The following is a 53,666-nucleotide window of genomic DNA, read 5'->3' as shown; positions in this document are numbered from 1 at the left end:
TGGTCGTCGACTTGCCTGCCCCGTTCGCGCCGATGTACCCGACGGCTGCGCCCTCGGGGACGGAGAACGTGAGATCGCGCACGGCACGGACCGTGCGGGACGTCCGGCGCAGCCGACCGGCCGGGGCGCGCACCGTGAAGTCTCTCGAGAGTCCGACGACGTCGATGATCGGCTCGGTCATGATCCTGTCCCTGTGTAGTGGCGGAGCCCGGCCTTCCAGCCGGTGAGGGCGACGACCCAGGCGACGACAGCGGCGACCGGCGCGAACCACCCGAGCCAGGCGGGGGTCCACGCAGGTCCTGGCTCGCCGAGCAGCAGCAGGGTCGGCAGGTATGCGGTGAAGGCGGCCGGCAGCACGAAGGTCACGGCAGCGCGCAACGGCGTGGTGAACACCGATGTGGGGTACGAGGCAGCGTTCGACCCGCCGTAGACGAAGGCGTTGGTGAACTCGGCGCCGTCGACGAGCCAGAACTGGGCCGCCGCGGCCGCGACGAAGACCGCCGCGAAGATCACCGCCCCGACCAGCGGGATCGCGACCACGAGCAGGGCAGCGCCCCACCCCCAGTCGATGCCTGCCTGCGGCAGCGCGACCGCGAGGATCGCGACACCCACGGCGCAGCGTCCGAGCCTGCGCAGCTGCACGTCGCTCGTGACGAGCTGCCCGAGGACCGACAACGGTCTGAGCAAGAAGGCGTCGAGCGTCCCCGACCGCAGGTACGTGGGCAGGGCGTCGACGTGCCCGACCACGATGTCGGCGAGCGAGAAGCCGAGGTTGGCGAAGGCGAAGACGAGCGCGACACCGGCGAAGTCGAGGCCGCCGAGCTCCGTGACGTTCGTGAAGATCACGTACACCGAGAGGAACTCGAGGAGACCGACCCCCGCAGAGCCGGCGACGTCGAGCGCGAAGGACCGCCTGTAGGCGAGCTGGGACCGGATGCGCAAGGACAGGACCGCGCGGTACGGAGCGAGGTCAGCCACCCTGGACCACCAGCCTGCGGACGCCGCGGGCGAGCACGACGCGGCCGAGCAGCAGGACCCCGAGGAACCACGCGACCTGCACACCGATGACACCAAGCGCCTCGATGCCCTGCACCCGTCCGGCGAGCAGGTCGACAGGCGCCTGGACCATCGAGGGGAAGGGCGAGGCCGCGGCGATCCGCGCGAGCCAGTCGGGGAACCAGTGCACGGGCACCGTGAGCCCGCTGAGCGCACCGACGGCGACCATGTGCAGCGTGAGCACCCCGCGCAGCTCGACCAGCCAGAAGGCCGCGAGGTTCACGAGCCAGCGGCAGGCGAAGGACACGCAGACCCCGAGCGCCAGGGCGATCAGGCCCAGGACGTAGGGCAGGACTGTCGTGGGCAGAGCCAGCCCCGTCACCAGCGCCCCGACGAGCAGCGGCGGGAGCCCGCGCGGGAGCACCTGGAAGGCAGCGCGCCCGAGGTCACCCGCGAGGTAGGTCATCTGCAGGTCGACAGGCCGCGCGAGGTCGACGGCGATGTCCCCGCTGCGGATGCGCAGCGCCAGCTCGTTCCAGGTCCACACGTTGACGGGCGTGAGGACCGCCTGGGTCAGCCAGGCGTACGTGGCCCCCTCGAGAGCCCCGTACCCTGCGAGCTCACCACCCGCGGCTCCGATGACCGCCATGGTGATCGGCGCCCGCAGCAGCCCGAAGACCGAGTTGGTGAAGGCCCCGGCCGCGGTCGCCAGACGGTACGCCGAATAGCGCCGGAAACCGAGCGCGGCGAAGACGACGTACGTGCGGAGTTGGTTCATGAGGACCGGTCACGCTACCAGGACCAGGAACCTGACCGCCACGCTCGTGCAGCCGGTACCTGCCGTCTCTCACCATCGTCTGTACGCCTCCGCCCGAGACTCGAGCGGCGGTCCCGGCGGGCTCGTCACCCACCCTTCTTCCGCGAGCACCTCGGCAGCCTCGCCCTGGAGGTCGCGGACGACCGACCGGAGCTGGCGTAGTCGCCACCGCTCGCGCCCGGACGCGAGGACGGCTTCCCAGCCAGCCATCGCATCGACTCCGCAGTCGCGGACGAGCATCTCGAGGACGTCTTCGAGACACGGTCGGAATCGCTCCCCTCCGACGGGGAGGTGGACCATCGAGAGGTCGTGCGGGCTCGGCACCCGTCGCGGACGGACCGCCCCAGCGATCGACAGCAGCTTGGTGAAAGCTCCACGCTCCGCGTGGAACTGCCAGTGACAGACTGGGTCTGACGTCATGTCGCTGCGGTAGTCCAGCCTGAGGAGCGGCGTCCGGTCGCGCGTCGAGTAGACCTTGAACTCGGTCCTGGTCGTCACCAGGCGCCGGCCAGACTGATCGACATCCTGTAAGAGGGCGACCGAGAGGTCTGCCAGGTGCTCACCACGCACGCGAAGAGGAATGTGCTCGGGGGCGTTCCCCTCCCCTCCGGGCCGGATGGCGAATCTCCCGTCCCGGTCTACAGAGGTCATCGACGCCTCGTGCCCCAGGACCGCACGGATCAGGTCGTTGACCTCCGTCGCGAGCTGAGCCGAGTCGGCCTTGAGGTCAGATGTCATCGACTGCGTCGTCGAGCAGGAAGGCGATCTCTGTGAGCGACTCCAAGGCTGCCCACTCGGCACCAGACAGGCTGCCGACACGGACCCTCGCCCGTAGCTCCTCGCGCGACATGCCGAGCGAAGCGAGGACCTTGGCCCTCCTTTCCTGCAGGCTGTCCCACGTCTCGGTGATCCTCTGCACTGCCATCTCATGCCTCCGAAAGTGTCGTCATGCCCAGATCCTGCCCCATGGGGCTTTTGTCGTCTAGACGACTAGGTGGGCTGGGGACAACTACGGTGGCGGTGATGGGTGTGGACAACCCGCAGGCGTCAGTCGCGGCTCTTCATGTCCCGGGGGCGGGGGGCGTGGAGGTCGTACCGGACCCCGAGAAGGCGGACCGCGAAGCAGACGGCGGCGGCCACGACGGTCCACGGCAGCAACGGCAGACCGCCTGCGTCGAAGGCGGCGGTCAGCCCCGCGGCGATCAGCGCGGGCACGGCATAGAGGCCCGAGTGCAGGACCGCAGGCACCTGACGCACCATGACGTCGCGCAGCGTCCCGCCGCCCACGGCGGTCACACCGCCGAGGATGATCGCCTGCGTCGCGCCGAGCCCCCACTCGAGCCCCTTGAGGGTGCCCGTCACGGCGAAGAGGCTGAGGCCTGCGGCGTCGAGCACGTTGATGGGTGTCGCGAGCTTCTCGAGCCGCTGCCCGAGCACGAAGGCGATGAGCCCACCGAGCGCGGCGACCGCGAGATACCGGCCGTCGAGGAAGGTGGTGGGCGGCAGGTCGTCGAGCAAGATGTCACGGATGAACCCGCCACCCAGGGCGGTCATCATGCCCAGGGTCACGATGCCGACGATGTCGAGCCGCGCCGTGCGGACCGCGGTCATCGCCCCGTTGATCGCGAAGGCCAGGGTCCCCAGGAGGTCGAGGGAGACCAGGGCGGTCGAGGCTGAAGGCATGGGGGCAGGTCTACCGGAGCGCGATCCAGATGAGCAACTGCGTGACGAGGAAGCCCGAGACCATGTTGAGCCAGAGGAACCTGCGCCAGCCGGCGTTCGCCCGCTCGCAGTCTGCGTCGGCCAGACGCCGAAACGGGGCGATGTTCACGAGGTAGATCACCGGCACGACGGCCGCGAGGACACCGGGCCACCCGGCGCCGATCATCAGCAGCGCCGACGCCGCGTACGCGGCCATCGCGAAGAGCACCGTGCGCGAGGCACCGAAGACTGTCCCGATCGACGCGATGTCGGCCTCGCGGTCTGCCTCGATGTCCTGCACGGCGCCGAAGGCCTGCGAGGCGACGCCCCACAGGAAGAAGGCCGCGAGGGTGAAGACCACAGGCGCCGAGAAGGACGAGCCTGCGTACACGAGCCCCACGACGGCAGGGCTGACGAAGTGGGTGCTCGACGTGAGCGAGTCGAGGACCGGCCGCTCCTTGAACCGCAGACCCGGGGCCGAGTACGCGACGACGGCGAAGACGCTCACCGCGAGAGTCACCAGGCATGCGGCCGGACTGATCCCCTCAGGCCCGCCGAAGGTCGGCCAGGCGAAGGCCGCGGCGACGAAGAACACGAGGAAGGGCAGGTTGCTCAGCACCGCGGACCACAGCGTCACCCTGTGCATGCGGCGGTCGAGCACGATGCCCTCGACACCGCCCTTGCGGGGGTTGCGCAGGTCCGACTCGTAGTCGAACACGTCGTTGATCCCGTACATCAGCAGGTTGTACGGGATGAGGAAGTACAGCGTCCCCACGACGAAGGTCGCCGAGATGCCGCCGCCGCTCATGAGGTACGCAGCCGCGAAGGGGTAGGCCGTGTTGACCCAGCTGATAGGGCGCGAGGACCCGATCACCGAGGCGACGACAGGACCGCCCGAGCTCTGCGGGGTGTGTGCGGTGCTGCTCGTGGGGGTGCTCACCGTTCGTCCTTCCGTCCCAGCCAGGTCCACAGTGCCGGCAGCAGGAGCCCTGCGGCGATCGGCCACGCGAGATCTTCGACAGGTGTCAGCCACAGGTCGAGGCCGATCATGAGGTCCTCGTCGTAGCGGAACAGGTCCGCCATGATCATGAGCGAGTCGAAGACGACCGTCAGCACGGCGAGGACGACGACCACGAGGGCGACCGCCTGCCACCACCGGGGTCCGGCCCCGGCGCGGCGCGCGAGCACCACGGCGACGACACCGGCCACCGCGAGGAACACGAGGTTCAGCTGTGCGTAGCTCATCCGCGCACCTCCGCCCGCGGCCGGACGACGAAGCGCCGCACGATGCCGAACAGCACCATCGTGCAGTAGCAGAGGAAGGTGATGAAGACGAGCTCTTCGGGCGGGAAGTCCGGCGCGATCTCGAGGCCTGTCATCCCCGGGCTGTCACCCCTGTAGAACACGCCCGACAGGATGCCCGACACGTCCCACAGCAGGAACATGACGATGCCCGCGCCGAGCACGATCGAGGCGCGCCGCGCGTCTGCCCAGAAGAACAGCTTCCAGCGGTAGTCCATGAGCACCATCGCACCGAGCGACAGGAGCAGCGCGCCGAGATACTCCCAGCCCGTCACAGAGGTTCCGCCAGCGGTCCTGTCGACGTGTCCCCGCGCAGGCGCTTGAGCGCGATCTCCGCGGAGATGAGGCACATCGGCAGCCCGATGCCGGGGATGGTCGTCCCGCCGGCGTAGAGCAGCCCGTCGACGAGGGCTGAGGCGTTGCTCCCGCGCAGGAAGGCGCTCTGCTTCCAGGTGTGCGCGGGGCCGAGGGCGCCGCCGGACCAGGAGTTGTAGTCCGCCACGAAGTCGGCCGGCCCGACGGTGCGCCGGACGGTCACCCGCGAGGCGAGATCGGGGATGCCCGCCCACTCGGCGAGCTGGGCGATCGCCGCGTCTGCGGCCTTCTCGACGAGCGGGTCACCCGAGCCGTCGTCGCCGCCCCGGCCGATCGTGGGGTCCGGCGGGACGGGCACGAGGAAGAAGAGGTTCTCGGAGCCTGCGGGCGCGACGGTCGTGTCGGTCGCCGACGGGCGGCACACGTAGATCGACGCAGGGTCGGGGACGGCTGTGTGCTCGCCGAAGATGTCGTCGAAGTTCTTCTGCCAGTCGGCCGTGAAGAACAGCGAGTGGTGCGCGAGCTGAGGCAGCTCGCCCTCGACGCCGAGGTAGACCAGCACGGCGCCCGGGCCGGACTCGCGCGAGTCCCACCACCGCTGCGGGTAGGTCTGCAGCTCGGGCGGAAGGAGCGTGGTCTCGGTGTGGTGCACGTCGGCTCCGCTCACCACGACGTCGGCGTCGATCGTCTCGACCGAGCCGTCGGCGAGGGTGTACCGGACCCCGGTCACGGCAGCACGCCGACGCCACCCAGCCGTGCGGCGGCGGCCCGAGACCGCGGTCCCGAGCGGCCCCGTGACGATCTCGGTGACCCGTGCACCGGTCCGCACCTCGACACCCTCGGCCCGGGCGAGGCGCTCGATCGCCGTGATGATCGTGGTGAAGCCGCCCTGCGGGTACTGCACGCCGTCGGCGAGGTCCAGGTGGCTCATCAGGTGGTACATGCTCGGTGCGCGGTCGGGCGAGGACCCGAGGAACACTGCCGGGTAGCCGAGGATCTGGCGGAGCGTGCGGTGCCTGAACGACTTGGCGACGAAGCCCTCGAGCGGGCGCAGCAGCAACGAGACGAGCTGTCCGGCTCGCGCGACGACGTCACGCCGGGCGAGCACGAGCTTCGACTGGAAGGACGTGTAGAGGAAGGTCTCGACGGCGATGTCGTAGGTCCGGCGCGCCGACGCGAGGTACCGGCGCAGCTGTTCCCCGGCCCCGGGCTCGATCGACTCGAAGGTCGCGACGTTCGTCTCTAGGTCAGGGCTGACGTCGACAGGCGCGTCGGCACCCTCGGCGAACACCCTGTACCCGGGGTCGAGCACCGTGAGGTCGAGCTGCTCCGCGGCGCTCGTCCCGAGCAGCCTGAAGTAGTGGTCGAAGACCTCGGGCATGAGGTACCAGGACGGTCCGGTGTCGAACCTGAAGCCGTCTTTCTCCCACGACCCTGTCCGGCCGCCGACGACGTCGTTCTTCTCGAGGACCGTCACCTCGTGCCCGTCCCGCGCGAAGAGACCGGCGGTCGCCAGCCCTGCGATCCCAGCGCCGATGACGACGACCTTGCTCATGCGATCGATCCTCTTCTCAGTGCGGCCGCGAGGATGCGGGCCTTGGTCGGCGCCGGGACGCGGACGCGTGTGCGCAGCAGCTCCGCGGCAGGGACTGCCGCGACGCGACGGTTGAGCTCGGAGAACAGGCCGTGGGCCGCGGAGACCGCGGTCCGGCTGTTCGACGGGAGCCGTGGGATCACCGTAGCGGCTCGGTCGAGGTCGGCCTGCACGTCGGCGACGAGCAGGTCACGGTCCGCGTCCGAGAAGGCCGTGAGGTCGAGCCCGGGGAAGTACGTACGACCGAGGTCGTCGTGGTCGGCCGCGAGGTCCCGCAAGAAGTTGATCTTCTGGAAGGCCGCGCCGAGGCTCCGGGCACCCGGGGTGAGATCGGCGACGTCGGTCCGCCCCTCGGCCCCGAGGAACACGTCGAGGCACATGAGGCCGACCACCTCGGCCGAGCCGTAGATGTACTCGTCGAGAGACTCCGGCGTGTGGACCGAGCGGGTCAGGTCTGTGCGCATCGAGGCGAAGAAGGCCCGCACGTGGTCGCGGTCCAGACCGAAGCGCCGCGCGGTGATCGCGAAGGCGTGCACGACGAGGTTGGTGCTGTACCCCGTCTCCATCGCCTCGTAGGTCTCGCGCTCGAGGTCGTCGAGCTGCCGGGTGCTGCGGGCAGGGTCGAGCGCCGCGAGCGGACCGTCGACGATCTCGTCGGCGAGGCGCACGAGCGCGTAGATGTTGCGGACGTGACCGCGCACCGGGCGGTGCAGGAGGCGGCTCGCCCACCCGAAGGAGGTCGAGTAGCCCTCGATGACCACCGCAGCGCTCGCCTGCGCGACGGCGTCGTAGCGCGGGTCGCGGAGCTCCTGCGGCTCCTCGCCGCGGCGACCTGCGGGCTGGTTCTCCCGTGTCACGGGCCGGTCCCCCGTCACGCTGCTCGGCGCGCGAGGTCGCGCGTGACGGACTCGAACCAGCCCGTGAAACCGTCGGGCAGGGAGATCTCGTCGGCGAGCCGGCGCGCCGAGGCGAGGTGCTCGGCGGCGAAGTCTTCGATGAAGGTCTTCGAGCCGGCTGCCTCGAGGGCCTCACGGACGGCGTCGACCCCGTCGTGGGTGAGGTCGGCGTCGCCGACAAAACGGCTGATGGTCGGCCACGCGTCGGTCTGGCGGGCGTGGGCCATGAGCGGCGTGAGCTTGCCCTCGCGCAGGTCGGTCAGCGCGCTCTTGCCCGTTGTCTGCTCGTCGCCGAACACGCCGTCGAGGTCGTCGAGCAGCTGGAAGGCCGTGCCGAGCAGCCGCCCGACGTGGCTGAGCCAGTCGATCGTGCGTAGGTCGGCACCCGCGAGGACAGCGCCGGCCTGGAGCGGCAGCTCGAAGGAGTACACGGCGGTCTTGTGGGCAGCCATCGCGACGATGTCGGCGAGCCCGACAGGTGCCAGGTCGAGGCTGTAGCGGACGTCCGAGAGCTCTCCGGCGGCCGTCACGTACACGGCGTGGTCGAAGAGCCTGACGAGGTCGCGGCGGGTGCCCGACGGCGCCGCGCTGAAGGCGACGAGCCTGTGCGCGCCGGTGAGCGCGAGGTCTCCGGCGAGGATGCCTGCGGCGGCGCCGAGGTTCTCGGCGCGCGCCTCGTCGGCGCCCTCGGTGCGGGCACGCTGGGCGAAGGTCCCTGACACGTTGAGCCGCCCGCGACGGACCACGTCATGGTCGATCACGTCGTCGTGCACGACGAAGGCGGTGTGCAGCAGCTCGACCGCGGCACCGATGGTCGCAGCCAGAGCCGGGTCAGATCCTCCGAGCTGGTCGTACACGCCGGTGAGCAGCAGCGGGCGCAGGCGCTTGCCGCCCTCGGAGGCGGAGCGCAGGCTGTGCCACAGCGCCGTGTAGTCCGGGCCGTAGGCGTCGGCGTGGCTGATCGCGTCGTCGAAGAACTCGTCGAGCACGCTGTCGACGGTGACGCTCTGGGGCGCAGCACCCTGCCCGTCCTGCGCCGTCGCGGCGTCAGGCCGCGAGGTCGGGGCAGGTCCGGCCGCCAGGGTGTCCCCCGCCGGGTGCGGACCACCCGGGTGCGGGTGGTCCGTCGTGCTGGTCATCGACGCTCCGCCCCGAGGTCGATCTCGCCGAGCTGGTTGAGCTGGCTGACCATCCACGGGCTGAAGGCCCACGGGGTCGCGGTGATGGCCGTCCCGAGGTCCTGCATGCTCGTCCACGCGAGGTCCATGACCTCGTCGGGGTTCGGCTCGCAGTCCTGGGTGGTCGTGGCGAAGAAGACCGGGCAGATCTCGTTCTCGACGACGCCCGACGCGTCGACCGCGCGGTAGCGGAAGTCGGGGAGCACCATCTCGATGCCGGACACCTCGAGGCCGAGCTCGTGCGCGGCGTGACGGCGGATCGCGTCGGTCATCTCCTCGCCGAACCGCGGGTGCCCGCAGAAGGAGTTGGTCCACACCCCTGGCCACGTGCGCTTGGCGAGCGCGCGGCGGGTGAGCAGGACCTGACCGTCCTCACGGAGCAGGTAGCACGAGAAGGCGAGGTGCAAGGGGGTGTCGAGACCGTGGACCGTGGCGCGGGGCGTGTGCCCGATGCGGCTGCCGTCCTCGGCGAGGAGGATCACGTGGTCGTCGGCGGGGGCGGCGTCGGTGGCCTGGGCTGGGGCTGAACCCTGGTCGGACGTGGCTGTCGTCACGGGTGACCTCCTGGTGTCTGCGAGGACCTGTTCGGTCGGTCGGTCAAGCGTTCGCTAGCCAAACTACTTACTTCTCAAGGTAACATAATGGTGTGACCCCATCGGAGCAAACCGACGACGGCCCCGGGTACTGGTACGACAACAGTGACTCTGTGGTCGAGATCCTGCACGCGCTGAGGCGTTTCCGCCAGAGCGACCAGGGGATGCGTCGTCGCATGAGCGCCGACATGGGCATGAACGAGACCGACATGCAGGCCCTCCAGTACGTGGTCATCTCGACGAGCAACGGAGAGCACGCGACCCCGCGCGCGCTGTCCAAGTTCCTCGGTATCTCGAGCGCGTCGACCACCAAGCTGCTCGACAGGCTGTCCGCCTCGGACTTCCTCGAGCGCCACCCCCACCCGACAGACCGCCGCGGGCTGGTGATCACCGCGACCCAGCACGCGCACGACGAGCTGCACGCCCGCATGACAGGCATGCACCGAGCGCTGCGCGAGCTCGCCGAGAAGGTACCCCCGGCCTCGCGCCGAGCCGTGGTCGACTTCCTCCTCTCGGTCTCCAGCCACCTCGAGACCGAGGGCGGGGTCAAGGCCGAACCTGGAACGGCAGGTCCGACGAGCGTCGAGGCCGTCGCGGCCCTCGGCTCGGTCGACTGACGTCGGGGCCGCTGGGGTTCTCCTCCACAGCGCCCGGACGGCTCGCGAGAGCCACCGAGACCGCAGATAGGGTGGCGGGATGACACTGAGCCTCAAGGCGTCCGCCGCCGTCTGGTCACCGTCCGCGCCTGCCCGGGACGACGCTCCCCTGCTGGTCCTGCTGCACGGCTACGGCTCGCACGAGCACGATCTCGTCGGCCTCGTGCCGCACCTGCCGCGGTCTCTGCGGTCGGTCGCGGTCCGGGCGCCGCTGACCGCCGGACCTGGGTACGCCTGGGTGCCGATCGTCGACCCCGGCCGTCCCGACCCTGCTGCCACGCAGGACGCGGCCGAGGCTGTGCTGACCTGGCTCGACGAGCACGTCCCGGCCAGCACGCCAGTCGCGCTGCTCGGGTTCTCCCAGGGTGGGCTCATGGTGACGCACCTGCTGCGGAACCGTCCGGAGAGGTTCTTCGCCGGTGTCGTGCTGTCAGGGTTCACCGCTGACGTCAAGCTGCCGGGCGACGCTGCCCTCGCCGAGACCGCTCCCCCGGTGTTCTTCGGCCGCGGGGATGTCGACCCCGTCATCACGCCCGAGGCCTTCGCCCGGACGAGCGCGTGGCTGCCCGAGCACACGACGCTCACCGAGGTCGTCTACCCGGGGCTCGCGCACGGGATCTCCCAGCAGGAGCTCGCCGACGTCGCCAGGTTCCTCACCGGGGTCCTGCCAGGCTGAGCCTCTTGCCTGCGTCAGGCCTCGCAGGTCCGATCGACGTCAGGACTCGCTGGTCTGGTCGACGTCAGGCCTTGCAGGACTGGTCGACGTCAGGCCTCGCAGGTCTGGTCGACGTAGTCGTAGACGGCGGTGCGAGCGGCCATGAACTCGTCAGCGAGCAGCGCCTCGGTCGCGTCGCTGACCTGCTGCTCGTGAGTCCCGCTGGTGAAGTACTCGCCGACCTGGACGACCGTCGCCGTCATCGTGTCCCACGCGTCGGCGATCTCCTCGGGGGCGTCGACAGACTCCATCTGCTCGCCCGCCTCGGTCCAGGCTGTCGCAGCCTCTTCCATCGTCTGGTCGCCGGTCTTGGAGATGGCGGTCCGGGCGTCGGTCGCGACGGTGCAGAAGTCGTCACCGCTCGAGCAAGCGGCGGGGACGAGGAGGACTGCGCACCCGAGGAGGGCCGCTGCGGTGCGCTGCGGGAGGTTCATGGGCTCATCGTCGCCCGACCCGCAGCGATCGCGCCACGGGGAGAGGTCTCCATGCGACCCGTGAAGCGCCCTACTCCAGCGTGTTGTGCCCGAAGCCCTGCAAGAACTTCGGTCCGCCGGTCGCGAGCTCGTGCGCGAAGGCGTCGGACCACCCGCCGAAGGGCGTGTGCGACAGGGACTCGTTCGAGAACCGGCGGTCGTCGGTGACCTCCGTGACGCAGAACGACGGGATGCTGAGGTCCGTCACGGGACCTCCTCGCTCGCACTCTGCGACGATCAGCGGCCGGTTCGCGCCGCCGAACACGTCGACCACCCACCCGTCACCGCCGAGCCACAGGGCGTAGCGGTTCTTGATGATGCGCTTGCCACCCAGCCGGATCATGTCGAGGCCGACGTTGACGTCGATCTCACGCTCGGCCTCGTAACGGGTGCCGCCGTTCATCGGTCCTTTGACGGTGATGGCGCAGAACTCGAACTCGCTCGCGAAGTCGCCGAGCACCTGGAGCTCGTCCTCGGTGCCGTCGAGCGGCAGCAGGACCGTGCTCGACTGCACGCGCATCCGCATCGCGTAGCCCTCGGCCGCGAGGTAGTAGCTCTGCACGATGAGCTCTGGGTCGGGCTCGGTGAGCACAGCCGGTGGGAGCTCGTCGACGAAGAACCGCCGCTCGAACTCGAAGTCACCAAATCCGCAGTCGCTCATCGTCTCCCTCCCTCTCCGTCGTCTGTCTCTGTCATCAGTCTCGTGCGTGCAGACCGGCAGTGCGTGCAGACCCGCCGCCGGGGCTGAAGGGCGCCCGACCGGCCCGGACACGCCGGAAGTACCAGTCTGCCCCTCCCCGCCTCAGGGCACCAGGGGCTGTGGACGGCGCTCCGGGGTACGTGGCGCCCCGGGGTGCGCCCGGGGGCAAGACGCACGAGACTGGGCCGATGATCTCCACCGACCTCGCCCGCGACCTCGCACTGGCCGGTCTGCGCTGGCACCCCGCCCCCGGCGACAGGTTCACCCTCGAGGCCGAAGACCTCGACGAGGTGGTCTACACGGTCAGCGAGCTGACCATCGAGGTGCACGAGTACCCGACCGGCACCATCCTCGGCTTCAACGGCACGACCGAGTGGGCCCTCGACTCCGTCGACATGGACCAGACGCTCTGGCTGCCCTCCGAGGAACAGCTCCGGGCGCTGCTCGGCGCGACCTTCAGGTCGCTCGCCCGGACCGATTCCGACGACTACGTCGTCACGATCACCCTGCACGGCGAGCCCGCCGAGTTCCGCGCCGACGCGGCACCCGACGCCTACGGGCAGGCCCTGCACTCGCTCATCTCGGCCGCCTCAGCCGTCGACGCCTGACCGACCCGTCAGACTGCGGCGAGCGGGGGCAGCGCGACGAGCACAGGCGCGAACCACTCTGGCGCGACGTCGACGGAGACGTCGCGGACGAGCGACACGGGGCGCTCGGGCACGAGCACGGGCCTCGACGCAGCCCCGACCACCTGGGTCACGGGGACCAGCTGCCCGGGCGCGTCGGCCCTGGAGGCGAGCACCGACACCAGCAGCCAGAAGGCTCCCGGTGGGACGTCCATGAGGATGAAATAGCCCTCGGGCCCCATGAGCGTCCCCGCCACGGGCACACCGTGCGCCGCACGCCGCCGGAACAGACCGACGTACACCGCAGGGCTGGGTCCCACGCTGGTGCGTGCGGCCGGGCTCAGGTGGACCGCTCCTGTGATCACCGTGCCGTCGGTCTGAGGGCCGCGGACGCTCACCGGGCGCGGCTGGCGGTCGGCGAGGGTGTGAGGCAGCCGACGGAAGTCCGTCGGGCTCAGGCCGACCACCTTGACGAACCGCGTGGTGAAGGTGCCGACCGAGCTGAAGCCCACGGCGTTGCAGATGTCGATCACCTTGTCCTCGCCCGCGAGCAGCATCTGCTTGGCGCGCTGGAACCTGTGGGCCGCGAGGAACTGACCGGGCGGCATGCCGACGTACCTCTCGAAGGACCTCGCGACGTGGAACGGGCTGTAGCCGACGTGGTCGGCGAGGTCGTGCAGGGTCACCGGCTCGTCGGAGTGCTCGACGAGGAAGCGTGCGGCACTGACGATCGTCAGGTACATCCGCCCACCCCGCCGAGCCGCCGGATCTGCCGTGGTGTCATGATCCCGATCATGCCCAGGTGTGCCATGGATCACAAGACCTCCATGTCCGGCCGGTACTGTGCCTTGACGCGCGCGACGCGCGTCACCCTGCTGGGGTCTCCCCCGGCAGGGCAGGGGGCGACACCGAGGAGATCGACCTGTGCCTGAGCAGCTCATGTGGGAGCCCGACGTCTCGCGGGGCGAGTGGTTGCGCCCGATGGAGTCCGAGCCCTTCGCCTCGATCCTCTCGGTCGTGCCGCGGGGCTTCGAGGCCTACGCACGGATCTTCCACACGGTCGAGCGAGACCGACCCCGCGCGACCGGGACGTGGCACGGGGTCGAGGAAGAGTCGCTCTTCGCAGGGGTCACCGACATCGACGCAGCCCTCGAGACCAGACGCAGCACGTGGGCGGAGGTCGCCGCAGCCTTTGGCACGACCATGCACAGCGAGGCGCAGTTCGCGCGGCTCGTCGGGCTCGGGGAGTGGGACAGGTCCGGCGTCGTCGCCCCCGACGGCTGGCGCTACGAGACTCCCCCGGAAGGCACCTGCGACCCTGACTCCTTCAACGCTGCAGCACGTGTCCTCGCACGTCACACCACCACGCCGTCCGCCGGCGTCGCCGCGGTCTGGGAGGGCTGGGGCGGACTCATGAGCTCTGCGGGCTTCGCCACGTACACCGCCGAGATGCCGGACCCGACCACCGACGACCGTGGTCTCCGGTCGGCGGTCCGGGCTGCAGGCACACGACTGCGCGCCACGCTGCGCCGAGCACTCACCCGTGTGAGGTGGGCGACGACGGACCGGATCGCTCTCTTCCACCGAGACCCCGAGCCTGGCACCGGCCTGCTGTCCCGCGAGATCGCGAGCGGACCGACCTTCGCCCTGCACGGCGGCACCGGGCGCACCTACGTGCTCTTCCAGGCCGGCGCAGACGACTTCACCGACCCGGCGTGGGGCGACCGGGCTCCCTGGGTCCGCCCGGGCTGGTCGCCCCAGACGCCCAGCATGGTCTGGCCCGACGACCACGCATGGTTCCTCGCGACCGAGATCGACTGGGACTCGACCCTCGTGGCCGGCTCGGCCGGGCTGGTCCGAGAGCTGGTCGAGACACCGGGCCTCGAGGTGCTGGCCATCGACCCCGACGCCCGCCTGACCAGCGACGGCGACACGATCAACCCGGCCCCTGAGACGGAGACAGCATGAGTGCCGACGACTACGACAGGTTCGCTGACGACTACGAGGCGGAGAACGCGACGAGCCTGCTGAACGCCTACTACGAGCGCCCCGCCGTGCTGGACCTGGTGGGCGACGTGCAGGGCAAGCGCATCCTCGATGCCGGGTGCGGGTCCGGCCCGCTGGCCGCCGAGCTCGTCGCCCGTGGCGCGGACGTCACCGGCTTCGACGGGAGCCCGGCGATGATCGACCTGGCTCGCCGCAGGCTGGGTGGCACGGTCCCGCTGACCGTGCACGACCTGGCGGAGCCGTTGCCCTTCGAGGACGAGTCCTACGACGTGGTCGTCGCCTCCCTCGTGCTGCACTACCTCGAGGACTGGGACGGGCCTCTCGCCGAGCTCCGCCGCGTCCTGCGGCCGGGCGGCCGGCTCGTCGCCTCTGTCAACCACCCGTTCGCCCAGGTGCTCAACGCCCCCGAGGACGACTACTTCAGGACCAGGCTCTACTCCGAGGACGTCGAGCTCAACGGCCAGACGACCGAGCTGACGTTCTGGCACCGCCCGCTCCGGGAGGTCGTCCGGGCCGTGACCGAGGCGGGTCTCGACCTGCGCGTCCTCGACGAGCCAGGACCGTCGAAGGACACCCCGCCCGAGCTCATGCCCCCACGGATCGCGAGCGGGGAGCGGAGCGCGTTCTTCTGCTTCTTGTTCGTCGTCGCCGAGCGCCCCGGTGTGGTCCACTAGGGCATGCTCTCTCAGGTCGCCCTCGCCCGGGCCTTCGCCTCTCTCCACGTCTCCGGCTCGCCGCTCGTGCTCCCCAACGCCTGGGACGTCGCCTCGGCGCGGGTCGTCGCGGCGGCCGGAGCGGCCGCTGTCGCCACGACGAGCGCGGGGGTGGCCTGGGCGCACGGGTCGGCCGACGGCAACCGGCTGGCCAGGCCGGACGCCCTCGCAGCGGTCGCCGCGATCGTCCGGGCCGTCGAGGCGCCGGTCTCGGCCGACATCGAGAACGGTCTCGGCGGTCCTGCCGAGGAGGTCGCGCAGACTGTCACCGCGGTCCTCGAGGCGGGCGCGGTGGGCGTCAACATCGAAGACTCGATGCGTCCGGTCGCCGAGCAGGTGACCCGGCTGGCTGCGGCCCGCGCGGCCGCCGAGGACGCGGGTGTCCCGCTGTTCGTCAACGCCCGGATCGACACGCACCGGCTCGGCGGCGTGGGCAGTCTCGCCTGGTTCGACGAGACGCTCGACAGGGCGCTCGCCTACGCCGAGGCAGGAGCGAGCGGCATCTTCGTGCTCGGCGCGCTCCAGGCCGACGTGGTCCGGGCCCTCGTCGCCGCGTCACCGGTCCCCGTCAACGTCGCGTTCGGCCCCGGCACGCTCTCCGTCGGGGAGCTCGCTGCGGCCGGCGCGCACAGGATCAGCGCCGGGTCGTCGATCGCCGAGGCCGCGTACAGCCTGGTCGGCGAGATGGCCGCAACCATGCTGGGAGACGCCTCGGCTGCTCCCGGGCCTGCCCCGACGCTGGGGTGGTCGGCGCTCAACGCGCTCGCCGAGTAGCCCGAGGTCGACCCCCGCGCCAGCCGTGCTCGGCGGGCGGCCGAGGGCAGCTCAGCCGAGGAGGAGCGCCAGGACGATCGCGACGAGCGGGAAGAAGCCCTGGACGGACCCGGCGCGCAGCTTGGTGCTGTCGCTCGTGACGAGCACGAGGGCTGCGGCGACCATCGACCCTGTCGCGAAGAGCAGGATCGACGAGCCTGCCACGGCTGCGGAGCCGTCGGCTCCGAGCGCGAGAACCGCCCCGCCGATCGCCCCGACGGCCAGGAACAGGTTGTACCAGCCCTGGTTGTAGGCCATGGAGCGTGTGGCGAGCGCCTCGTCCTCGGAGGTGCCGAAGGTGCGCCGGGTAGCGGGCGCGGTCCAGCGCAGGCTCTCGAGCACGAAGATGTAGACGTGCACGAGCCCCGCCAGGACGGCGAAGACTGCGGCGGCGACAGGCAGGTTCTCGAGCACTGTGGTTCTTTCGTCAGGAGGATCCTCCGCCCGGACGGGCGGACGGCACGTGGAGCACGGCCGTGCGGCGGTGCCGCTGCGCCCAGGGTACGCCGGACGCCCGCTCGTCGGAGGTGCCCGCGGCGTCGTGGTGACCGCTCCGGGCGGACCTGGGCTCCGCCGAGACCTTCCCGCGCCGGTCCGTCGTCGCTAGATTGCGTCTGTACCCAGCCGTCGGCCACGGCGGGGCCACGTCACCCCCGAGGAGGCACCATGCGATATCTGCTGCTGATCTGCGACGACCCGACCGGTGAGCCCTACGACGCCGACGGCGACGACGCCGGAGCGTGGGTCGAGCGCCTGCAGGCAGCCGGTTCCTACGTGCTCGGCGACCGCGTCCGCCCCGAGGACGACGCGGTGTCTGTGCGGGTCCGAGGAGGCCAGAGCACCACGACAGCTGGCCCTGTCACCCGGGGCAGCAAGCGGGTCGTGGGCTTCGACGTCATCGACGCTGCCGACCTGGACTCCGCGGTCGCAGCGGCCGCCGCCCACCCGATGGCCCGGTTCGGGGCCGTAGAGGTGCGTCCGGTGTGGCCGATGGGATGAGGACCTCTCCCCTGACAGACGACGCTCCCGGTCAGGCCAGCGTGAGGAACATCTTCTCCAGCTCCTCGACCGTGAGCCTCGTGGGCCCTGACGTCGAGCCCTCGCTGTCAGGCTCGTCCCCCTCGACGAGGCACTGCCGCATCGCTGTCGAGATGATCGCGAAGCCGGCACGGTCGAGCGCGCTGGAGACGGCCGCGAGCTGCGTGACGACCTGACGGCAGTCTCCACCCCCTTCGACGGCGGCGATCACGGCCGCGAGCTGGCCGTGAGCGCGGCGGAGGCGGTTGGCGACCTTCTTGACGGCCGCCGCGTCGTGCAGCGTCGCAGCGGAGGTCTCGGGACCGTCGGTCTGGGACTGGCTCATGCTCTCGGTGCCTCTCGGGGTAGGAGTGGGGGCCGGCTCATGCTCTCACCCCTGCGGCGACCGACGCTGCGGTGATGTGCTCGCCGGCACGGCGGGAGGCCGTCCCGGCGGCCCAGGTCTTCCACCCGCCGTCGAGGTTGCTGACCTCGTAGCCGAGCTGCGTGAGCAGACGAGCCGCGGTGTGACCTCGCTGCCCGACCTGGCAGTGGACGATCAGCGGGCCTGCCGGCAGGTCGTGGAGCCGGCCGCGGAGGTCGTCGAGCGGGACGGACAGGGCACCGGGGATCGCTCCGCGGGCGTGCTCGTCGGCGGACCGCACGTCGACCAGCATGGCCCCGTCTCGCCGCTGCTCGTCGAGCTCGTGCCACTGGACCGTCGCCACGACGCCGTCGGCGACGTTCTCCGCGACGTACCCGAGGAGGTTGACCGGGTCTTTGGCGGAGCCGTACTGCGGGGCGTAGGCGAGCTCGAGGTGGGCCAGGCCCCGCGCGGTGATGCCGCCGACCATGGCTGTCGCGATGACGTCGATCCGCTTGTCGACCCCGTCGGTCCCGACGATCTGCGCCCCGAGGATCGCGTCGTCGGCGGGGTCGACGAGGAGCTTGATCGCCATCGGCGCCGCGCCAGGGTAGTAGCCGGCGTGGGAGGACGGGTGGGTGTGCACGACCCGGTGCGCCCGCCCCGCTGCGGTGAGCCGTTTCTCGTTCCAGCCGACGGTCGCGACCGTGAGCCCGAGGATGCCGATGATCGAGGTCCCGAGAGCCGGCAGGGCGTCGTCTGGGTCCAACCCGGCGATGTCGTCGGCGGCAGCACGTCCGTGCCGGTTCGCCAGTCCCGCCATCGTCACGAGCGTCGGCTCGGCCGAGATCGCGTCGACCTTCTCCACACCGTCTCCGACAGCCCAGATCGACCTGTCGCTGGTCCGCTGGCGCCCGTCGACGGCGATCCCGCCGGTCGGTCCGATCGTCAGCCCGGCTGCGACGGCCAGGGTGGTCTCCGGCGTGACACCGGAGGCGTCGACGACCAGATGAGCCGGCAGGCTGGAGCCGTCGCTGAGGTCGACGTGACCGGCGCCGCTCGCGACGACCGTCACGCCCGTCCTGACGTCGACGCCTGCCCCGCGGAGCGTCTCGACGACGGGTTGCGCCATCTCCGGGTCGAGCGGGGAGAAGATCTGCGGCCCGCGCTGGACGAGCGTCACGTGGGCACACCGTGCCCGGAGGTTCTCGACAGCCTCGAGGCCGATGAACCCACCTCCCACCACGACGGCTCGCACCTCTGCCCCGGCCGCACCCAGCAGCGCGCTGATGTGGTCGACGTCGTCGACCGTGCGGAGGGTGTGCCAGGGCAGGTCGCCCGAGCCGGCGCGTGGGGCGGCCGACGACCCGGCGGCGAGCACCAGCGAGTCGTAGGTCTCGGTCGTCGTCTCGCCCGAGGCGAGCTCGCGCACGGTGACCGTCTTCGCCGCGGGGTCGATCGCCACGACCTCGTGCCCGACCCTGACGTCGAGGGCGAAGCGAGCGGCGAGCGACTCAGGCGTCTGCAGGAGCAGCGAGTCGCGGTCCTCGATGACGCCACCGACGTAGTACGGCAGCCCGCAATTGGCGAACGAGACGTAGCGTCCGCGCTCGAGCACCACGATCTGGGCGTGCTCGTCGAGCCTGCGCAACCGGGTGGCCGCGGACATGCCTCCGGCCACCCCTCCGATGATGAGTGTCTTCATGTGGAGGACTGTATACCCCCGGGGGTATATTGTCTGCAGTGCCGGCACGCCGTCGGCACCACCACGAGAGATGGAGCCACCATGTGTCGAGCGACCCGATGCACGACCTGCGGGAAGACCACCTGGGCGGGGTGCGGGCAGCACGTCGACCAGGTGATGAAGGGCGTCCCCGCCTCCGACCGCTGCCCCGGCCACGACCAGCCCCCGGCGAAGAAGGCCGGGCTGTTCGCACGCCTGCGAGGCCGCTAGCGAGCAGGGCCACGTGCTCGTCCCCGCCGTCAGGTCCCCCTCGACAGGGCCTGACCGCTCAGGGCAGGGCGGCCGCGTGAGACACGTCGAACCCTCTGGACACCTCGGCAGGTTAAGGTGCCCAGCAGCACCCCCTCCTGACCGTCTGACGACGCCGAACCGACCGGAGCCCGCGATGACCGAGGCAGTCCCGCACATCACCTTCGTCTGCCAGAAGAACGGCGGGAAGTCGCAGATGGCGGCGGCCCTCCTGCGCGACCTGGCCGGGGACGCTGTCGTGGTGACCTCCGCCGGGACTGCGCCGGGCGCCTCGCTCAACGCTCAGTCGGTCGAGTCCCTCGCGGAGATCGGCGTCGGGGTTGGCGACGAGCACCCGAAGGCCCTGACCGCCGCGATGGTCGAGGCCTCCGACGTCGTGGTCGTGCTCGGCTCCGAGGCACAGGTGGTCGTAGGTCCCGGGACACGGCTCGAGACGTGGATCACCGACGAGCCCTCCGAGCGCGGTGTCACGGGGATGGAGCGGATGCGCCTCGTGCGCGACGACATCCGTGCCCGGGTCGAAGACCTGCACCGGAGGATCCGCAGAGCCTGACACGCGTCGTCGCCGACTTCACCCAGGCGCCGCGGGATCGCCGCACGCCCCGAGGGCTCCAGGTGGCTGGAGCCCTCGGGTGCGTGGTGCTCGTCGCGACGCTGCCACTGTCCTCTGTGGTGGCGGGCACCGCAGTGCTGGCGGCAGGCGTCGTCTCCAGGCTGTGGCGCGCGCGGGCCCGCGCCCGTCCGCAGCCGTGAAGGCTGACCCGCTGGGTCAGCCGGCGTAGCCCTCGACGTAGGCGTCGACCTCGGCCAGGAACCTCGCTCGGTCTGCGTCCGAGACCCACGAGGCCTCGAAGGAGTTCTTCGCGAGGGTCACGACCTCCTCGCTCGTCAGGCCCGCCTTCTCGACGAGGGCGACGTAGTTCTCGGCCACGTAGCCGCCGAAGTACGCGGGGTCGTCGGAGTTCACCGTGACCTTGACGCCCGCCCGCAGCAGCTGGGCGATCTCGGTGGCCTTCATATCGTCGGTGACGAAAGAGTTGGACACCGGGCAGCACGTCAGGCCCAGGCCGCGCTCGCGCACGACCTCGACGAGAGCGGGGTCTTCGACGACGTTGGTCCCGTGGTCGATCCTGTCCACACCGATGTCCTCGAGCACCTGGCGGATGTTCTCGATGCTCCCCACCTGGTCGATGTCGCAGTGCATCGTCAGCCTGTAGCCGAGCTCACGGGCGCGGGCGAAGACCGCGCCGAACTTCGACGGCGGGTTCTCGCGCTCGTCGGAGTCGAGACCGACGCCGAGGATCTTGTCGGCGAAGGGCACCGACGCCTCGAGGGTCTCTGCGGCGCTCTCGGCCGAGAAGTCCCGGAGGAAGCAGAGGATCAGGCGGGCGTCGACACCGAGCGCCGCACCGTCGACAGCGGCCCGGTGGTAGCCGTTGACGACGTCAGCGAAGGGCACGCCTCGGCTCGTGTGCGCCTGCGGGTCGAAGAACATCTCGACGTGCGTCACGCCGTCTGCGGCCGCCCGGCGCAGGTACGCCGTGGCGAGGTCGTAGAAGTCCTGCTCGGTGACCAGGACGTCCATCGCCGGGTAGTACACGGCGAGGAAGCTCGCGAGCGAGTCGAAGACGTAGCTCGCCTGGACCTCTTCGACGGTGCTCTGGGCGAGCTCGACGCCGTTGCGGCGCGCGAGCTCGAGCTTGAGGTCGGGCTCGAGGGTGCCCTCGAGGTGCAGGTGGAGCTCGGCCTTGGGCAGGCCGGTGACGAACTCGCGGGTGGGGGAAGCAGGCAGTGCCACGGGGGGTCCTCTCGGTCAGGGGTCCTCCCAACTTATCCCTGCGGAGCCCCGTCGCTCATCCCTGCGGAGCGCCGTCGACGCCGTCGAGGTACAACCACCGGCGGGAGCCGTCGTCGGCGCGGACGAACCGGCTGACCTCGGTCTGCGTGCTCCGCTCGCCGTCGTGGCGCGAGTGCGCACGGAAGGCCACGGTCCCGGTCTCGTCGGACTCGCCGCCGTCGACCGTCTCGAGCACCCGGAGGCGGGTGAACACCGTGTCGGGGTCGAGGTCGAGGGTCTCCGGCCGGGTCTGCGGGTGCCAGGAGGCGAGGAGGTGGTCGACGTCCCCCACGACGAAGGCCGTGTACCGGGACCGCATGAGGGCTTCGGCGGTCGGGGCCTGCACAGCCCCGGAGTGGACGGGCGCGCAGCAGGACTCGGCGAGGCGCCCCGTGCCGCAGGGGCATGGGCTCGAGAGGTCGAAGGCAGGGCTCATGGGACCAGTATCACCGCAGGTGCGCCTGGTGACGAGAGGTCTGCACGGGTCCAGGCCTCAGAGATACATCCCCGGGCGCGGGCGCTCGGGGGCCACCGGGAGATCGCCGGGCACGTCCTGCGGGGTGATCGTCCGGATGTCCTGCGGGGTCGGTGCGTCGAGGGCGACCACGCGCTCGGCCTGGATCGAGGCGGCCTCCTCGAAGACGTTCCGCACGAAGCGCCCGTTGCCAAATCCTGCCGGGCGCGGGTGCGGCAGCAGGGCCCTGATGCGGTCCTCGACGCCGTCGGCGAGCACGAATCCCTGCTCGGTCGCCATCCCGCGCAGGATGGTCAGCAGCTCGTCGTCGGAGTAGTCGTCGAAGACGAGGGTCTTGGGGAACCTCGACGCGACCCCGGGGTTCGACTGCAAGAACCTGTGCATCTCGGCCGGGTAGCCGGCGACCACGACGACCACCTCGTCGCGGCGGTCCTCCATGAGCTTGATGAGGGTCGCGACGGCCTCGGCGCCGAAGTCGCGGTGCGAGTCGGCAGGCATGAGGGCGTAGGCCTCGTCGATGAACAGCACACCGCCCGACGCCTTCTCGAACACCTTGCGGACCTTGGGGGCGGTCTGCCCGATGTACTCGCCCACGAGGTCCATCCGGCTGACCTCGACGAGGTGGCCTCGCGAGAGCAGCCCGAGCTGGGCGTAGGTCCGGGCGAGGAGACGCGCGACGGTGGTCTTGGCGGTCCCCGGGTTCCCCGTGAAGACGAGGTGGCGCGAGCGGCCCGAGTCGGGCATGCCCGCCTCGGCGCGCAGCTGGTCGGCGCGTGCCTCGGCCTCGAGCCGGCGGACCTGGACCTTGACGGGTTCGAGTCCGACGAGCCTGGCGAGCTCGCCCTGCGGGTCGCCGATCTCCACGGCGTCGGGCAGCAGGTCGTCGGTCTCCTCGTCCTCGGTCTCGTCGCTGTCGCGCAGACGCATCGGGCGCCCGGGGACGGGGTGCCGCACAGGCTTGACCCTGCGCGCGAAGTCTTCGAGGAGCGGGTTGCGGGCCCGGCTGCTGCGCGCCGTGTAGGTCTCCTCGACGTCCTGGATGAAGTCGACCAGGCTCGGCGAGGCCGACGCGACCGGGGCGCCGGGCAGCCCGGCGAGAGACACGGCCGTCTGGCTGGTCGACGCGAGCCACGTGCGGCACACGTCGATCTCGCCGCGGAGCAGACCGCGCGCCACCCAGTCCCGGGTGCTCGACAACCAGACCTGCTTGTCGAAGGACGCCTGCCGGTCCGCCATGTCGGCGTTGACGGCGTCGGCACGCTCGCGGCCCAGTGCGACAGCGGCCGCCGCGGGCAAGGCGGTCCGGCCGTCGGCGAGGGCGATCGAGGCGAGCACCTGGTCCGAGGTCTGCGAGCGCTCGAGCATCGAGGCGAGGTGGTCGTGGACGACCGTGAAGCCGGCGACGGACCAGGAGAAGGTGTCGGCCCACCCGCCGAGCTCGGGCAGGACCGCGCGCTCGTCGTCGGTCAGGAGGTCCTGGCGCCAGAGGCGGGCGAGGTCGGCGTAAGGGCTGAAGGCATGCAGCCTGCGGAGCTCCCGGTCGTCCATGACACGCTCGAAGATGCCGCGGAGCGCGTCGCGACGCGCGGCGAAGGGCTCGACGTCGTCGAAGACGGCGAGGGCGTCGACGCTGGCCTCGAGGGCGTCGAGGCGCGCCTCCGGGTCTCGTCCGGCGTGGTCGAGGAGCCGGAGCGGCCAGTCTGTCGCCGACGGGAAGTACCTGTAGACGGGGCTCTCGCCCAGTCTGGACACCGGAGGCAGGTGGTCGGCGATGACCTTCTGCGGGAAGGTCGGCTCGGTGCCGGACAGCAGGGCGCTCCACCCGCCGAGGCGTTCCCCGAGGACGAGCAGGTAGATGGCCATGTGCGGGGTCCCGACGGGCCAGTCGTTCCACGCTGTCTCCCGGCGCCCGACGCGCTCGTCGTCGACGAGGGCCTGGACGTGCGCGCGGGTGGTGTCCCACCAGCCGTCGGGGAGAGGCCACGGGGTCGACCCGATGACGTCGAGGTGCGGCCGGGTCGACTGGAGGACGGCGAGGTGCTCAGGAAGGGCCAGGGAAGGCACGGGACTCCTCGGTCGAGTTCAGATGTCCTGCAGCATAGCGACGGCGGGCGCGACCCTGCTCCGGACCCACTCGGGTCCGCTCGTCGGGGGTGTGGCCACGATGACGGTCTCCACGCCGAGCGCCGCGTAGGGGCGCAGGCTCTCGGCGAAGGCTGCCGGGTCTCCGGCGTGCAGCTCGTCACCGCTGTGCATCATGGTCACCCGGATCTGCGAGACGTCGCGACCGACGTCGTCGCAGTGCCTCTTGAGGACGTCGAGCTTGTGCGCGATGCCCTCAGGGGTCGTGGCGAAGAGGTTGCAGGCGTCGGCGTACTGCGCGACGAGCCGCAGGGTCTTGCGCTCTCCCCCGCCGCCGACCATCACCTCGGGGTGGGGCGTGCTGAGGGGCTGGGGCGAGCAGAGCGTCTCGGCGAGCTGGTAGTGCTTGCCCTCGAAGGGGCCGTCGTCTGCTGGGTCCCACATCTGGTGGCAGATCTGCAGGGTCTCCTCCAGGCGCTCGAACCTCTCGGCGAGCGGCGGGTACGGGACCCCGAGCGCCAGGTGCTCGCGCTCGTACCAGGCGGCCCCGAGACCCAGGGTCGCCCGACCGCCCGAGAGCACGTCGAGGGTGGTCGCGATCTTCGCGAGGAGACCGGGCTGACGGTAGGTGACGCCCGTGACGAGCGCCCCGAGCTGTGCCTGCTCTGTGCGCCCGGCGAGGAAGCCGAGCGTCGTGTAGGCCTCCAGCATGGGGTCGCTCGCGGGGAACCCGGCGCTCTCCATCTGGAAGTAGTGGTCCATCACGGACACCCACGAGACGCCGGCCGTCTCGGCCTCGGCTGCGGTCCCGGCGAGCTCGGCGCGGAGACGGGCGGGCTCGACGGCGTCGAACCGCCAGAGGTGGACTCCCAGGCGCATGCGATCTCTCCAGACCGTGAGGGTAACCCGGCGGCGGACGCGCCGTGCCGGAGTCCATCATGTGCCTGGTCGCCGGGGCGCGCCACGGGAGCGATGCCCGGGATCGCCCAGGTCGCCAGACGAGGCTGCCTGGAGACCGCGAGGCAGAGAATGGGCACCATGACCTCGTCGCCGGCCTCAGGCCCCGCAGACCTCGCACCCCCCGCCCGCACGGCGCGCTTCGGTACGGCGCTCGCCGTCGCGATCACGAGCGGCGCCGTCATCGCCGTGCAGGGAAAGCTCAACGGCGAGCTCGCGACCCGCGGTGCGGGTGCCCTCGTGTCGTCGTGGTTCGCCTACGTCGGGGCCTTCGTCATGGCCGTCGTGCTGCTCACGGCGCTCGGGCGTCTCGGACCTGCGGTGCGCGCGCTGCGCGGTGCGCGGTGGTGGTGGTTCGCGGTCGGGCTGTGCAGCGTACCCCTGGTCATGTCGATGGCCGTGGGCATCCCGGTCGTCGGGGTGGCCCTCGCCTCGGTCTGCTCGGTCGCCGGGCAGACCGTGTCCGGGCTGGTCCTCGACTCGCGCGGGGTGGGCCTCGACGCACCGATCCGGCTGACGGTGCGCCGCGCGGTCGCCGGGCTCGGAGCGCTGGTGGGGCTCGTCGTCGCGGTGCTGTCCAGCCCCGGCCCGAGCACCGGGACCGTGCTGGCCGCGATCGGCACGGGTCTGTTCCTCTTCGTCGGGGGTCTCCTGCTGTCCGTCCAGTCCGCCGGCAACGGTGTCGTGGCCGCCCGCACGGGTGACCCCCTCGTGCCGACGGTCGCCTCGGTGGTCGGCGGGCTCGCCGGGATCTCCCTCGTCTGCGCCGTGGCCGCAGTGGTCGGCGGGCTGTCGGAGGTCACGCTCCCACCCCTGAGCACCGACTGGTGGGTGTACCTCGGCGGGCCGCTCGGGGCGATCATCACGGTCTCGGCCGCGTACTCCGTCCGGACGCTCGGCACCTTCGCGCTGACCCTGTCGATCGTCGGTGGGCAGCTCGTCATGGCTCTCGTGCTCGACATCGGTGGCGGGGTCGGCGCGAGCTGGTCGACCATCGTCTCGGTCCTGATCATCGCGGCGTCGGTGTCGCTCACGGTGACGCGGTCGCGCGCGGCGGGGACGGACGACCGCGCGGCGTGACCCTCGGCACCTGCGCAGCGGGAACACGACCCGACCCCGCTCTGTTGACGCAAGCATGACGCTCCCTCTCTCGATCCTCGACCTTGCCCCGATCGCTCCTGGAGAGACGGCCCGCGACAGCTTCGCGGCGTCGGTCGCGCTCGCCCAGCAGGCCGAGAAGAGCGGCTACAGGCGTGTCTGGTACGCCGAGCACCACAACATGGCGTCGATCGCCTCGAGCGCCACGTCGGTCCTCATCGCCCACGTGGCGAGCCAGACCTCGACGATCCGCCTCGGCGCGGGCGGCGTCATGCTGCCCAACCACTCGCCGCTGACCATCGCCGAGCAGTTCGGGACCCTCGAGGCGCTGCACCCCGGACGGATCGACCTCGGTCTCGGGCGCGCTCCGGGCGGCGACCAGGCGACCTTCCGGGCCCTGCGGCGCGACCCCGCAGCCTCGGACCAGTTCCCGCAGGACGTCGTCGAGCTCCAGGCCTTCCTGTCCGGCGACTCGCGCGTCCCCGGGGTCAGCGCGACCCCGGGTGCCGGCTCCCACGTGCCGCTGTACATCCTCGGGTCGTCGCTCTTCGGTGCGCACCTCGCCGCCGCGCTCGGGCTGCCGTACGCCTTCGCCTCGCACTTCGCCCCCGACGCGCTCCACGCCGCGGTCGCCGCGTACCGCAGCGAGTTCCGCCCCTCCGAGCAGCTGCAGCAGCCCTACGTGATCGCCGGGCTCAACGCCATCGCCGCGGACGACCACGACGACGCGCTCGAGCAGCTGACGCTCGCCCGCCGGTCGAGGCTGCTCATGATGCTGCGGCAGAGCCGCCAGATCCCGGTGACCCAGACCTTCAGCGACGACGAGCTCGACATGCTGCTCGACTCCCCCGCAGGCGCGCAGGTCGCGAGCATGATGACCTACACGGGTGTCGGCACCGGGGCCGAGGTCGCCGACTACGTAGCCCGGTTCGGTGAGAGCGTCGGCGCCGACGAGCTGATCGTCGCGCACACCTCGCTCGCCACCCCCGCACGACTGCGCTCGGTCGAGCTCCTCGCCGAGGCGTACGCCACGGTGCCCGCCTGACGCGTCCCCGCTGAGCTGTGCACCCTGCTCCGACGCAGCCGCCTCGGGGAGGTCGGCTCTGCGTGCTCTCCCCTGAGGCCCTGTTCCCCCTGCCGGAGCAGGGCCTCAGGGCGTGAAAAGGGTTCGTCGTGACCGTGGCTGGCTGCCAGGATGGCGCGATGACGTCTGCCATACCGATCGACCTCTCCACCTGGCCCCGGCGACAGCACTTCGAGCACTACAGGTCCGTCGTCCCGTGCACCTACGCGATCACGGTCGAGCTCGACGCGACGGTCTTCGTCGAGACTCTGCGGGCGTCGGCCCGGAAGAGCTACGTCGCGCAGGTGTGGGCCCTCGCGACCGCCGTGAACCAGCACGACGCGTTCCGCATGTGCCTGACCTCGGACGGCGCCCCGGCGACGTGGCCCGTGGTCCATCCCTCGTTCACGGTGTTCAACCCGGAGCTCGGGACTTTCGCGAGCATCTGGGCACCGTACGACACGAGCTTCGCGACCTTCCACGACACTGCAGCAGCACTGCTCGTCGAGCACCGCACGGCGACTGAGATGTTCCCGCAGGGACCGGCGCCGGAGAACTCCTTCGACGTGTCGAGCCTCCCGTGGACGTCCTTCACGGGGTTCACGCTCGCGGTCCAGCAGGGCTTCGACCACCTCGCGCCGATCTTCACACTCGGGCGCTACGTCGAGAGGGAGGGCGAGGTCCTGCTCCCCGTCGCTCTTCAGGTCCACCACGCCGCTGCGGACGGGTTCCACGCGGCGCGTCTGCTCGGGACAGTCCAGGAGCTGCTCGACGACCCCACCTGGGTCGACTGACCTGACGACGCCGTTCGTGCTCTTCGAGCCTCAGGCTCACGAGCCCGAGCCGAAGGTCGTCGGGTCGACAGGTCGGAGCCTGCGGGGCAGCCCCTCGACGACCAGCAGATACGACTCCGTGACGAGGTCGTCCACGAGCTCTTCGTCGAGGTCACCGCCGGGGTGCAGGGTGATCCAGTGCTTCTTGTTCATGTGATAGCCCGGGCTGACGTCCTCGTGGGCCTCCCGGAGGCTGCGGGCGTCTGCGGGCGCGGCCTTGAGGACGACGATGGGCTCCTGCGTCACGGCGGTCGCCAGCATGAACACCTTGCCGCGCACCTTGTACACGTCCCAGTCCTCCCCGAAGGGATGGGTGAGCTCCGCCCCGGGCAGCTCCTGCGCCCGCTCGGCGGCGCGCTCCTGCAGTGTCGTCCCGTGCACAGACCTCACCCTTCCAGCTGCTCTCCGGTCCTGGACGTGCCCCACGGTACGCACAGCCTCAGACACCGCACCGCGTGGCCCCGGCACGTCGGGCCACGCGGTGCGGCACCCCTCCACGACGCACCTCGTCAGTGCGCCGCGCCCAGCTCGATGAGGATCACGCCGAGACCGATGCACGCGATACCGAGCATCATCCGACGCGTGAGCGCGTCCCCGAAGGCGACCCGCGCGCCGACAGCGGTGAGCGCGACACCAGAGGCCGCCCAGATCCCATAGGCGACGCCGACCGCCATGCCCGCGTCGAGCGACACCGTCAGGAGCACGAAGGCCAGCGGGTAGAAGATCGCCAGCGGGACGATCCACGCCTTCTTCCGGAGTCCCTCCGAGGCGCGGAGGCTGAGCGTCGCGGTGACCTCCGAGAGGATCGCCGCCACGAGGGCGAGCCACATCATGCGCCGACCTCGGTCCGACGCCCGGCAGGCCCGGTCGCGTCGCCGGGCACAGCGGAGCCGGGCGCAGCGGGCTTGTCGTCGGTGTGCCCGGTCTCGACGAGGACGACACCGACCATGACGACCACGATCCCGAGGACCATCGGCCAGGTCAGCGCCTCCCCGAACAACCACGCGGCGAGCAGTGCCGTCAGCGCGACCCCCGAAGCCGCCCAGATGCCGTAGACCGAACCGATCTTCGCCCCCATGCGCAGCAGGAGGGCGAGGAGCACGAAGGCTGTGGCATACCCGACAGCTGTGAGCGCGTACCACCCGGGCGAGTCGAGAGCGGCGCGGAGCGAGAGGGTCGCGACGACCTCAGCGACGATCGCGCCCATTAGGACCATCCACGTCGCGCGCCTCATCGGGTCGCTCCGTCGGTCTGGGAGGACGTGACCTGGGCCGCGCAGAGGGTGGCAGCAGTCGAGCCTGCGGCACCTCGCGGCGCCACGTCGCTCCGGGCCTCACCCACGACTGCAGCCGGCCTCCACATCGACATCGGCCGGGCACCGGGGATCCCGTCGATCGGCGCGACCTCCTGGAAGCCCTCCCGTGCGTACAGCCGACGGTTCCGCTCGTTCGACGACTCGAGGTAGGCGGGCGACCCCTCGGCGTCGATCCGCGCCAGGCGTGAGCCGAGCAGCGCAGAACCGACCCCGGTCCCCCGCGCGGAGGTGGCCGCGCCGATCTGCGCGAGATACCAGTGCTGCGCAGCCGGGCGGTGCGCGGCCATCCGGCTCTGCACCCGGGCGGCGTGCCGGAGCCCGCGCAGCCCGAGCGCGGCGACGAAGGCCGGGAGCTCGAGCACCTGGCTCAGCAGGTGAGAGCGAGCGCCCGGGGGCTCCCAGACCGCCACACCGACGATCTCGCCGTCGGCCCGGCGGGCCAGGTCGACGCCTCCGAGCGGCAGCGCACCGCTGCGGAGCACGGGGGCGAAGAGCCGGGCGAGGAGGTCCGCAGTGGGTGACGGCCGTCCTGTGACCGCAGCCAGGACAGGGTCACCGGCGAAGGCCTCGGCGAGGACTGCGGCGGCGGCGGGGACGTCGGCGAGAGACGCCGGGGTGATCGTGGGCATGGTGCTCCTTGCGTCGAGGGGTGGCTCTACCTAAACTTGGTCACGCGACCAAGTCAAGCGACCAAGTGTGATCGACACGGTGTCTTCACGACCCGGGGCAGGCACGTGAGACGCCCACCGCGACAAGACGGGAGAATGACCTGCATGGCAGCAGAGAAGACGTCACGACGCCGGTCCGCGCAGGAGCGACGCGACGACCTGATGGACGCCGCGATCGTCGTGATGAGCCGGGGCGGGGTCGCGGCCGCGACCACCCGGGCGATCGCCGAAGAGGCCGGTGTGCCCCAGGGCGTCTTCCACTACTGCTTCAGGTCGAAGGACGACCTCGTCACGGCACTCTTCGAGCGCGAGATCGCGCGGTCGACCGACCGCACCGGCAGCGCGCTCTCCACCTTCCCCGACGTCCGCCGCGGGGTCGCAGCAGCGCTCGAGGCGCAGCTCGCTCTGGTGCGCGCCGACCCCGAGTACTACCTCGCGATGGCCGAGCTCTCCCTGACCATCGCCCGGACTCCCGCCGGCCCCGCCCTTGCCGTGTGGGAGCAGGAGCAGTACCGCACCCGCGCCCAGGCGGGCCTCGAGGCCTGGTCGGCTGAGCACGGGCTGACCTGGTCGGCGCCCCTCGAGCACGTCGCGTCCTTCCTCGTCGCCCTCGGCGCCGGGGTGACGAGCACCTGGCTCTCCGACCGGGACGACGCCCGGGCCGAGAGCGCTGTCGCGGTCGCGACCCAGACCCTCGACGCCCTCGCGCAGCGCTGACGACACGAGCCCGCGTGCCGTGATCGCGCACGTCCCCACGGGACCGTCCATCGCCGGACCAGCTGCTCAGCATGATCCGCGTCAGTCTGCGGTCTGCGGTCTGCGGTCTGCCGCGGCCGCGGACCGCTGCAGACGCGCATCGACCGCTGCCTGCCGGTAAGGCTGGTCAGGCTGGTCAGGCGGTGACAGCCCGCAGGAGCCCGCCCACGAGGTGGACGCGTCCAACCACGGTGTCGACCAGCACGTGCTCGGTGTCAGCGTGCGCCCCACCCCCGACAGCACCGAGCCCGTCGAGCGTCGGGATGCCGAGAGCGGCTGTGAAGTTGCCGTCGCTGCCACCACCGACCGAGACCCCGCGGATCCCGGGCTCGAGCGAGGCCGCGAGCGCGAAGAGGTCTGTCGACGTCTCAGGGGTCATGGGCGGGCGCGCGACAGATCCCGTGACCACGAGCACGGCCTGCGGGTCGCGCGGGGTGAGCGAGACGAAGGCCTGCTCGACACGTGCTGTCTCGTCCGCGGTCTCGACCCGGACGTCGACGACGATCGTCGCCGCGTCGGGTACGACGTTGCTCTGACCTCCCGAGCGCAGGACCGTCGGTGTCACGGTGGTCCCGGCCTCGGGGCGGTTCAGCGCCGCGATCTCCAGCACCTGGTGCGCGGCCTCGACGAGTGCGTTGACGCCTGCTTCGGGTTCGAGGCCGGCGTGCGACGCCCGCCCGGTGACCGTGACCTCGAAGGTGCCGCAGCCCTTGCGCCCGACCTTGAGGTCGCCGCCGTCCCCGGCACCCTCCAGCACGAGGACAGTCCCGCAGGCCTGGGCCCGGTCTTCGAGCAGCGCCCTGGACGTGAGGCTGCCGTTCTCCTCGTCGGCGGTCACCAAGATCTCCACTCCGGACCTGTCGTCGAGCAGGGCCACAGCGTGGACCGCCTGCACGAGCCCGCCGAGCATGTCGAAGACCCCAGGGCCGGTAATCTTCCCGTCCGCCACGGTGAAGGGGCGGCGTGCGAGGGTCCCGACCGGGAAGACGGTGTCGTGGTGCCCCAGCACGAGGACCCTCGGTGCACCACCACCAGACCAGTGCACGTGCGGCCCGGCCGGGCCGTCGACGAGGACGGCCCGGCCACCGAGCCGACGCTCGAGGAGGTCGGCGACCACGCGCGCAGAGACGGTCAGAGACTCGACGTCCCCCGAGGGCGACTCCACCTCCACGAGGGTGCGGAGGTCGTCGAGGATCGTGTCGAGCGAGACGGCGAGAGTCATCGGATCACCGTAGTGGTGTCAGCAGCTCTCGCCGGACACGGAGTCTGGACCGCAGAAGGGCGGCTGTGCCTCGGGTGCGGTGTCGGCTGGGCCCTGCTCGATGAGGGTTATGCGCCAGACGACCGTCCCTTCGCCGTCGATGCTCTGCTCCTCCAGAAGCGTCCCGTCGCTCGGGTCGAGGATGTAGAGCTCTCTGTACCAGTTGTCCTTGAGCTGGTCTCGCTCTACCGCTACGCCCGGTCGCCCAGCGGCGTCTGTCATGTCGCCCAGCAGCTCGACGTCGGGGATCGAGGCTGCGACGTTCCAGGCAGCACGTCTCAGCGACGGGGAGGCTGGACTCTCGCGCAGGAGCTCGCCGATGCTCTCCCACAGCACGTCGTCCACGTCTCCCCCGCTCGTCTGGGCCACCTGCCTCAGGTACGAGCCGAGCTCGTCCGCGTCGGTCGGGAGGGCCTCGAGCTCGTCCCAGGTGATCTGCTGGTTCGAGATGAACACTGCAGGGCCGCCGAGTGACTCCGGTTGGATCGTCCTGACCTGGCCGCCAGGAGCACCGTCGTCGGTCACCGGAAATCCGTCGATGAGGATGCTGTCGGCAGTCCGGCCCATCCAGACCTCGCGGGTGAACTCTCCGGTCTCGGGGTACTCGACCTCCGAGACCACGTGCCAGTACTCGGCACCGATCGCCTCGTCGACCTGCTGGCCGGCTCCTTCTGCGGCGGCGAGCAGCACGGACTCGGCTGACGCCGGGGTGGCGACGACGAGGGGCACGGCGATCAACGCGGCGGTCACGGCCGCTGCACCAGCCAGGATGCTCGCGCCCCACCTGCGGGGTCGGCGGTTGCGTCGCACGGCGGCGACACGTGCGCCTGCCCCGGCGATCGCCTGGTCGAGCTGGTGGCGTCCGGCGAGGAGGGACTCTGTGGTGGGGTCTGCGACGTCGCCAGCGGTCTTGGCCAAGGTGTCGAGATTCATGATGGTCCTCCGTCAGACAGCAGAGATGGGAGTGGTGCTCAGGACGGTCCGGGCGCGCTGGCGCGCCCGGGTGAGCCGGGTCCGGACCACGGTCGGGTCCACGCCGAGGGTGCGGGCCGCCTCGGCGGCACTGAGCCCTTCCCAGGCGACCAGCAAGAAGGCCTCGCGCTCGGCGGGGCTCAGCGATGCCAGGGCCAGCCGGAGCTGGTCCCGGGCGGAGCGTGCGTCGACGCGATCGTCGACGGCGTGCCAGTCGACGCCGACGTCGGCGTCGACGACAGCGCTGGGACGCTGCCGCCGGAGGTAGGAGCGCACCACGTTGCCGCTGATCCCGTACAACCAGGGCAGCGCCGACCCGCTGTCGTGCGGCTTGTAGCGCACGCGGGCCTCGAGGGCGGCCACGAAGACGTCTCCGACGAGGTCCTCGGCAGCGGCATGCCCGGCGCGCCGGGCGATGAAACGAGACACCGCGACGGCGTGGCGCTCGTAGAGCAGGCCGAGGGCCTGCGGGTGCAGCACCGATCGGGCTAGCAGCTCGTCGTCGGTCGACTCGTTGGTCTTCATGTCTGGTCTATGCAGCGAGCGTCAGAAGCGTGACACCCGACGTCCTGCTCGCTGCGGTCCTGCACCCGGGTCTCGCCACTCCCTGCCGAGACCCAGGTCAGGACGGTCAGCTCGAGAAGTCCGCCACGAGGTCGTCGTACTCCTCCGAGGTGATCGCCTGGAGCGATCCGTAGGCTGTGCCCGCAAAAGACGACTGCAGGCTGTCGATCTGCCAGTCGTCCCCGTAGCGCAGGACCCCGACGCCGCCGAGGTACGTCTCGCCGTCCAGCTCGTAGAGGACGACGTACTCGCGGCGCTCGTCGGCCCCGACGAGCTTGGCTGCCTCGGCGAGGTTCTCGTCGAGCTTTCCGGGGCCCTTCACCTGGTCGATGCGCTGGGCGGTCAGACCGGCGAGACGAGCGGAGTCGAGTTCGTCGACGATGTCCTGGGCGGAGACGTCGCCCTTCTCGAGCGGGGTCGTGGAGTCGAGGTCGACGTCCGGCAGCAGGAGGCTGATGGTCATGCGGCGGTACTGCTCAGCGGCGGCGCCGGCACGGGTGGTCTTCGCGAGCTCGACGAAGAGCTCGTCGTCGGACGGGAGCGACGAGGTGTCGGCGGGCGTGAAAGCGCGCAGCCTCTCGAGCGTGCCGACGAGGTCGAGGTTCTCAGCCTGGGCATCGGTGGCCCACGCGGTGAGAGCACCGGCTGCGTCTCCCTCGGCGATCCGCTCGGTCGAGGTCTCGACGGCTTCCTCAGGCGTCGCGAAACCCCGCTGCTCAGAGTCCCCGGCCCCACCGGAGCCGACAGCCAGCAGCACCCCGAGGACCACGGCGACGACTGCGAGGACGGCGACCAGGACCCAGGGCAGAGCACCGACCCGGCGAGGCCCGGCGGGCGGTGCGGGGGGACCGGGGACCTGGGCGGGCTGTCCGTAGGCGGCACTCGAAGACGTCATGCTGCTGGACGCTACCCGCCCCGGGCTGCGGGCACGATGGTGACCTCTCCCCGGGGACCTGAGCCCCGCACGACCGCGCACGCTGCGAGGACACGGGGTCGAGGCCCCTGCCGACCACACGGGCTACGAGCCGGAGCGCCCGGCTCCTCTGGTCAGGTGCGGGCGTGCCAGATCGGTGTTGTCGAAGACCCAGGTGGCCCTCCGGCGCGGGTCAGCCTCGGCGAGGTACCGGCGCTGACCGCCGACGTACCGCCGGTTCGACGCGGCCTCGGGGTCTGGGTCGTGGGAGCCCTGCAGCCGCGCGTTGCCCCGCGGGACGGTGACAGCCAGCGGTGCGTCCACCCAGACCACGGCGTCCCAGACGTCGGCGAGCTCGGGCCGCTGCAAGAAGATCCCGTCGACCAGGAGGATCCCGGCAGGCGGGACCTCGAGCGCCGGGACGGTGACAGGCTCGTCGAGGTCCACGTCCCAGACGGCCGGGACCACAGGCTGCCCGGCGCGCAGGGGGTCGACGACGGCAGACCTGAAAGCCTCGTAGCGGTACGACCCGCTGTAGAACCCCTCGGCTCCGAGGCCCGCAGCCCGGCGCTCTGCTCGTGGCCTGTGGAAGCCGTCGATGCTGACGCGCACCAGGGGGCGTTCGTGGCGCGCTGCCGACAGCCCGGCGAGCTCGTGGGCCAGGTGCGTCTTGCCGACCCCGTCGACGCCGTCGAGGGCCACCAGCACACGCTCGCCGGGGCGCACGAGCTCGATCTCGTCGAGCAGGGCGGACACGACGGGCGATCGGTGGTCTGGGACGTGCATGCGCACGACTCTACGAGCGACGACCGACGGCGAGGCGGCTCGTCCACCTGCCGTGCGGACGACCACGGCACCGTCGCCGAGAGGCCACCGGGGAATAGAGGACGACCTCTCGCCCTTGTCGCCCTCATGAAGGCAATCGTCTACTCCAGCACAGGTCCCTCGTCCGTCCTCGGCCTCGTCGACCGTGAGGTCGCCAGCCCCGGTCCCGGGGAGGTGCGCGTGCGGGTAGTCGTCTCCGGGGTGAACCCGACCGACTGGAAGGCGCGCGCCGACGGCGACCTCGCCTTCCCCGAGGTCGTCCCCAACCAGGACGGCGCAGGGGTGGTCGACGCCGTCGGCGACGGGGTCACCGAGCTCTCCGTGGGCGACCGCGTGTGGCTCTACCTCGCGGCTCACCGTCGTCCGACCGGGACGGCTCAAGAATTCACGGTCCTGCCCGTCGACCGCGCCGTCAGGCTGCCCGACGGGATCGACCTCGACGTCGCGGCCAGCATGGGGGTCCCGGCGATGACGGCCCACCGCGCGCTGACCGTCCACGAGCACGGTCCCGCCCGCCTCGCACCCGGCGCGCTCGAGGGTCGTGTGGTCCTCGTCCAGGGTGGCGCCGGCGCCGTCGGCCACGCCGCGATCCAGCTCGGCGTGTGGGCCGGGGCGACGGTCATCACCACGGTCAGCAGCGACGCGAAGGCCGAGCTCGCGCGCGCAGCCGGCGCGCACCACGTAGTCCAGTACCCCGACGACGCTCTCGCCGACCGCATCCGTGAGATCGCCCCCGAGGGTGTCGACCACGTCGTCGAGGTCGCCCCTGCGCAGAACGCGGCGCTCGACGTCGAGGTGCTCGCCAACCACGGCAGCATCGGCTACTACGCCAACAACAACGGCGACGACTTCAGCGTCCCGATCGTCCCGAGCTTCATCAAGAACGCGCGGTGGCAGGGGCTGCTCCTGTACACGGTCGGCGACGAGGCGCTGCACGCCGCTGCGCAGGATGTCACGGCCGCGCTGCGCGACGGTGCGCTGCCGGTCGGCGAGGCCGCAGGCCTGCCGATCACGTGGTTCCCGCTCGAGGAGACCGCCGCGGCGCACGACGCCGTCGAGTCCGGTGTCACGGGCAAGGTCCTGATCCGCGTCTCCGACGAGCCGCTCGGCGAGTAGGTCTCGTGCGCGGCACGCCCACCTGGCGTGCCGCGCACTGTCGTCTCAGCCCATCTCGTCGCCTCAGCCCGCCCCGCCGGAGAACACCGTGTTGACGAGCACGACGTACAGCGCCGTCCCGCCGAGGATCGACAGCAGGGCGTTGCGCCGCCACAGGTGCAGCGCGACGGTGACGACGAGGGCCACGAGCTCGGGCACACCGTGCCACCTGTCGCCGAGCGAGACGTCCTTGAGCGTGTAGACGACGAGGATGAGCATGATCCCCACGGGCATGTACCGGCCGAGGAACTGCACGAAGGCCGACTCGCGCAAGGGCCCGATCACCAGGAACGGCAGGGCACGCAGCCCGAAGGTCACCACGAGGATGGTCGCGAGGGCCGCCAGGAGGTAGCCGTCGTCAGGCACGGGCCACCCGCTCTCCGCGAGCGCGCCGGAGCGCGAACCTCACGGTCAGGGCCGCGAGGAACAGCAGCATGCCCACCACGAGCATCTCGTCGCGGGCGACGAGCAGGGCCACGAGGGCGGAGCCGATCGCGAGCATCGGCGAGGTGAGGTCCCGGTTCTGGCGGAAGGCGTCGAGGGCGAGGACCGTGAACAGCGCGGTGAGGGCGAACCACATGCCCTGCGGCACCTGCGGCAGCGCCCGGCCGAGGAGCGCCCCGGCGACTCCGCCCGACACCCAGTAGGACTGGCAGAGCACCTGCATCCACACGATCCGGGCGGTCGTCCGCTCGGCTGCGGGGATGTGGTGGGCGAGGGCGTAGGCCTCGTCGGTGAGGGCGTACATGCTGTACGTCTTCGCGAGGGGACCGCGGACGGCGTGCAACGGGAAGGACAGGGCGTAGAAGACGTGCCGGAAGTTCACGAGGACCGTCGACAGGGCGATGCTCGCGAGCGGAGTCGCGGCGACCACGAGCCCGATCGCGAGGAACTCGAGCGACCCGGCATAGATGAAGGTCGAGAAGAGGGGTGCCCACCACCAGGAGAGCCCGGACTCGATGACGAGGAGCCCGAAGGCGACCCCGAGCGGGACCATGGCGACACCGACCGAGATCGTGTCCTTGAGCGCTGCCGCGAAGGCGTTCGCGTGGACGGGGGTGGTGTCGGGCTCGGGTGAGAGCTCGTCGGGGTTCGCGGGCACCGCACCACGGTAGCCGCGGGCTGACTGGAGGACGGCAGGTGTCCGGGCCCCGAGCAGGACGACCGGCACGAACCGCACAGGCCGCACGGGCCGCGCAGAGGCTCAGCCGAGGTGCGCCTTGAGCGCGAGCAGATGGTCACGGGTGAGCGTGGCGGCAGCCGTCCCGTCGCGGTCGGCGATGGCCTGGACGATGCGCAGGTGGTTCTGGTGGTCGGCGTCGCCGCCGTACTCACCGCGCAGCCGGAGCAGGTCGATCATCGCCTGCCTGCTCCGGGGCGTGAAGGAGTCGAAGAGCTCGACGAGGATCTCGTTGTGCGCCGCGCTGACGATGCTCCTGTGCAGGGCGGTGTCGGCGTCCACGTGGACCTCGATGCTCTCCTGCCGAGCCGCCCTCTCCCGCGCGGCGGCCTCCATCGCCCGCAGCTCGTCGGGCGTGCGGCGCTCGGCTGCCAGGACCGCAGCCTCGACCTCGATCGCGATGCGCGCCTCGATCACGGCGGCGACGTCAGCCCGCCGGACCACCCGGTCCCAGTCCTCGGGCTGCTCGAGCGCGGTGACGAAGACGCCGGCCCCCTGCCTGCTCGCGAGCACACCCCGGCCGGCGAGGTCCCGGATCGCCTCGCGGACCGTCGACCGTCCGACCCCGAGCTGCGGCGCGAGCGTCGTCTCGCCGGGGAGCTTCTGCCCGAGCGCCCACTCTCCGCCCCGGATGCGCTCGAGCAAGAGGTCGGCAGCCTGCTCGGCCAGCGGCGTGCGGTTCAGCTGCGTCATGGCACCATCTTCTCGCACTCCTCGACTTCTCTACTTGTCTGAGGAGTTGTGCTAGCGTCACGAGCGTGGCTCCTCTTCTCCTCCTTGGTCGCCGCGGCGAGGTCTGACCCGACCGGTCCCTCGCCGCGGGGCTGCGACGCGCGCCGGTCGACCACCTCACGACCCGAAGGACCGACCATGAGCACCACCTCTCGTATCTCGACCCCCGCAGGCCCCGTCCCCGACGGCTCCCCAGCCTGGAACCGGCAACGACGCTCGCAGATGCCCTCCCACCGCTACACCGACGCCTACTCCCGCGTCGAGGTCCCGCTCCAGGAGCGCAGCTGGCCGCTCCACAGGCTGACCGCAGCACCACTGTGGGTGCCTGTCGACCTGCGCGACGGCAACCAGGCGCTCGCCGAGCCGATGGACCCGGCCCGCAAGCGACGATTCTTCGAGCTCATGGTCCAGATGGGCTACAAGGAGATCGAGGTCGGCTACCCCTCCGCCTCGCAGACCGACCACGACTTCGTGCGGCTGCTCGCCGAGAGCGACATCGCCCCGGAGGACGTGACGATCGTCGTGTTCACCCCGGCACGCCGCGACCTCGTCGAACGCACCGTGGAGTCGGTCCGCGGCATCCGCAACCCCGTCGTGATCCACATGTACACGGCGACAGCGCCGACCTGGCGCGACGTCGTCCTGCGCCGTGACCGGGACTCCCTGCGCGAGCTGATCCTCGCCGGGGGCCGCGACGTCCTCGAGCTCGCCGGGCACCTGGAGCACGTGCGCTTCGAGTTCTCCCCCGAGGTCTTCAACCTCACCGAGCCGGACTACGCCCTCGAGGTCTGCGACGCCATGACCGGGCTGTGGGACGCGACCCCCGACCGTCCCGTGATCCTCAACCTCCCGGCGACGGTCGAGATCGCCACGCCGAACGTCTACGCCGACCAGATCGAGTACATGCACCGGAACCTCGCGCGGCGCGACGCGGTGATCCTCTCCGTCCACCCGCACAACGACCGCGGCACCGGGGTCGCGTGTGCGGAGCTCGCTGTGCTGGCCGGGGCGCAGCGGGTCGAGGGCTGCCTGTTCGGCAACGGCGAGCGCACGGGCAACGTCGACCTCGTCACCCTCGCGCTCAACCTCCACGCCCAGGGCGTCGACCCGATGATCGACTTCTCGGACATCGACGAGATCCGTCGCACCGTCGAGCACAGCAACCGCATCGAGGTCCACCCGCGCCACCCCTACGCCGGCGACCTCGTCCACACGGCCTTCAGCGGGACGCACCAGGACGCCATCAAGAAGGGCTTCGCCGAGCACAGGCAACGCGCAGCAGCCGAGGGTCTGGCAGAGGACCAGACCCCGTGGCGGGTCCCCTACCTGCCGATCGACCCGGCCGACCTCGGGCGCAGCTACGATGCCGTGATCCGCGTGAACTCGCAGTCGGGCAAGGGCGGCATCGCCTATCTGCTCGAGTCCGACTACGGCATCGAGCTGCCCAGGCGCCTCCAGGTCGACCTCGCCGGACGCGTCCAGCAGCATGCCGACTCGACCGGTCTCGAGATCGACGCACCGCAGCTGCTCGAGATCTTCGAGCACAGCTATCTGCCGCCGGCAGACGGCCTGCTCGAGCTGCTCGACCTGACGACCGAGACCCGCGACGGCACACGGACCCGGGTCGCGCTGCGCATCGCGGGTGTCGAGCGCAGCGGCACCTACGAGGGTGTCGGACCCGTCGAGGCCGTGACGTCGCTGCTCGGGGAGCACGGGATCGACGTCGAGATCCTCTCGCTCCACCAGACGTCCCTGCGGGCCGGTGCCTCGAGCGAGGCGCTGACCCTCGTCGAGCACGTCGGCCCTGCCGGGACGACCTGGTCCGGCGGGCGGCACCGCTCGGTCCTCACGGCGAGCGCCCAGGCCGTCCTCGGTGCCGCACGGGTCGTGATGGCTGGTCAGGGCACCTCTCCCCAGGCAGAGCAGCCCATCGCCCTCCAGCCGGTGCGCGGATAGCGTCACCCGCGTCAGACTCTCGCTCGACGGAAGGCCCGCTCATGCCCGCACACCACCAGCTCCGCGCCCCGGCGCTCGTCTCGATGCTCGCGGTGGTCTGCGGGGTCGTGCTGTCGGGGTGCTCGGGCTCGTCGGACCCTGAGCCGGGCTCGTCGGCGATGACCGGGACTCTGCACTACGAGAAGGGGTCGGTGCCGCCGCCCTACCACTACCAGCTGACGCTCGAGCTCACGGACGACGAGTTCACGCTCGTGTGGTCCGGCTACGACGACGAGGTGGGTCGCACGACGGGCACCCCCGTCGACCTCGACGCCGCCCGCGAGATCCTCGACGGCTCCGGCCTGCTCGAGGGCGACGACGACACAGGCGGCTGCACGGGCGGCGCCCAGGCCGAGGTCGACCTCGTGGTCGACGGCGACAAGGTGCGCACCTCGGGCGGGACCTGCGGCGGCGAGGGTGGGGCCGGTGACGTCGCCGACGCGATCCGTGCCATCGCGGGCGACGACGTCGTGGACGACGCGATCGACGAGGTCGAGTCCGCCTCCTGACCGCGCGCTGTCCCGCAGGGCGCGCACGGTGAGCGGCCTGGCGACGTCGGAGGACGCCGTCCCCCGCGCCACCAGGTCAGCGCGCGGCGGCGTCGCGGTGCGCTGTGAGCGCCTCGATCATGAGGTCGTGGTCTTCCTGGTCCGTCAGACCGGAGACCACCGCGACCCCCACGAGCGACCCGCGCACCCGGAGCGGGACCCCACCACCGGCGAGGACGTGCACGGCCGGGTCGAGCCCGAGGCGCGGCTCGGCCTGCGTGACACCCTTGCTGCGGAACCGGAGCCTGACCGCGAGCGACGGGGCGTCGAAGCGGCGCACGAGAGCGTGCTTGCGGTCCATCCAGCTGTCGTTGTCGGCGCTCGTCCCGGGACGGGCCGCGTGGAAGACCCGCTGGTCGCCGAGCCAGATCGCCACAGTGATGCCGAGGGCACGCTCGGTCGCCAGGGCGACGACGCGCTGCCCGAGGTCCCACGCCTCGTCGTGCCCGAAGCGCTCGAGGTCGAGCTCGCGGACCTCGGCGAGGATCTCCTCGGCGCGAGCGAGGTCGGAGAGGGAGTCGTCGGTCATGCGGCACCTCCCCCGGCGCTGGTGCTGGGCACAGAGCCGGCGAGGGGGGCGGTGGGCAACGACAGCTGCGCGACGAGCATGGATCGTCCTCGGTCTCGGGGGATGGGTCGGGCCACGAGCACTCTACGGCTCACCCGGCATGGGGTCGAGGGATCGTGAGCGCAGTCGCGACCGCAGGCAGACAGGCAGGCGCAGCTGCAGGTCCTGGCCACGTCGAGAGGCGTGGTCGACGACGTGGCCGGATGCCCCACAGGCGGACCGCGGGTACGTTCGCCCCATGGGACGGATGGTCGACACGTGGCGCTCTCACCTCCTCACGACCTTCTCCGGGGACGACGCCGGCAAGCCCGCCTGGGTGGAGAAGATGGCCGACGGCGACGACGCGGGGTTCTTCGGGCCCGGGTCGGCCGCGTGGGCCGTGCACGGCGGGACGGCGACGCTCATCGCGGGGATCCGTGCGCTGCTGCTCCAGACCCTCCATCCTGGTGCGATGGCCGGGGTGCACGACTGGTCTCGCTACCAGGAAGACCCTCTCGGCCGGTTGTCGGGGACCATCCGCTGGCTGCTCACCGTGACCTTCGGGGACACTGCGCAGGCTCGGGCGGAGTCGACGCGCGTCGGCCGGTACCACAACCGTGTCGTCGGCACCTACGTCGCGGCCGACGGGACCGAGCACCCCTACACCGCAGGAGACCCGGAGCTGCTGTCGTGGGTGCACGTCGTGTTCACCGACGCCTTCCTCACCTGCGACGAGATCTGGGGCGGGACCATCCCCGGGGGCGCCGACCAGTACGTCCGCGAGTGGGCGACGGCCGGCGAGCTGGTCGGCGTCGTCGACCCGCCGCGGTCGAAGGCTGAGCTCACGGCAGCTTTCGAGGCCTTCCGCCCGTCGATGAAGAGCGACGAGCGCGTCGCCGAGGCCGTGCGGTTCATCCGTAACCCGCCGCTGCGACGGACCATGATGCCCGCGTACAGGATCCTCTTCGCCGGGGCCGTCGCGTCGATCCCGGCCCAGCAGCGCCGCATGCTCGGCCTGCGCCGACCGTGGTGGCCAGCCATCACCGCGAACCGCGCGGTGCTGTGGGGTGTGGGGATGATCCTCGGGAGGTCCTCGACGTCGGAGGACGCGGCGCGGGCGAGGCTCGCGCGGCTGGCCCGCACAGCGGCCGACGACCCGACGTGAGGACCGGCGCGGGCTAGGGGATGTCGAGAGGGTCGACGAGCAAGCCGACCCTCTCGTCGACATAGGCACCGACGTCACGCACCGCGCTGTCACCGAGGGCGGCGTTCCACCGCACGACGAGCGAGCCGTCAGGCGCGAAGACGACCGGCCCCTCACCCGAGCGCAGGGACGCAGCATCGAGCGAGATCTCCCGCCAGCCGTGGTTGACGGTCTCGCCCGTCTCGAACTTGCCGCGCAGAGCGGCCGCCCGCAGGTCGCGGCGCTCCTCGGCCGACTGCGACTGGTAGTTACGCACGCCCGCCTCACGAGCCCGGACGATCGCACCCGTCGCGTAGAGCGTCCCGTCGCGCCCGAGCATGAGGGCTCCCAGCCGCCACGCCCGACCGACCGGGCGCAGCACGGGGTTGCGCTTCACGAGCAGCACCCGGTGCGCCTCGACGTACTCCGCGAGCGGCTCGTCGCGCGCGTCAGCGGCCTCGAGCCGGGCGACCGCACGGCGCAGGACCTCTCGGAGGGCGTCGACGGCTCTCTGGTCGTCACGGGGCGTCGCGCTCTGGTTCACCTGTCTATGATCGCGCACCCCGTACCTGCCGCGAGAGGAGACGGGTGGACTCGCGACCACCTCGGCAACCATCGCGAGAGGTCAGGCTGAGAGCAGCTGATGGGCTCGCTGGCCCGAGACACCGAGAACTGCACCGATGTCGCGCTGGGGTACGTGCCGTTCTGCGAGCGCCAACGCCAGCGCCCTGGTCTGCTGACGTACTCGCTGCTCGTACTCGGCCGCCAGACGACGAGCGTCTTCGATAGCCTCGAGCTTTGCTGCGACGTCGACACCGTCGACGGGTTGGTAGTGGATGGTCACCTGGACGTCGTCTTCGCTGACGTCTCGGACGACGGCTACAAGACCTCGTGCCATCGACTCGACCTCGGCGAGGCGTCGGGCCTGCGTGAGACCTATCCCGGGGACCTCGACCATCCACCAGCGACCGTCGCGGCTGACGTTGGCGATGACGTGCAGAGAGTTGTTCGTGGTGCCTGTGGACATGTCTGCTCCTCGCGGATGCTTCCAGCAAAAGTCTATCAAGGCTAGACAGTAACCATCTAGCAGCGCTAGGCAAATGTTGTCTAGCAGAGCTAGACGCGCTCCGTCGAGCCTCAGGGCAGCGCGCCCTCGACCGGCGCGAGCGCCTCGGCGAGCACCTCGCACAGCGAGGTCCGCACAGCGCCTGACCTCGACCACTCCCCGACGGCCGCGACGAGGGCCCCCGCATAGGCAGCGCCCGCGACCTCGGCGCGCAGCGGCTCGACGCCCTTCATCACGGCAAAAGACGTGAGCACGACCGCTACGTCGCTCGCGCGCACCGCGGCCGAGCGCCGGAGCTCGTCGGCGAGGCCCATCGTGTCGGCGTGGGTGAAGGCGAGCGACACGTTGTCGGGGCGCAGCGCCCCGGCGACCTCCATCAGGGCGGCCCGTGCCGTCCCGCGAACCGTCCCGTCGTCGTGCCGCGGGTCGGTCAGCGACTCCCCCAGCGTCGCGACCGTCGCGTCGAAGGTCGACCACAGGAGGTCGCTCTTGGCGCCGAAGTAGTTGAAGAAGGTGTTGCGGCTGACGCCCGCACGGGCTGTGATGTCCGCCACGGAGGTTGCCGCGTAGCCGCGTTCGAAGAAGAGCTCGCCAGCCGCTTCTTCCAGCATCGCGCGGGACGAGGCACGCGGACGGCCCGCTGCGCGAGCGGAGGGAGTGACGGGGCTCATGGGGTGATCGTAGCGACCGGACCTGAAGCGTGACTTATTGTGGGACGCAGTCCAAAAACTCGTGCGGCGATGCTCGAACCAGCCGCACCGTGCACCGCTGCACATCCGTGCCCGGTCTGCTGCTCATTCCTTGGAGACTCATGCTCGCCGCCCGACGCGCCCTCAGCCGGCGCGGAGCCGCCCTGGCCGCCCTCGTCCCTGCCGCAGCTCTCGTCCTCGCCTCGTGCAGCAGCGACGACTCGTCGTCGTCCGCCGAGCCGCAGGACGGGGGCACGCTCGTCTACGCGACAGGCGACGCCGAGCCCACCTGCCTCGACCCGCACGTGGGTGGCAACTACCCGCAGGCGATGCTCACCACCCAGGTGCTCGAGCCGCTCGTCGGACGCGACGCCGACGGCGAGATCCTGCCCTGGCTCGCGACAGGCTGGGAGATCAGCGAAGACGGTCTCACCTGGGACTTCACCCTCGCCGAGAGCATCACCTTCACCGACGGCACACCCTTCGACGCCGAGGCCGTCAAGGTCAACGTAGAGCACCTGCAGGACCCCGCCACGCAGTCCTCGACCGGGTACCTCGCGCTCGCCAAGGTCTCCGAGGTCGAGGTCGTCGACGCCACCCACGCGCGCTTCCACCTCACCGAGCCCGACTCTGCCCTCGCCGAGTCGCTCAGCCAGCCGTGGCTCGCGATCGAGTCGCCGACAGGTATCGCCCGGGGCATGGACGCCAACTGCGCCGCACCCGTCGGCACAGGGCCCTTCGTGGTCGAGAGCTGGACACCGCAGCAGCAGGTCGACCTGGTCCGCAACGACGACTACGCGACGGCCGCCCCCGAGGCGACCCACGAGGGCGCCGCGCACCTCGACCGCATCGTGTGGCGGTTCATCCCCGACGCCGCGACCCGGTACGCCGCGCTGCAGTCGGGTGAGGTGCAGGTCATCGACAACCCGCAGCCCGACGCGATCGCCACAGCACAGGCCGGCGGCGACATCAGCGACGTCGACGCGCCGCGCCCGGGCTCGGTCAACCGCCTCGAGCTGAACTCCGGCCAGGCACCCTTCGACGACGTCCGCGTCCGCGAGGCCTTCGTCCGCGCGGCCGACGTCGACCCCGGCATCGAGAGCCTGTACGCCGGGACCGTGACGCGCTCCTACTCGCCGCTGTCGAGCAGCGAGCCGACGGCCGTCTCGGACGAGTCGCTCTTCGGCACCGACCCCGACGCCGCGCAGGACCTGCTCGACGAGGCCGGCTGGACCGAGCGGGACGCCGAGGGCTACCGCACCAAGGACGGCCAGCGGCTCACCGTGCGCTTCCCCGTGAGCACCAACCAGTCTGTCGCGGCCGAGCAGTCGCTCTTCGAGCAGGTCCAGGCCAATGCCAAGGCCGTCGGCTTCGAGGTCGTCATCACGCCCCTCGACCTCAGCGGCTGGTACGAGGCCCTCGGCGCGAACGAGTACGAGATCGTCTCGGCCCCGTACACGAAGGTCGGACCTGACGTGCTGCGGATCCTCTACCACTCGAGCGGGATCGTCCCGGCGCCGAGCGGCTACTTCGCCAACCACGCGCAGGTCTCCGACCCGGCCCTCGACGAGATCCTCGACCGTGCGGCCGAGGTGACCGACCCCACCGAGCGCGCCGAGCTCTACGCCCAGGCACAGCAGACGGTCCTCGACGGCTTCTTCATCCTGCCGCTCTACGACCAGCAGAACCACTACCTGACGCGCGGCGTCGAGGGCGTGCGTACCCTGCACACTGTCGGCACGCCGACCTTCCTCGACACCCAGCTCACCTCCTAGGAGCACCCGCACCCCCATGAGCGTTCTCCGGTGGGCCCTCGGTCGGGTCGTGGCTGCCGCCCTCGTCGCGTGGGTCGTGACGACAGTCGTGTTCTTCGCGCTGCGGGCGGCGGGCGGCGACCCGACCGAGGCGATCCTCGGAGGCCCTGGGTCGCAGGCGAGCGCGGAGGCCGTCGCACAGGCACGGTCGGACTACGGTCTCGACCGTCCGCTGGTGGTCCAGTACCTCGTGCAGATGCAACGGATCGTCACGCTCCAGCTCGGCGACTCCTACGCGCGCAAGCAGCCTGTCGCCGACCTCGTCGGGGCCCAGCTGCCCTCGACGATCCTGCTCGCTGTGCTCGCCCTCGTGCTCGCCTGGGTGATCGCCCTCGCGCTCGCCACCCTCTCGACCCGCTCGCGCGGACCTCTCGGCCGAGCGGCCTCGGGCATCACGCAGGCGGGGGAGATCGTCGCGACGGTCGTCCCGCACTTCTGGCTCGGGGCCGTGCTGATCCTCGTGTTCTCCTCCACCCTCGGGTGGTTCCCGGCGACGAGCGTCGGGGCGTCGCCCGCCGGGCTGGTGCTGCCGGTCGTCACGCTCGCGGTGCCTGTCGCCGGGTTCCTCGGGCAGCTCATGCGGGACGGCCTCGACGAGGCCGCCGCGTCACCCTTCGCGACGACGGCGCGGGCGCGCGGGGCCTCGGAGTCCCGCGTGCTGTGGCGGCACACGCTCCGTCACGCGGCGCTCCCGGCGATCTCGCTGTCCGGGTGGGCCTTCGGCTCACTGCTCAGCGGGGCCGTCGTCGTCGAGTCGCTCTTCGGCCGGCCCGGGCTCGGGCGGCTGCTCCTCGACGCGACGTCGTCGCGCGACGTCCCCGTGGTCGTCGGGGCCGTGCTCGTCGTCGCCCTCACCTACACGGTCGTCATGACGATCGCCGACGGGCTCGAGAGGATCGTCGATCCCCGCCCGCGCGGAGCAGATCGCGACAGCGCCGCCGACCGCTCGGCCGCACCCGAGAAGGCGATCGTGTGACCCCCACATCCGGTCCCCCTCCGACCAGCGCGAGCTCGGCACCCGGGAGCGAGATCGTGCCCCCTTCGTCCGGTCACCCTCCCTCCGGCGCGAGCTCGGCACCTCGGAGCGAGATCGTGACGTCCACGTCACGAACTCGCTCCGACGGCACGATCTCGAAGGACCACGGGGCGGTTCGGCCGGAGCACGGCACGATCTCGAAGGACCACGGGGCGGTCCGGCCGGCGCACGGCACGGCGCCAGAGGACCACACAGCGGGAACGGAGAAGAAGCAGGTGACGCAGGTGCGCGGGACCACCAGGCCGCACGACGGTGCCCGGACCGGCCTGCGTCGGGCGCGCCTCGGGGCCTTCGGCGTCGCCGGGGTGCTCGCGCTGGCCGTCGTGCTGCTCATGGCCGTCGCGACGGTGTGGCCGGGGCTGATCGCGCCCGGCGACCCCGATGCTATCGACCCACGTGACGCCTTCGCCGCGCCGAGCCTCGCGCACTGGTTCGGGACCGACGAGTCCGGTCGTGACGTCTTCACGCGGGTCGTCCACGGCACCCGCCAGTCCCTCGGCATCGGAGCCGCCGCGACGGCGATCGGGGTGGGCATCGGGCTGGTCATCGGCATGCTCGCCGGCCTCGGGCCGCGGCTGGTCGACAGTGCGCTGAGCCGTGTCATCGAGGTGCTGTTCGCGCTGCCGTCCCTCGTCCTCGCGCTGCTGCTCGTCTCCGTGATGGGCGCGGGCGTGACGCCGACCCTCGTCGCCGTCGGCCTCGCGACGGCGCCGGGCTACGCCCGCATCTTGCGGTCCCAGGTGCGCTCCGTCGCCGCGAGCCCCTACGTCGAGGCCGCCAGGCTCGAGGGTCAGCCGGCGCTCTTCGTGTTCTTCAAGCACATCGCGCCCAACACCCTGTGGCCGCTCGTCGCGGTCGCGACCCTCGGCGTCGGGCAGGCGATCGTGTGGGTGTCGGCGCTGAGCTTCCTCGGCCTCGGCGCGCTGCCCCCCTCCCCCGAGTGGGGCGCGATGGTCAACGGAGGCCGTGTGTACCTCGTACGCGCCTGGTGGCTGACGCTGGCCCCCGGCCTCGCGATCACCGTGACGGCGGCCGCGCTGACGGTCCTCGGACGACGCCTCGGACGGGTGGGAGCAGCATGAGGGCCAGGCCCGAGAAGACGACGCGCGACCACGCCGGGGCGGAGACGCCGGCTGCTGACCCACCAGCTCAGGCCAGGTCGGCGGAGCTGCCAGCGCAGGTCGGCTCCGCAGCGCTCCCAGCCCAGGCCAGCACTGCGGACCGGACCGGCCCGGCGGCTGGACCGCTCGCCCTCGAGGTCCGTGGGCTCCAGGTGTCCTTCGCCGGGGTCGGCGCCGTGCTGCGCGGTGTCGACCTCACGGTCGCGCCCGGTGAGTGCGTCGCCGTGGTCGGCGAGTCCGGCTCGGGCAAGTCGGTCCTCGTGCGGTCTGTGCTCGGGCTGGCTTCCGAGGGCGGCTCGACCGCCCGGGTGGCCGCGCAGACCTTCACCGTGGGTGGGCGTGACGTGCGCCGGCTCTCGGAGCGCGGGTGGCGCTCGGTCCGCGGGTCCGAGGTCGGGCTCGTGCTCCAGGACGCCCTCCAGTCGCTCGACCCGCTGCGGACCGTCGGGGCGGAGATCGGCGAGACCCTCGCCCTGCGCAAGGTGCCGCGCGCCCAGCGCCGCGACCGCATCCTCGCGGCCCTCGACGCGGCCGGTCTCGACTCCCCCGAGCTGCGCATCGTGCAGCGACCAGGTCAGCTGTCGGGTGGCATGCGCCAGCGCGCCCTCATCGCCTCGGCCCTGGTCGCCGAGCCGCCGCTGCTGGTGCTCGACGAGCCGACGACGGCCCTCGACGCGACTGTCGCCGCGCGGGTCCTGGCCACCCTGGCCGCCCTGCGCGACGCCGGGACGGCGTTGCTGCTCGTCAGCCACGACCTCGCAGCGGTCGCCCAGGTGGCCGACCGAGTGGTGGTCCTCAGCGATGGTGAGGTGGTCGAGGAAGGTCCCACCGCGCAGGTGCTCGACGCCCCCGTGCACCCCGAGACCCGGCGCCTCGCAGCAGCCGTCCCCCGCGGACCAAAACCGGGACCTGCGAGCGCCCTCGGTCCTGTCGTGCTGTCAGGGCGTGGGCTCGGGCGGACGTTCCGGACCCCTGGCGGCGGGCACGTGCAGGCCGTCGACGGGGTCGACGTGGAGCTGCGACGCGGCGAGGCCCTCGGGATCGTCGGTGAGTCCGGGTCGGGCAAGACGACCCTCGCCCGACTGCTCCTCGCGGCGGACGCACCTGACACGGGCACGGTCACCCTCGACGGGGAGGCGTGGAGCGAGGCCGGGCACCGCGAGCGTCGCAGCCGGCGCCACAGGGTCCAGCTGGTGCCGCAAGACCCGCTCGGGTCTTTCGACCCGAGGTACACCGCCGGACGGATCCTGCGTGAGGCGCTCTCCCGAGGGCGATCGACCGCGACACCCGTCGAGCTGCTCGACGCCGTGCGGCTCCCGCCCGAGGTGCTCGGCCGGCGACCGCGCAGCCTGTCCGGCGGCCAGCGTCAACGGCTCGCGATCGCCCGTGCGCTCGCCCTCGAGCCCGACGTCCTCGTCTGCGACGAACCCGTGTCGGCCCTCGACGTGACGGTCCAGGCCGAGATCCTCGGTCTGCTGCTCGACCTCCAGCGCAGCCGCGACCTGTCGATCGTCTTCGTGTCGCACGACCTCGCAGTCGTGCGACAGGTCTGCGACACGGTCCTGGTGATGAAGGACGGCCGCGTCGTCGAGCGCGGACCCGTCGAGGACGTCTTCGCCGACCCCCAGGCCCCCTTCACCCGCGAGCTGCTCGCAGCCCGACGAGGCGCGGGGACCTAGACGAGGTCGCACCTGCGACGCGGAGGTCGTACCTTCGACGCCGAGGTCGTACGGACACGCCAGATCTCGTCTACCAGGCCTGGGTTCCGACGTGTCCGTACGACCTCGCGGGCAGAGATGCGACCTCGTCGACCGCGGGTGCCGCGGGTGCCGCGGGTGCCGCGGGTGCCGCGGGCAGCGTCGGGTCAGACGCCCGCTGCCTACCCGGAGCCTGCTGCAGCGCCCGGCGGCCGCCCTGTCGGGAACGGTTCCTGCGGGGCGTCGTCACCCCGGGTCAGGAACGACATGACGACGTGCGCCACGACGACGGAGACGATCACGAGCGGCATGACCGACAGCCCCTGGGACAGCAGCAGCGTGGCGAGCAGCACCGAGACGAGGGGCATCCGGAGCATGACGACGCACATCGCGCCGATCCCCATCGCTGCACCGGCCACCGTCTGGAGCCCTGGCGCGTGGGACAGGGCGATCCCGCCCGCAGCCCCGATGAACATCCCGGGGAACACCGGCCTCAGAAGGTGAGCGTGACGTCCTCGGCGGTGCAGGCACCGGCCGAGTAGGTGATCGCGTTCATCATCGTGCTCATGGTCTCGTCCTCGGTCCCGCCGGAACCCGCCTCGAGCGCCAGCAGCGACAGCACCGCGAAGAGCCCGTAGGTCTCGGTCGGAGCCGTGTCCTTCTCGTCCTCGGCGCGGAGGTAGATGTCGTCGTAGGCGTCGGTGTCTCCGGGCTCGACCGCGCGCAGGTCCGAGACGATCGTGTTGAAGCTCTCGCAGGAGGTCTTGATCTCCTCTGACGTAGCACCCTGGACACCGAAGTCCTCCGGTGCGCCCCCTGTCGCGTCGTCGTCGTCCGAGCTCGCGTCGTCGCTGCTGTCCGAGAGCTCGTCATCCTCGCCCGTCGTCTCCTCGGTGGCGTCGTCCGTCGTCCCCGTGCCTGCCGCGTCGTCCTGCGTGACGTCCGAGGTCGCGTCGCCCGATCTCGAGTCGTCGGACGAGCACGCACCCAGGGCGAGCACCAAACCTGCGGTGAGGGCCGTGGCGGTGAGAGAGCGTGCGATCTTCATGGGCTGGGATCCTGACGACGGGGCCGCGGAGTCGTCCCGCGACCAGGTGAACGGTGCCCCCAGAACGTACCTGCCGCTCTGCGGCAGCGGGCCGTCCGGCGATGGGGAGTTCTCCCGGTCCCCATCGCCGGGGCACGCGTGACCGGTGCGAGGGCCACGAGTGGTGCCTGGGCCGCAGCACTTTTGGTCAACCGGTTGACCATCCCGGCATCGGCGCATTACGGTGTGCGCAACCGCTTAACCACGATGACGAGGTAGCAATGGACCAGCGAGGGTTCTACCAGCCGGACGGCGCATGGGTGGGGGATGTCATCCCCTGGCAGGAGGACGGGGTCTTCCACCTCTTCTACCTGCACGAGACGCGCCGGGTACCGGCCGACGGCATGCCGTGGCACAGGGTCGTCACCGACGACCTCGTCACCTTCCGCAGCACGGGCGAGGCACTCCCCTCGGGAGGCCCGACCGCCGCAGACTTCAACGTCTACACGGGCAGCATCGTCGTCGATGCCGAAGGGACCCACCACGCCTTCTACACAGGGCAGAACCCGGCGGTCGTCGGTGCCGACGGACGAGCGCTCCAGCTCGTCATGCACGCGACGAGCCACGACGGCATGACGTCCTGGCAGGGTCACCCCGCTGAGACCTTCGGTGCGACACCGGGCTACGAGACCGGGGACTGGCGTGACCCCTTCGTCTTCTGGGACGCCGAGGCCGGTCTGTGGCGGATGCTCGTCACGGCCCGCCACGACCACGGACCCGACCGACGCCGCGGTGTCGTCGCGCAGTGCGTCTCCCGCGACCTCAGCACCTGGGAGCCCGCAGAGCCGTTCTGGGACCCGCGCAGGTACGTCGCCCTCGAGTGCCCCGAGGTGTTCCAGTGGGGCGGGTGGTGGTACCTCGTGTACTCCGAGTTCAGCGACGCCTTCACCACGCGCTACAGGATGGCCCGCTCCCTCGACGGCCCGTGGGTCGTCCCCGAGCACGACACCCTCGACGGGCGGGCGTTCTACGCCGCCAAGTCGGCGGAGCGCGACGGTCGGCGCCTGTTCTTCGGCTGGATCGCCTCCCGCGAGGGTGGGGCCGACGACGGCGCATGGCAGTGGGCGGGCACCATGTCCGTCCTCGAGGCCGAGCAGCGCGCTGACGGCACGCTCGCCTTCCACCCCACCCAGGAGCTGCGCGACACCTTCGCCGACCCTGCCGACGTGGTCCCGGCCGAGACCGTGCTGAGCGCACCCGACGGGTGCACGAGCGTCGTCTCGTCCGAGGACGCCCCGTCCGCGTTCAGGCTCTCCGCCCGGTTCGACCTCACCGAGGGCACCCGGGAGGCCGGCCTCCTGCTGCGCGCGAGCGCCGACGGGGACGAGGGCTACGTGCTGCGCCTCGAGCCGCACAGGCACCGGCTCGTCCTCGACAGGTGGCCGCGCCAGCAGACCGGGACCGAGCAGTGGCACATCTCCGGGGACGTGCCCTTCGTCGTCGAGCTCGAGCGGCCGTGCAGGCTCGACCCCGGTGAGCACGACCTCGAGGTGATCGTCGACGGCGACCTGTGCGTCGCCACGGTCGACGACGCGACCGTGCTGAGCACCCGTCTGTACGACCGCCCTGCGGGACGGGTCGGCGCCTTCGTCGGAGAGGGCACGGCCACGCTCTCCCACCTCACCCTCGCGCCTCGTGCCACACCACAGCCCGGGCGCCCGCTGGACGACGCCGCCACCCTCGACGGCGACGTCCTCGACGGCGACCTGCTCGCCGCCACCACCTAGACATCCCCCCTGCCACCCGACCCCCCCTCGATCAACGGAGATTCGACCATGGTCACCAGGAAGCGCACCGCAGCACTCCTCACAGCCGCCGTCACCGCCGCCGCCCTCGCCCTCAGCGGCTGCGGGGGCGCGGCCGGCGGAGCCGACCCCACCGACGTGAACCCCGAAGGAGAGATCGAGCCCCGCGAGATCTCCTGGCTCCTGTCACGGCCTGCCGACGGCGGTGTGATCACCGCGATGGAGCAGATCGCCGACGAGTACGCGGCCGACCACCCGGGGTTCTCGCTCAACCTCATCACCACGCCCGACAGGCCGTCGTACATCCAGAAGTACGAGACCCTCGCCGCGGCGAACAAGCTCCCCGAGCTCTTCGACACCGACGCCACGCCCTTCGCCCAGAAGCTCGCAGGCCAGGACCGCATGGTCGACATCGACCTGCTGCTCGCCGACCTCGGGCTCGACGACGACTACCGCGAGGCGGCGCTCAGCTACCAGCGCTTCGACGACGGCTCCCTGTACATGGTCCCCTTCGAGTTCCAGCTCGAGGTGTTCTGGTACAACACCGCGATCTTCGAGCAGGCCGGGGTGAGCGTCCCCGCCACCCTCGACGACTTCCCCGCGATGTGCACGGCGCTGCGCAGCGCCGGGGTCACCCCCATCGCGCTCGACGGCCAGGACCAGTGGCCCCTCGAGAGGTACATGGCCTACTACCCCTTCCGTCTGACCGGGGCCGACTTCATCCAGGACCTCAAGAACGGTGACGCGTCCTTCGCCGACCCAGCCGGTCAGGCAGCGGCCCGGTGGCTCGCCGACCTGGGCGAGGCAGGCTGCTTCGCCGAGGGCTTCTCCTCGACCGGCTACGCCGACGCCCAGGCGCTGTTCACCTCGGGCAAGGCAGCCGTGTACAACATCGGCACGTGGGAGCTGGGCAACCTCGCGACCGAGGCGCTCGACCCCGCCGTGCAGGGTTCGGTCGACTACTTCACCCTGCCGACGGTCGA

General features: G+C 71.3%; 63 protein-coding genes (2 of these 63 cut by a window edge). 22 read left to right on the top strand and 41 right to left on the bottom strand.

What is annotated here, in order from left to right:
• From ASG53_RS08465 to idi, 13 genes are all read right to left on the bottom strand, one after another.
• Positions 1 to 181 carry the beginning of an ABC transporter ATP-binding protein gene (locus tag ASG53_RS08465; protein ID WP_056131473.1) on the bottom strand. It extends 860 nt beyond the left edge of the window, so 181 of the gene's 1,041 nt are visible here — the first part of the coding sequence; the start codon lies at positions 179 to 181; the stop codon falls past the left edge of the window.
• Positions 178 to 978: an ABC transporter permease gene (locus ASG53_RS08460; RefSeq protein WP_056131470.1), complete on the bottom strand. Its 801-nt coding sequence runs from the start codon at positions 976 to 978 to the stop codon at positions 178 to 180. The genes ASG53_RS08465 and ASG53_RS08460 overlap by 4 nt, the downstream gene beginning before the upstream one ends.
• Positions 971 to 1,774 carry an ABC transporter permease gene (locus ASG53_RS08455; protein WP_056131466.1) on the bottom strand — a complete coding sequence of 268 codons (804 nt, stop codon included), beginning with the start codon at positions 1,772 to 1,774 and terminating at the stop codon, positions 971 to 973. The genes ASG53_RS08460 and ASG53_RS08455 overlap by 8 nt, the downstream gene beginning before the upstream one ends.
• Before the next feature lie 69 nt (positions 1,775 to 1,843).
• Positions 1,844 to 2,311, bottom strand: coding sequence for a hypothetical protein (locus tag ASG53_RS08450; protein ID WP_156382722.1), 468 nt, complete (start codon positions 2,309 to 2,311; stop codon positions 1,844 to 1,846).
• 229 nt (positions 2,312 to 2,540) lie between these two features.
• Positions 2,541 to 2,732: a hypothetical protein gene (locus ASG53_RS08445; protein ID WP_200945480.1), complete on the bottom strand. Its 192-nt coding sequence runs from the start codon at positions 2,730 to 2,732 to the stop codon at positions 2,541 to 2,543.
• Between the two features lie 128 nt (positions 2,733 to 2,860).
• A complete protein-coding gene (locus ASG53_RS08440; RefSeq protein ID WP_056131456.1) occupies positions 2,861 to 3,496 on the bottom strand; it encodes a trimeric intracellular cation channel family protein in 636 nt (211 codons plus the stop codon).
• A gap of 10 nt (positions 3,497 to 3,506) precedes the next feature.
• Entirely contained in the window at positions 3,507 to 4,454 is a 948-nt protein-coding gene (locus tag ASG53_RS08435) for a prenyltransferase (protein ID WP_235533878.1), read from the bottom strand.
• Entirely contained in the window at positions 4,451 to 4,759 is a 309-nt protein-coding gene (locus tag ASG53_RS08430) for a lycopene cyclase domain-containing protein (RefSeq protein WP_056131454.1), read from the bottom strand. Before ASG53_RS08430 ends, ASG53_RS08435 begins: the two co-directional genes overlap by 4 nt.
• Positions 4,756 to 5,091, bottom strand: coding sequence for a lycopene cyclase domain-containing protein (locus tag ASG53_RS08425; protein WP_082543926.1), 336 nt, complete (start codon positions 5,089 to 5,091; stop codon positions 4,756 to 4,758). Before ASG53_RS08425 ends, ASG53_RS08430 begins: the two co-directional genes overlap by 4 nt.
• The gene (gene crtI, locus ASG53_RS08420) at positions 5,088 to 6,686 is read right to left on the bottom strand and encodes a phytoene desaturase family protein (RefSeq protein ID WP_056131452.1); all 1,599 of its coding nucleotides are present in this window, start codon (positions 6,684 to 6,686) and stop codon (positions 5,088 to 5,090) included. Before crtI ends, ASG53_RS08425 begins: the two co-directional genes overlap by 4 nt.
• A complete protein-coding gene (locus ASG53_RS08415; RefSeq protein WP_056131448.1) occupies positions 6,683 to 7,582 on the bottom strand; it encodes a phytoene/squalene synthase family protein in 900 nt (299 codons plus the stop codon). Before ASG53_RS08415 ends, crtI begins: the two co-directional genes overlap by 4 nt.
• Before the next feature lie 14 nt (positions 7,583 to 7,596).
• Positions 7,597 to 8,760, bottom strand: coding sequence for a polyprenyl synthetase family protein (locus ASG53_RS08410; RefSeq protein WP_228087067.1), 1,164 nt, complete (start codon positions 8,758 to 8,760; stop codon positions 7,597 to 7,599).
• The gene (gene idi / locus ASG53_RS08405) at positions 8,757 to 9,353 is read right to left on the bottom strand and encodes an isopentenyl-diphosphate Delta-isomerase (RefSeq protein WP_082543925.1); all 597 of its coding nucleotides are present in this window, start codon (positions 9,351 to 9,353) and stop codon (positions 8,757 to 8,759) included. Before idi ends, ASG53_RS08410 begins: the two co-directional genes overlap by 4 nt.
• A gap of 92 nt (positions 9,354 to 9,445) precedes the next feature.
• On the opposite strand from idi, the gene ASG53_RS08400 reads away from it, so the two are divergent.
• Entirely contained in the window at positions 9,446 to 10,009 is a 564-nt protein-coding gene (locus tag ASG53_RS08400) for a MarR family winged helix-turn-helix transcriptional regulator (RefSeq protein ID WP_056131444.1), read from the top strand.
• A gap of 79 nt (positions 10,010 to 10,088) precedes the next feature.
• Positions 10,089 to 10,724: an alpha/beta hydrolase gene (locus tag ASG53_RS08395; RefSeq protein WP_056131441.1), complete on the top strand. Its 636-nt coding sequence runs from the start codon at positions 10,089 to 10,091 to the stop codon at positions 10,722 to 10,724.
• An 89-nt stretch (positions 10,725 to 10,813) separates the two neighbouring features.
• On the opposite strand, the gene ASG53_RS08390 is transcribed toward ASG53_RS08395, so the two are convergent.
• Both ASG53_RS08390 and ASG53_RS08385 read right to left on the bottom strand, forming a co-directional pair.
• Positions 10,814 to 11,197, bottom strand: coding sequence for a hypothetical protein (locus tag ASG53_RS08390; protein WP_056131438.1), 384 nt, complete (start codon positions 11,195 to 11,197; stop codon positions 10,814 to 10,816).
• A 70-nt stretch (positions 11,198 to 11,267) separates the two neighbouring features.
• The gene (locus ASG53_RS08385) at positions 11,268 to 11,897 is read right to left on the bottom strand and encodes a CYTH domain-containing protein (RefSeq protein ID WP_056131436.1); all 630 of its coding nucleotides are present in this window, start codon (positions 11,895 to 11,897) and stop codon (positions 11,268 to 11,270) included.
• 227 nt (positions 11,898 to 12,124) lie between these two features.
• On the opposite strand from ASG53_RS08385, the gene ASG53_RS08380 reads away from it, so the two are divergent.
• Entirely contained in the window at positions 12,125 to 12,544 is a 420-nt protein-coding gene (locus ASG53_RS08380; protein ID WP_056131433.1) for a hypothetical protein, read from the top strand.
• Between the two features lie 8 nt (positions 12,545 to 12,552).
• Here ASG53_RS08380 and ASG53_RS08375 read toward each other — a convergent pair whose 3' ends face one another.
• Positions 12,553 to 13,305 (bottom strand): helix-turn-helix domain-containing protein, encoded by a 753-nt coding sequence (locus tag ASG53_RS08375; RefSeq protein ID WP_056131431.1) that lies wholly within the window; start codon positions 13,303 to 13,305, stop codon positions 12,553 to 12,555.
• 181 nt (positions 13,306 to 13,486) lie between these two features.
• On the opposite strand from ASG53_RS08375, the gene ASG53_RS08370 reads away from it, so the two are divergent.
• From ASG53_RS08370 to ASG53_RS08360, 3 genes are read left to right on the top strand one after another with little or no spacing between them, the layout of a single operon-like run.
• Positions 13,487 to 14,530, top strand: a complete 1,044-nt coding sequence (locus ASG53_RS08370) for a hypothetical protein (RefSeq protein WP_056131428.1) — start codon at positions 13,487 to 13,489, stop codon at positions 14,528 to 14,530.
• On the top strand, positions 14,527 to 15,243 hold the full coding sequence (locus tag ASG53_RS08365) for a class I SAM-dependent methyltransferase (RefSeq protein ID WP_056131425.1): 717 nt from the start codon (positions 14,527 to 14,529) through the stop codon (positions 15,241 to 15,243). Before ASG53_RS08370 ends, ASG53_RS08365 begins: the two co-directional genes overlap by 4 nt.
• A 3-nt stretch (positions 15,244 to 15,246) precedes the next feature.
• Positions 15,247 to 16,056, top strand: a complete 810-nt coding sequence (locus ASG53_RS08360; RefSeq protein ID WP_056131422.1) for an isocitrate lyase/PEP mutase family protein — start codon at positions 15,247 to 15,249, stop codon at positions 16,054 to 16,056.
• Positions 16,057 to 16,107: 51 nt separating this feature from the next.
• Here the strand turns inward: ASG53_RS08360 and ASG53_RS08355 are convergent, their stop codons facing one another.
• Positions 16,108 to 16,509 carry a DUF1304 domain-containing protein gene (locus ASG53_RS08355; protein WP_082543924.1) on the bottom strand — a complete coding sequence of 134 codons (402 nt, stop codon included), beginning with the start codon at positions 16,507 to 16,509 and terminating at the stop codon, positions 16,108 to 16,110.
• Positions 16,510 to 16,761: 252 nt separating this feature from the next.
• On the opposite strand from ASG53_RS08355, the gene ASG53_RS08350 reads away from it, so the two are divergent.
• Entirely contained in the window at positions 16,762 to 17,094 is a 333-nt protein-coding gene (locus tag ASG53_RS08350; protein ID WP_056131419.1) for a YciI family protein, read from the top strand.
• A 31-nt stretch (positions 17,095 to 17,125) separates the two neighbouring features.
• On the opposite strand, the gene ASG53_RS08345 is transcribed toward ASG53_RS08350, so the two are convergent.
• Both ASG53_RS08345 and ASG53_RS08340 read right to left on the bottom strand, forming a co-directional pair.
• Positions 17,126 to 17,458 carry a metal-sensitive transcriptional regulator gene (locus tag ASG53_RS08345; RefSeq protein ID WP_056131416.1) on the bottom strand — a complete coding sequence of 111 codons (333 nt, stop codon included), beginning with the start codon at positions 17,456 to 17,458 and terminating at the stop codon, positions 17,126 to 17,128.
• 37 nt (positions 17,459 to 17,495) lie between these two features.
• On the bottom strand, positions 17,496 to 19,181 hold the full coding sequence (locus ASG53_RS08340; protein WP_056131413.1) for an FAD-dependent oxidoreductase: 1,686 nt from the start codon (positions 19,179 to 19,181) through the stop codon (positions 17,496 to 17,498).
• 424 nt (positions 19,182 to 19,605) lie between these two features.
• Between ASG53_RS08340 and ASG53_RS08335 the strand changes: the two genes are divergently transcribed.
• Positions 19,606 to 20,022 (top strand): arsenate-mycothiol transferase ArsC, encoded by a 417-nt coding sequence (locus ASG53_RS08335; RefSeq protein WP_056131409.1) that lies wholly within the window; start codon positions 19,606 to 19,608, stop codon positions 20,020 to 20,022.
• A gap of 216 nt (positions 20,023 to 20,238) precedes the next feature.
• Here ASG53_RS08335 and ASG53_RS08330 read toward each other — a convergent pair whose 3' ends face one another.
• The 4 genes from ASG53_RS08330 to ASG53_RS08315 are packed head-to-tail and all read right to left on the bottom strand — an operon-like array spanning position 20,239 to position 24,742.
• Positions 20,239 to 21,267 (bottom strand): adenosine deaminase, encoded by a 1,029-nt coding sequence (locus tag ASG53_RS08330; RefSeq protein ID WP_056131405.1) that lies wholly within the window; start codon positions 21,265 to 21,267, stop codon positions 20,239 to 20,241.
• A gap of 55 nt (positions 21,268 to 21,322) precedes the next feature.
• On the bottom strand, positions 21,323 to 21,742 hold the full coding sequence (locus tag ASG53_RS08325; protein WP_056131403.1) for a YchJ family protein: 420 nt from the start codon (positions 21,740 to 21,742) through the stop codon (positions 21,323 to 21,325).
• A 57-nt stretch (positions 21,743 to 21,799) separates the two neighbouring features.
• Positions 21,800 to 23,845, bottom strand: a complete 2,046-nt coding sequence (locus ASG53_RS08320) for an AAA family ATPase (protein ID WP_056131400.1) — start codon at positions 23,843 to 23,845, stop codon at positions 21,800 to 21,802.
• A gap of 18 nt (positions 23,846 to 23,863) precedes the next feature.
• The gene (locus ASG53_RS08315) at positions 23,864 to 24,742 is read right to left on the bottom strand and encodes an LLM class F420-dependent oxidoreductase (protein ID WP_056131397.1); all 879 of its coding nucleotides are present in this window, start codon (positions 24,740 to 24,742) and stop codon (positions 23,864 to 23,866) included.
• Between the two features lie 159 nt (positions 24,743 to 24,901).
• Here ASG53_RS08315 and ASG53_RS08310 point away from each other — a divergent pair, with 159 nt between their 5' ends.
• The 3 genes from ASG53_RS08310 (at position 24,902) to ASG53_RS08300 (ending at position 27,775) form a co-directional block, all read left to right on the top strand.
• Complete coding sequence (locus tag ASG53_RS08310; protein WP_162246142.1) at positions 24,902 to 25,900, top strand: DMT family transporter; 999 nt, start codon at positions 24,902 to 24,904, stop codon at positions 25,898 to 25,900.
• A 55-nt stretch (positions 25,901 to 25,955) separates the two neighbouring features.
• Positions 25,956 to 26,963, top strand: coding sequence for an LLM class flavin-dependent oxidoreductase (locus ASG53_RS08305; protein ID WP_056131390.1), 1,008 nt, complete (start codon positions 25,956 to 25,958; stop codon positions 26,961 to 26,963).
• 158 nt (positions 26,964 to 27,121) lie between these two features.
• Positions 27,122 to 27,775 (top strand): CatA-like O-acetyltransferase, encoded by a 654-nt coding sequence (locus tag ASG53_RS08300; protein ID WP_056131387.1) that lies wholly within the window; start codon positions 27,122 to 27,124, stop codon positions 27,773 to 27,775.
• 36 nt (positions 27,776 to 27,811) lie between these two features.
• Here the strand turns inward: ASG53_RS08300 and ASG53_RS08295 are convergent, their stop codons facing one another.
• From ASG53_RS08295 to ASG53_RS08280, 4 genes are all read right to left on the bottom strand, one after another.
• Positions 27,812 to 28,195 carry an MmcQ/YjbR family DNA-binding protein gene (locus ASG53_RS08295; RefSeq protein WP_056131383.1) on the bottom strand — a complete coding sequence of 128 codons (384 nt, stop codon included), beginning with the start codon at positions 28,193 to 28,195 and terminating at the stop codon, positions 27,812 to 27,814.
• A gap of 128 nt (positions 28,196 to 28,323) precedes the next feature.
• Positions 28,324 to 28,647 carry a DMT family transporter gene (locus ASG53_RS08290; RefSeq protein WP_200945479.1) on the bottom strand — a complete coding sequence of 108 codons (324 nt, stop codon included), beginning with the start codon at positions 28,645 to 28,647 and terminating at the stop codon, positions 28,324 to 28,326.
• Positions 28,644 to 29,048, bottom strand: a complete 405-nt coding sequence (locus tag ASG53_RS08285; RefSeq protein ID WP_082543922.1) for a DMT family transporter — start codon at positions 29,046 to 29,048, stop codon at positions 28,644 to 28,646. Before ASG53_RS08285 ends, ASG53_RS08290 begins: the two co-directional genes overlap by 4 nt.
• Positions 29,045 to 29,758, bottom strand: coding sequence for a GNAT family N-acetyltransferase (locus ASG53_RS08280; RefSeq protein WP_082543921.1), 714 nt, complete (start codon positions 29,756 to 29,758; stop codon positions 29,045 to 29,047). Before ASG53_RS08280 ends, ASG53_RS08285 begins: the two co-directional genes overlap by 4 nt.
• A gap of 144 nt (positions 29,759 to 29,902) precedes the next feature.
• Here ASG53_RS08280 and ASG53_RS08275 point away from each other — a divergent pair, with 144 nt between their 5' ends.
• Positions 29,903 to 30,514, top strand: a complete 612-nt coding sequence (locus ASG53_RS08275) for a TetR/AcrR family transcriptional regulator (protein ID WP_162246141.1) — start codon at positions 29,903 to 29,905, stop codon at positions 30,512 to 30,514.
• Between the two features lie 175 nt (positions 30,515 to 30,689).
• On the opposite strand, the gene ASG53_RS08270 is transcribed toward ASG53_RS08275, so the two are convergent.
• The 5 genes from ASG53_RS08270 to ASG53_RS08250 all read right to left on the bottom strand — a co-directional run bounded on the left by ASG53_RS08270 (position 30,690) and on the right by ASG53_RS08250 (position 35,049).
• Positions 30,690 to 31,775, bottom strand: coding sequence for a M20/M25/M40 family metallo-hydrolase (locus tag ASG53_RS08270; protein ID WP_056131378.1), 1,086 nt, complete (start codon positions 31,773 to 31,775; stop codon positions 30,690 to 30,692).
• An 18-nt stretch (positions 31,776 to 31,793) separates the two neighbouring features.
• Entirely contained in the window at positions 31,794 to 32,747 is a 954-nt protein-coding gene (locus ASG53_RS08265; protein ID WP_056131376.1) for a CU044_5270 family protein, read from the bottom strand.
• Between the two features lie 12 nt (positions 32,748 to 32,759).
• A complete protein-coding gene (locus tag ASG53_RS08260; RefSeq protein ID WP_056131375.1) occupies positions 32,760 to 33,311 on the bottom strand; it encodes an RNA polymerase sigma factor in 552 nt (183 codons plus the stop codon).
• A 106-nt stretch (positions 33,312 to 33,417) separates the two neighbouring features.
• Entirely contained in the window at positions 33,418 to 34,245 is an 828-nt protein-coding gene (locus ASG53_RS19825; RefSeq protein ID WP_056131372.1) for a hypothetical protein, read from the bottom strand.
• A gap of 123 nt (positions 34,246 to 34,368) precedes the next feature.
• The gene (locus ASG53_RS08250) at positions 34,369 to 35,049 is read right to left on the bottom strand and encodes a hypothetical protein (protein ID WP_056133900.1); all 681 of its coding nucleotides are present in this window, start codon (positions 35,047 to 35,049) and stop codon (positions 34,369 to 34,371) included.
• Positions 35,050 to 35,175: 126 nt separating this feature from the next.
• Here ASG53_RS08250 and ASG53_RS08245 point away from each other — a divergent pair, with 126 nt between their 5' ends.
• Positions 35,176 to 36,204, top strand: a complete 1,029-nt coding sequence (locus ASG53_RS08245; RefSeq protein ID WP_056131370.1) for an NADPH:quinone reductase — start codon at positions 35,176 to 35,178, stop codon at positions 36,202 to 36,204.
• Positions 36,205 to 36,267: 63 nt separating this feature from the next.
• Here the strand turns inward: ASG53_RS08245 and ASG53_RS08240 are convergent, their stop codons facing one another.
• From ASG53_RS08240 to ASG53_RS08230, 3 genes are all read right to left on the bottom strand, one after another.
• A complete protein-coding gene (locus ASG53_RS08240) occupies positions 36,268 to 36,609 on the bottom strand; it encodes a branched-chain amino acid transporter permease (protein ID WP_056131367.1) in 342 nt (113 codons plus the stop codon).
• Positions 36,602 to 37,345: an AzlC family ABC transporter permease gene (locus tag ASG53_RS08235; protein ID WP_235533877.1), complete on the bottom strand. Its 744-nt coding sequence runs from the start codon at positions 37,343 to 37,345 to the stop codon at positions 36,602 to 36,604. The genes ASG53_RS08240 and ASG53_RS08235 overlap by 8 nt, the downstream gene beginning before the upstream one ends.
• Before the next feature lie 102 nt (positions 37,346 to 37,447).
• The gene (locus ASG53_RS08230; RefSeq protein WP_056131364.1) at positions 37,448 to 38,116 is read right to left on the bottom strand and encodes a FadR/GntR family transcriptional regulator; all 669 of its coding nucleotides are present in this window, start codon (positions 38,114 to 38,116) and stop codon (positions 37,448 to 37,450) included.
• A gap of 177 nt (positions 38,117 to 38,293) precedes the next feature.
• Here ASG53_RS08230 and ASG53_RS08225 point away from each other — a divergent pair, with 177 nt between their 5' ends.
• Positions 38,294 to 40,111 carry a 2-isopropylmalate synthase gene (locus ASG53_RS08225; RefSeq protein ID WP_056131361.1) on the top strand — a complete coding sequence of 606 codons (1,818 nt, stop codon included), beginning with the start codon at positions 38,294 to 38,296 and terminating at the stop codon, positions 40,109 to 40,111.
• Between the two features lie 41 nt (positions 40,112 to 40,152).
• On the top strand, positions 40,153 to 40,659 hold the full coding sequence (locus tag ASG53_RS19820; RefSeq protein WP_056131358.1) for a hypothetical protein: 507 nt from the start codon (positions 40,153 to 40,155) through the stop codon (positions 40,657 to 40,659).
• A 76-nt stretch (positions 40,660 to 40,735) separates the two neighbouring features.
• Here the strand turns inward: ASG53_RS19820 and ASG53_RS08215 are convergent, their stop codons facing one another.
• Positions 40,736 to 41,227 (bottom strand): heme-degrading domain-containing protein, encoded by a 492-nt coding sequence (locus ASG53_RS08215; protein WP_056131355.1) that lies wholly within the window; start codon positions 41,225 to 41,227, stop codon positions 40,736 to 40,738.
• A 277-nt stretch (positions 41,228 to 41,504) separates the two neighbouring features.
• On the opposite strand from ASG53_RS08215, the gene ASG53_RS08210 reads away from it, so the two are divergent.
• Positions 41,505 to 42,410, top strand: coding sequence for an oxygenase MpaB family protein (locus ASG53_RS08210; RefSeq protein ID WP_056131352.1), 906 nt, complete (start codon positions 41,505 to 41,507; stop codon positions 42,408 to 42,410).
• Between the two features lie 13 nt (positions 42,411 to 42,423).
• Here the strand turns inward: ASG53_RS08210 and ASG53_RS08205 are convergent, their stop codons facing one another.
• The 3 genes from ASG53_RS08205 to ASG53_RS08195 all read right to left on the bottom strand — a co-directional run bounded on the left by ASG53_RS08205 (position 42,424) and on the right by ASG53_RS08195 (position 44,165).
• Positions 42,424 to 42,972 carry a hypothetical protein gene (locus ASG53_RS08205; RefSeq protein ID WP_056131348.1) on the bottom strand — a complete coding sequence of 183 codons (549 nt, stop codon included), beginning with the start codon at positions 42,970 to 42,972 and terminating at the stop codon, positions 42,424 to 42,426.
• A gap of 81 nt (positions 42,973 to 43,053) precedes the next feature.
• A complete protein-coding gene (locus tag ASG53_RS08200; RefSeq protein ID WP_056131345.1) occupies positions 43,054 to 43,455 on the bottom strand; it encodes a hypothetical protein in 402 nt (133 codons plus the stop codon).
• A 110-nt stretch (positions 43,456 to 43,565) separates the two neighbouring features.
• A complete protein-coding gene (locus ASG53_RS08195) occupies positions 43,566 to 44,165 on the bottom strand; it encodes a TetR/AcrR family transcriptional regulator (protein ID WP_162246140.1) in 600 nt (199 codons plus the stop codon).
• 140 nt (positions 44,166 to 44,305) lie between these two features.
• On the opposite strand from ASG53_RS08195, the gene ASG53_RS08190 reads away from it, so the two are divergent.
• From ASG53_RS08190 to ASG53_RS08170, 4 genes are all read left to right on the top strand, one after another.
• A complete protein-coding gene (locus ASG53_RS08190; RefSeq protein WP_056131339.1) occupies positions 44,306 to 45,958 on the top strand; it encodes an ABC transporter substrate-binding protein in 1,653 nt (550 codons plus the stop codon).
• Positions 45,959 to 45,974: 16 nt separating this feature from the next.
• On the top strand, positions 45,975 to 46,973 hold the full coding sequence (locus ASG53_RS08185) for an ABC transporter permease (RefSeq protein WP_056131337.1): 999 nt from the start codon (positions 45,975 to 45,977) through the stop codon (positions 46,971 to 46,973).
• A 116-nt stretch (positions 46,974 to 47,089) separates the two neighbouring features.
• On the top strand, positions 47,090 to 48,115 hold the full coding sequence (locus ASG53_RS08175) for an ABC transporter permease (protein ID WP_235533876.1): 1,026 nt from the start codon (positions 47,090 to 47,092) through the stop codon (positions 48,113 to 48,115).
• On the top strand, positions 48,112 to 49,833 hold the full coding sequence (locus ASG53_RS08170; RefSeq protein ID WP_235533875.1) for an ATP-binding cassette domain-containing protein: 1,722 nt from the start codon (positions 48,112 to 48,114) through the stop codon (positions 49,831 to 49,833). The genes ASG53_RS08175 and ASG53_RS08170 overlap by 4 nt, the downstream gene beginning before the upstream one ends.
• A gap of 200 nt (positions 49,834 to 50,033) precedes the next feature.
• Here the strand turns inward: ASG53_RS08170 and ASG53_RS08165 are convergent, their stop codons facing one another.
• Both ASG53_RS08165 and ASG53_RS08160 read right to left on the bottom strand, forming a co-directional pair.
• Complete coding sequence (locus ASG53_RS08165) at positions 50,034 to 50,339, bottom strand: hypothetical protein (protein WP_056131332.1); 306 nt, start codon at positions 50,337 to 50,339, stop codon at positions 50,034 to 50,036.
• 5 nt (positions 50,340 to 50,344) lie between these two features.
• Positions 50,345 to 50,899 carry a hypothetical protein gene (locus tag ASG53_RS08160; RefSeq protein WP_056131328.1) on the bottom strand — a complete coding sequence of 185 codons (555 nt, stop codon included), beginning with the start codon at positions 50,897 to 50,899 and terminating at the stop codon, positions 50,345 to 50,347.
• Between the two features lie 260 nt (positions 50,900 to 51,159).
• On the opposite strand from ASG53_RS08160, the gene ASG53_RS08155 reads away from it, so the two are divergent.
• Positions 51,160 to 52,665, top strand: coding sequence for a glycoside hydrolase family 32 protein (locus ASG53_RS08155; RefSeq protein WP_082543917.1), 1,506 nt, complete (start codon positions 51,160 to 51,162; stop codon positions 52,663 to 52,665).
• Positions 52,666 to 52,713: 48 nt separating this feature from the next.
• Positions 52,714 to 53,666, top strand: partial view of an ABC transporter substrate-binding protein gene (locus ASG53_RS08150; RefSeq protein WP_056131325.1) — the 5' portion only. The gene runs 385 nt beyond the window's last position; only the first 953 of its 1,338 coding nucleotides appear in the window; the start codon lies at positions 52,714 to 52,716; its stop codon lies beyond the right edge, outside the window.

This window comes from Sanguibacter sp. Leaf3 (assembly GCF_001425965.1).
GTDB classification, from domain to species: domain Bacteria; phylum Actinomycetota; class Actinomycetes; order Actinomycetales; family Cellulomonadaceae; genus Sanguibacter; species Sanguibacter inulinus.
The sequence above is the reverse complement of the archived record's forward strand: the minus strand, read 5'-3'. Positions and strand labels throughout refer to the sequence as shown.

Bases quoted from the DNA above. Each gene is read 5' to 3' on its own strand.
- ASG53_RS08455 (WP_056131466.1), bottom strand. From the start codon at position 1,774: ATGAACCAACTCCGCACGTACGTCGTCTTCGCCGCGCTCGGTTTCCGG.
- ASG53_RS08440 (WP_056131456.1), bottom strand. From the start codon at position 3,496: ATGCCTTCAGCCTCGACCGCCCTGGTCTCCCTCGACCTCCTGGGGACC.
- ASG53_RS08430 (WP_056131454.1), bottom strand. From the start codon at position 4,759: ATGAGCTACGCACAGCTGAACCTCGTGTTCCTCGCGGTGGCCGGTGTC.
- crtI (WP_056131452.1), bottom strand. From the start codon at position 6,686: ATGAGCAAGGTCGTCGTCATCGGCGCTGGGATCGCAGGGCTGGCGACC.
- ASG53_RS08410 (WP_228087067.1), bottom strand. From the start codon at position 8,760: ATGACCAGCACGACGGACCACCCGCACCCGGGTGGTCCGCACCCGGCG.
- ASG53_RS08395 (WP_056131441.1), top strand. From the start codon at position 10,089: ATGACACTGAGCCTCAAGGCGTCCGCCGCCGTCTGGTCACCGTCCGCG.
- ASG53_RS08390 (WP_056131438.1), bottom strand. From the start codon at position 11,197: ATGAACCTCCCGCAGCGCACCGCAGCGGCCCTCCTCGGGTGCGCAGTC.
- ASG53_RS08385 (WP_056131436.1), bottom strand. From the start codon at position 11,897: ATGAGCGACTGCGGATTTGGTGACTTCGAGTTCGAGCGGCGGTTCTTC.
- ASG53_RS08380 (WP_056131433.1), top strand. From the start codon at position 12,125: ATGATCTCCACCGACCTCGCCCGCGACCTCGCACTGGCCGGTCTGCGC.
- ASG53_RS08375 (WP_056131431.1), bottom strand. From the start codon at position 13,305: ATGTACCTGACGATCGTCAGTGCCGCACGCTTCCTCGTCGAGCACTCC.
- ASG53_RS08365 (WP_056131425.1), top strand. From the start codon at position 14,527: ATGAGTGCCGACGACTACGACAGGTTCGCTGACGACTACGAGGCGGAG.
- ASG53_RS08360 (WP_056131422.1), top strand. From the start codon at position 15,247: ATGCTCTCTCAGGTCGCCCTCGCCCGGGCCTTCGCCTCTCTCCACGTC.
- ASG53_RS08350 (WP_056131419.1), top strand. From the start codon at position 16,762: ATGCGATATCTGCTGCTGATCTGCGACGACCCGACCGGTGAGCCCTAC.
- ASG53_RS08345 (WP_056131416.1), bottom strand. From the start codon at position 17,458: ATGAGCCAGTCCCAGACCGACGGTCCCGAGACCTCCGCTGCGACGCTG.
- ASG53_RS08340 (WP_056131413.1), bottom strand. From the start codon at position 19,181: ATGAAGACACTCATCATCGGAGGGGTGGCCGGAGGCATGTCCGCGGCC.
- ASG53_RS08335 (WP_056131409.1), top strand. From the start codon at position 19,606: ATGACCGAGGCAGTCCCGCACATCACCTTCGTCTGCCAGAAGAACGGC.
- ASG53_RS08325 (WP_056131403.1), bottom strand. From the start codon at position 21,742: ATGAGCCCTGCCTTCGACCTCTCGAGCCCATGCCCCTGCGGCACGGGG.
- ASG53_RS08315 (WP_056131397.1), bottom strand. From the start codon at position 24,742: ATGCGCCTGGGAGTCCACCTCTGGCGGTTCGACGCCGTCGAGCCCGCC.
- ASG53_RS08310 (WP_162246142.1), top strand. From the start codon at position 24,902: ATGACCTCGTCGCCGGCCTCAGGCCCCGCAGACCTCGCACCCCCCGCC.
- ASG53_RS08305 (WP_056131390.1), top strand. From the start codon at position 25,956: ATGACGCTCCCTCTCTCGATCCTCGACCTTGCCCCGATCGCTCCTGGA.
- ASG53_RS08300 (WP_056131387.1), top strand. From the start codon at position 27,122: ATGACGTCTGCCATACCGATCGACCTCTCCACCTGGCCCCGGCGACAG.
- ASG53_RS08290 (WP_200945479.1), bottom strand. From the start codon at position 28,647: ATGATGTGGCTCGCCCTCGTGGCGGCGATCCTCTCGGAGGTCACCGCG.
- ASG53_RS08285 (WP_082543922.1), bottom strand. From the start codon at position 29,048: ATGAGGCGCGCGACGTGGATGGTCCTAATGGGCGCGATCGTCGCTGAG.
- ASG53_RS08280 (WP_082543921.1), bottom strand. From the start codon at position 29,758: ATGCCCACGATCACCCCGGCGTCTCTCGCCGACGTCCCCGCCGCCGCC.
- ASG53_RS08275 (WP_162246141.1), top strand. From the start codon at position 29,903: ATGGCAGCAGAGAAGACGTCACGACGCCGGTCCGCGCAGGAGCGACGC.
- ASG53_RS08270 (WP_056131378.1), bottom strand. From the start codon at position 31,775: ATGACTCTCGCCGTCTCGCTCGACACGATCCTCGACGACCTCCGCACC.
- ASG53_RS08265 (WP_056131376.1), bottom strand. From the start codon at position 32,747: ATGAATCTCGACACCTTGGCCAAGACCGCTGGCGACGTCGCAGACCCC.
- ASG53_RS08260 (WP_056131375.1), bottom strand. From the start codon at position 33,311: ATGAAGACCAACGAGTCGACCGACGACGAGCTGCTAGCCCGATCGGTG.
- ASG53_RS19825 (WP_056131372.1), bottom strand. From the start codon at position 34,245: ATGACGTCTTCGAGTGCCGCCTACGGACAGCCCGCCCAGGTCCCCGGT.
- ASG53_RS08250 (WP_056133900.1), bottom strand. From the start codon at position 35,049: ATGCACGTCCCAGACCACCGATCGCCCGTCGTGTCCGCCCTGCTCGAC.
- ASG53_RS08245 (WP_056131370.1), top strand. From the start codon at position 35,176: ATGAAGGCAATCGTCTACTCCAGCACAGGTCCCTCGTCCGTCCTCGGC.
- ASG53_RS08230 (WP_056131364.1), bottom strand. From the start codon at position 38,116: ATGACGCAGCTGAACCGCACGCCGCTGGCCGAGCAGGCTGCCGACCTC.
- ASG53_RS08225 (WP_056131361.1), top strand. From the start codon at position 38,294: ATGAGCACCACCTCTCGTATCTCGACCCCCGCAGGCCCCGTCCCCGAC.
- ASG53_RS19820 (WP_056131358.1), top strand. From the start codon at position 40,153: ATGCCCGCACACCACCAGCTCCGCGCCCCGGCGCTCGTCTCGATGCTC.
- ASG53_RS08215 (WP_056131355.1), bottom strand. From the start codon at position 41,227: ATGACCGACGACTCCCTCTCCGACCTCGCTCGCGCCGAGGAGATCCTC.
- ASG53_RS08210 (WP_056131352.1), top strand. From the start codon at position 41,505: ATGGGACGGATGGTCGACACGTGGCGCTCTCACCTCCTCACGACCTTC.
- ASG53_RS08200 (WP_056131345.1), bottom strand. From the start codon at position 43,455: ATGTCCACAGGCACCACGAACAACTCTCTGCACGTCATCGCCAACGTC.
- ASG53_RS08195 (WP_162246140.1), bottom strand. From the start codon at position 44,165: ATGAGCCCCGTCACTCCCTCCGCTCGCGCAGCGGGCCGTCCGCGTGCC.
- ASG53_RS08190 (WP_056131339.1), top strand. From the start codon at position 44,306: ATGCTCGCCGCCCGACGCGCCCTCAGCCGGCGCGGAGCCGCCCTGGCC.
- ASG53_RS08185 (WP_056131337.1), top strand. From the start codon at position 45,975: ATGAGCGTTCTCCGGTGGGCCCTCGGTCGGGTCGTGGCTGCCGCCCTC.
- ASG53_RS08170 (WP_235533875.1), top strand. From the start codon at position 48,112: ATGAGGGCCAGGCCCGAGAAGACGACGCGCGACCACGCCGGGGCGGAG.
- ASG53_RS08160 (WP_056131328.1), bottom strand. From the start codon at position 50,899: ATGAAGATCGCACGCTCTCTCACCGCCACGGCCCTCACCGCAGGTTTG.
- ASG53_RS08155 (WP_082543917.1), top strand. From the start codon at position 51,160: ATGGACCAGCGAGGGTTCTACCAGCCGGACGGCGCATGGGTGGGGGAT.